This window comes from Catenulispora yoronensis (assembly GCF_039531695.1).
Classification (GTDB): Bacteria; Actinomycetota; Actinomycetes; order Streptomycetales; family Catenulisporaceae; genus Catenulispora; species Catenulispora yoronensis.
Window position 1 is genome coordinate 1 of record NZ_BAAAQN010000023.1, and the last position, 57,671, is coordinate 57,671.

Annotated in this window: 31 protein-coding genes (1 of these 31 running past the window's edge); 18 read left to right on the plus strand and 13 right to left on the minus strand. The window is 69.3% G+C overall.

Annotation, left to right across the window (positions count from 1 at the left end; translation table 11 throughout):
* Positions 1-381: 381 nt before the first annotated feature.
* Positions 382-2,721 (minus strand): tetratricopeptide repeat protein, encoded by a 2,340-nt coding sequence (locus ABD481_RS20105; protein ID WP_344667239.1) that lies wholly within the window; start codon positions 2,719-2,721, stop codon positions 382-384.
* Positions 2,722-2,995: 274 nt separating this feature from the next.
* On the opposite strand from ABD481_RS20105, the gene ABD481_RS20110 reads away from it, so the two are divergent.
* Both ABD481_RS20110 and ABD481_RS20115 read left to right on the plus strand, forming a co-directional pair.
* Positions 2,996-3,538, plus strand: coding sequence for a BMP family ABC transporter substrate-binding protein (locus ABD481_RS20110; protein ID WP_344667240.1), 543 nt, complete (start codon positions 2,996-2,998; stop codon positions 3,536-3,538).
* Positions 3,539-3,690: 152 nt separating this feature from the next.
* Complete coding sequence (locus ABD481_RS20115; RefSeq protein ID WP_344667241.1) at positions 3,691-14,853, plus strand: LamG-like jellyroll fold domain-containing protein; 11,163 nt, start codon at positions 3,691-3,693, stop codon at positions 14,851-14,853.
* A 59-nt stretch (positions 14,854-14,912) separates the two neighbouring features.
* Here the strand turns inward: ABD481_RS20115 and ABD481_RS20120 are convergent, their stop codons facing one another.
* The 3 genes from ABD481_RS20120 to ABD481_RS20130 all read right to left on the minus strand — a co-directional run bounded on the left by ABD481_RS20120 (position 14,913) and on the right by ABD481_RS20130 (position 17,302).
* Positions 14,913-15,701: a (R)-mandelonitrile lyase gene (locus ABD481_RS20120; protein WP_344667242.1), complete on the minus strand. Its 789-nt coding sequence runs from the start codon at positions 15,699-15,701 to the stop codon at positions 14,913-14,915.
* Between the two features lie 98 nt (positions 15,702-15,799).
* Complete coding sequence (locus ABD481_RS20125) at positions 15,800-16,384, minus strand: TetR/AcrR family transcriptional regulator (protein ID WP_344667243.1); 585 nt, start codon at positions 16,382-16,384, stop codon at positions 15,800-15,802.
* Between the two features lie 75 nt (positions 16,385-16,459).
* The gene (locus ABD481_RS20130) at positions 16,460-17,302 is read right to left on the minus strand and encodes an SMP-30/gluconolactonase/LRE family protein (protein WP_344667244.1); all 843 of its coding nucleotides are present in this window, start codon (positions 17,300-17,302) and stop codon (positions 16,460-16,462) included.
* Positions 17,303-17,510: 208 nt separating this feature from the next.
* Between ABD481_RS20130 and ABD481_RS20135 the strand changes: the two genes are divergently transcribed.
* Positions 17,511-18,359: an SAM-dependent methyltransferase gene (locus ABD481_RS20135; protein WP_344667245.1), complete on the plus strand. Its 849-nt coding sequence runs from the start codon at positions 17,511-17,513 to the stop codon at positions 18,357-18,359.
* On the opposite strand, the gene ABD481_RS20140 is transcribed toward ABD481_RS20135, so the two are convergent.
* The 6 genes from ABD481_RS20140 to ABD481_RS20165 all read right to left on the minus strand — a co-directional run bounded on the left by ABD481_RS20140 (position 18,346) and on the right by ABD481_RS20165 (position 24,828).
* The gene (locus ABD481_RS20140; protein ID WP_344667246.1) at positions 18,346-19,398 is read right to left on the minus strand and encodes an alpha/beta fold hydrolase; all 1,053 of its coding nucleotides are present in this window, start codon (positions 19,396-19,398) and stop codon (positions 18,346-18,348) included. The genes ABD481_RS20135 and ABD481_RS20140 overlap by 14 nt on opposite strands.
* 208 nt (positions 19,399-19,606) lie before the next feature.
* Positions 19,607-19,942 (minus strand): RNA polymerase-binding protein RbpA, encoded by a 336-nt coding sequence (locus tag ABD481_RS20145; RefSeq protein ID WP_344667247.1) that lies wholly within the window; start codon positions 19,940-19,942, stop codon positions 19,607-19,609.
* A gap of 201 nt (positions 19,943-20,143) precedes the next feature.
* Complete coding sequence (locus tag ABD481_RS20150) at positions 20,144-20,347, minus strand: cold-shock protein (RefSeq protein WP_344667248.1); 204 nt, start codon at positions 20,345-20,347, stop codon at positions 20,144-20,146.
* Positions 20,348-20,595: 248 nt separating this feature from the next.
* Positions 20,596-22,482, minus strand: a complete 1,887-nt coding sequence (locus ABD481_RS20155; RefSeq protein WP_344667249.1) for an arabinofuranosidase catalytic domain-containing protein — start codon at positions 22,480-22,482, stop codon at positions 20,596-20,598.
* A gap of 423 nt (positions 22,483-22,905) precedes the next feature.
* Positions 22,906-23,802 (minus strand): hypothetical protein, encoded by an 897-nt coding sequence (locus ABD481_RS20160; protein WP_344667250.1) that lies wholly within the window; start codon positions 23,800-23,802, stop codon positions 22,906-22,908.
* 534 nt (positions 23,803-24,336) lie between these two features.
* On the minus strand, positions 24,337-24,828 hold the full coding sequence (locus tag ABD481_RS20165; RefSeq protein ID WP_344667321.1) for a nucleotidyltransferase domain-containing protein: 492 nt from the start codon (positions 24,826-24,828) through the stop codon (positions 24,337-24,339).
* A 199-nt stretch (positions 24,829-25,027) separates the two neighbouring features.
* Here ABD481_RS20165 and ABD481_RS20170 point away from each other — a divergent pair, with 199 nt between their 5' ends.
* From ABD481_RS20170 to ABD481_RS20205, 8 genes are all read left to right on the plus strand, one after another.
* The gene (locus tag ABD481_RS20170; RefSeq protein WP_344667251.1) at positions 25,028-26,998 is read left to right on the plus strand and encodes a sigma-70 family RNA polymerase sigma factor; all 1,971 of its coding nucleotides are present in this window, start codon (positions 25,028-25,030) and stop codon (positions 26,996-26,998) included.
* A gap of 391 nt (positions 26,999-27,389) precedes the next feature.
* A complete protein-coding gene (locus ABD481_RS20175; RefSeq protein WP_344667252.1) occupies positions 27,390-28,076 on the plus strand; it encodes a thaumatin family protein in 687 nt (228 codons plus the stop codon).
* 89 nt (positions 28,077-28,165) lie between these two features.
* The gene (locus ABD481_RS20180; RefSeq protein WP_344667253.1) at positions 28,166-29,191 is read left to right on the plus strand and encodes a thaumatin family protein; all 1,026 of its coding nucleotides are present in this window, start codon (positions 28,166-28,168) and stop codon (positions 29,189-29,191) included.
* Positions 29,192-29,452: 261 nt separating this feature from the next.
* On the plus strand, positions 29,453-30,313 hold the full coding sequence (locus tag ABD481_RS20185; RefSeq protein ID WP_425559231.1) for a YihY/virulence factor BrkB family protein: 861 nt from the start codon (positions 29,453-29,455) through the stop codon (positions 30,311-30,313).
* Between the two features lie 749 nt (positions 30,314-31,062).
* The gene (locus ABD481_RS20190; protein ID WP_425559236.1) at positions 31,063-37,329 is read left to right on the plus strand and encodes a beta strand repeat-containing protein; all 6,267 of its coding nucleotides are present in this window, start codon (positions 31,063-31,065) and stop codon (positions 37,327-37,329) included.
* 20 nt (positions 37,330-37,349) lie between these two features.
* On the plus strand, positions 37,350-37,952 hold the full coding sequence (locus ABD481_RS20195) for a tetratricopeptide repeat protein (RefSeq protein WP_344667255.1): 603 nt from the start codon (positions 37,350-37,352) through the stop codon (positions 37,950-37,952).
* A gap of 71 nt (positions 37,953-38,023) precedes the next feature.
* Positions 38,024-39,385 (plus strand): glycosyltransferase, encoded by a 1,362-nt coding sequence (locus ABD481_RS20200; RefSeq protein WP_344667256.1) that lies wholly within the window; start codon positions 38,024-38,026, stop codon positions 39,383-39,385.
* A gap of 11 nt (positions 39,386-39,396) precedes the next feature.
* The gene (locus ABD481_RS20205; RefSeq protein WP_344667257.1) at positions 39,397-40,605 is read left to right on the plus strand and encodes a glycosyltransferase; all 1,209 of its coding nucleotides are present in this window, start codon (positions 39,397-39,399) and stop codon (positions 40,603-40,605) included.
* On the opposite strand, the gene ABD481_RS20210 is transcribed toward ABD481_RS20205, so the two are convergent.
* Positions 40,606-40,914, minus strand: coding sequence for a DUF7677 family protein (locus tag ABD481_RS20210; RefSeq protein ID WP_344667258.1), 309 nt, complete (start codon positions 40,912-40,914; stop codon positions 40,606-40,608).
* Positions 40,915-41,177: 263 nt separating this feature from the next.
* Between ABD481_RS20210 and ABD481_RS20215 the strand changes: the two genes are divergently transcribed.
* Complete coding sequence (locus tag ABD481_RS20215) at positions 41,178-44,654, plus strand: outer membrane protein assembly factor BamB family protein (protein WP_344667259.1); 3,477 nt, start codon at positions 41,178-41,180, stop codon at positions 44,652-44,654.
* A gap of 37 nt (positions 44,655-44,691) precedes the next feature.
* On the plus strand, positions 44,692-45,117 hold the full coding sequence (locus tag ABD481_RS20220; RefSeq protein ID WP_344667260.1) for a hypothetical protein: 426 nt from the start codon (positions 44,692-44,694) through the stop codon (positions 45,115-45,117).
* A 27-nt stretch (positions 45,118-45,144) separates the two neighbouring features.
* Here the strand turns inward: ABD481_RS20220 and ABD481_RS20225 are convergent, their stop codons facing one another.
* The gene (locus tag ABD481_RS20225) at positions 45,145-48,180 is read right to left on the minus strand and encodes an AfsR/SARP family transcriptional regulator (protein ID WP_344667261.1); all 3,036 of its coding nucleotides are present in this window, start codon (positions 48,178-48,180) and stop codon (positions 45,145-45,147) included.
* 367 nt (positions 48,181-48,547) lie between these two features.
* Here ABD481_RS20225 and ABD481_RS20230 point away from each other — a divergent pair, with 367 nt between their 5' ends.
* The 5 genes from ABD481_RS20230 (at position 48,548) to ABD481_RS20250 (ending at position 56,106) form a co-directional block, all read left to right on the plus strand.
* Complete coding sequence (locus ABD481_RS20230; protein ID WP_344667262.1) at positions 48,548-49,576, plus strand: Tat pathway signal protein; 1,029 nt, start codon at positions 48,548-48,550, stop codon at positions 49,574-49,576.
* A gap of 14 nt (positions 49,577-49,590) precedes the next feature.
* Positions 49,591-51,888: a jacalin-like lectin gene (locus ABD481_RS20235; RefSeq protein ID WP_344667263.1), complete on the plus strand. Its 2,298-nt coding sequence runs from the start codon at positions 49,591-49,593 to the stop codon at positions 51,886-51,888.
* 226 nt (positions 51,889-52,114) lie between these two features.
* Positions 52,115-53,779, plus strand: coding sequence for a carbohydrate binding domain-containing protein (locus ABD481_RS20240; protein WP_344667264.1), 1,665 nt, complete (start codon positions 52,115-52,117; stop codon positions 53,777-53,779).
* A 142-nt stretch (positions 53,780-53,921) separates the two neighbouring features.
* Complete coding sequence (locus tag ABD481_RS20245; protein ID WP_344667265.1) at positions 53,922-54,644, plus strand: SigE family RNA polymerase sigma factor; 723 nt, start codon at positions 53,922-53,924, stop codon at positions 54,642-54,644.
* On the plus strand, positions 54,631-56,106 hold the full coding sequence (locus tag ABD481_RS20250) for a hypothetical protein (RefSeq protein WP_344667266.1): 1,476 nt from the start codon (positions 54,631-54,633) through the stop codon (positions 56,104-56,106). Before ABD481_RS20245 ends, ABD481_RS20250 begins: the two co-directional genes overlap by 14 nt.
* 24 nt (positions 56,107-56,130) lie before the next feature.
* Here the strand turns inward: ABD481_RS20250 and ABD481_RS20255 are convergent, their stop codons facing one another.
* Positions 56,131-57,671: the 3' portion of an oleate hydratase gene (locus ABD481_RS20255; RefSeq protein ID WP_344667267.1), read on the minus strand. Its footprint extends 280 nt past the window's final position; 1,541 of the gene's 1,821 nt are visible here — the last part of the coding sequence; its start codon lies off the right edge, out of view; its stop codon occupies positions 56,131-56,133.

Consider the following 57,671-nt stretch of genomic DNA (forward strand, 5'->3'; position numbering starts at 1 on the left):
TGTCAAGTCCACGCGCTTGCTTTTGAGGTGTTGGCGGCGGTTGCGTACAGCGTGGACTGGACACCCGGTCGGCGGCACTGTAGGCAAAGCCCTGCCGACGTGACCGAGGGGAACGAACCGAAAACCCAGGCAGGGGACTGACAATCACGGCGGCGGGGGCTGATGCGTCGGGAGTGTGGCTGGCGGTTTGGGCGAGGGTGGCCCGGGGTGGTTGAGGGGTGCGGTCGGCGGTTGGTTGGGCGGTTGGTTCGGAGACCCGGCGAGACTGGGCGCCAGGTGTTCTCGCCGCATGCGAATGGGTGTTGCGGATGTGGGTGGCGCGGGATTGTCGAGTTGTTGGTTCGGCTGGCGCCAGCGAGACCGGGTGCTGGGTTCGTTGTCCTACAGCACTCCCGCCGTGTAGCCGGAGGTCATCAGGTTCGTCAGCATTTCGCGGACCTCGGCGGCGTTGGGGTGGCCGACGTCTTCCAGGAGGGTGAGGGCTTCGAGGTAGTGGGCGTAGGCCTTGTCGGGGTGGCCGGTGGCGCGGTGGTACTCGCCGAGGATTGCGAGGTTGGTGGCGCGGCCTGGTTCGTATTCGAGTTCGGTGAAGAGGTGGTCTGCTGTGGTGAGGGCGGTGAGGGCGTTGGCTTGGTTGCCTTGTTTGAGGTAGGCGTGGCCCAGGTTGCTGAGGGTGGATGCCTGGGCTGCGGGGGAGCCCAGGGGTTCGATCAGGGTGAGGCAGCGTTCGAGGTAGGTTACGGCTTCGTTGATCAGGCCCAGTTCGTTGCAGATCATGCCGAGGCGGTTGAGGCAGTTGGCGGCGCCGTAGGGGTAGTTGGTGGCTTCGAAGATGTCGACGGCGCGGAGGAGCCAGGTGCGGGCTTGGTCGGTGTCGTTGGCGAGTTCGTAGGCCATGGCCAGGCGTTGCATGGCGCGGGCTTGGTTGATCGGGTCGCCGGCTTGTTCGTAGGAGGCCAGGCTGTCGCGGGCGTGGGTCATCGCGTCGGTGTGGTGGCCTGCGTGGCTGTAGGCGGTGGACAGGGCGGTGTGGAGGTGGGCTTCGTCGAGGGTGGATTTGCGGCGGCGGGCGCTGAGCAGGCCGTCGGTGGCGGTGGTGAGCCATTCGGGGATCTTGAAGCGGAGTTCGAGGTAGATCTGGAAGATCTGGGGGAGGGTGGCTGCCAGGTCGTCGAGTTCGAGGCGGTGGGCCTGGCGGGTGATGGCGACCAGGGTCGGGCTCTCGGTGTCGTACCACTTCAGGGCTTCGTCGGGGTTGGTGAAGGTGGTGGCGAGGGCGGGGCGGTCGATGCCGTCGAGGGTGTAGTTGCGCCGGCCGTCGAACAGGAGGTCGGAGGCGGCTGCGGCGGTGTGGGCGTACCAGGACGCGAGGCGGGCGATGGCGGCGCGTTGGTCGGCCGGGGTGAGGTCGAGCTTGGCCCGCTCGGAGACGAAGGAGTGCAGGAGGTCGTGGAAGCGGTAGCGGTGGGGGGCGGGGGACTGCACCAGGCTGATGTCGGTGAGGCGCTCCAGTTCGCGTTCGGCGGCGGTCAGCTCCAGGTCGAGGAGGGCGGCGGCGGCCGGGAGGCTGATCTCGGGGCCCTCCCAGAGGCCCAGGAGGCGGAGGGCGCGGACCTCGCCGAGTTCGACGTCGTCGATGATCAGGGTATTGTAGCTGGATTCGAAGCAGGTGCGTACCGCGAGGTCGTCGACGGACAGCTCGTCCAGGCTGCTCGCGGTGGAGCGTAGGCGGTGGCTCAGCGTCTGCACGGCCCAGTGGGGGCGGACCGCGAGGCGGGATCCGGCGATGCGGAGGGCCAGTGGCAGGCCCGCGCAGATGGCGACGATTGCTTCGCCGTCCTCGGGTTCGGCGTCGAAGCGCTCGTTGCCGGCGATGCCGGTGAGCAGGGAACGTGAGTCGGCGGGGGAGAGGGCGCCGAGGAAGATGCGCTGTACGCCTTCCAGGCCGGCGAGCTGGTTGCGGCTGGTGATGATGACGCCGCATCCGGGGTCGCCCGGTAGCAGGGACCTGACTTGGGCGGCGTCGAGGGCGTTGTCCAGGACGACGAGCATGCGGCGGCCGGCGAGGGTGGAGCGCAGCAGTGCCGCGCGGTCGTCGGTGTCGAGGGGGATCGCCGTTTCGGCGACGCCTGCGGAGCGGAGCAGTCGCAGTAGCGCTGCGTCGACGGGCAGGGGTTCTGGGCTGCCGCCGCGCAGGTCGAGGAAGAGGGTTCCTCCGGGGTGGAACGGGCTGACGCGGTGTGCGGCGCGGACGGCGAGGGAGGTCTTGCCCAAGCCGCCCATGCCGACGACTCCCCAGACCGGCAGCACCGTTCGGTTGGGCTCCAGCAGTCCGGCGACCAGCGTTTCGAGTTCCCGTTCGCGGCCCACGTAGTCCGGGAGGTCGCGGGGGAGTTGCGCCGGTCCGGTGCTGCGTTGTGCGGGGATCTCGGGCAGCGTCTCTTCCTGCGTGGCTTCCTCGATCGGTTCCGTCCGCTCGAACAGGTCGAGCAGGTGGTCGAGGTCCGCGTGGGTGAGCTCGGCGATGCTGAGCAGGGCGGCGCGGGTGATCGGCCGCTTTCCGTTGAGCCATCGCTCCCAGGACGAGGAGCTGTAGTGCGTCTTCGTCCCGAGCTCGGCCAGGGTCAGACGGCTGTCGTCCTTGAGGGTGCGCAGTTTCTCGATGAGACGGCGGGTCTCAAGGTCCAGATTCTCCGGCAACGGCGACCAGTTCGTCCGCACAAGCTCCCCCTCGTTGTGGATCAGTGGTCCGCGACCGCTGATCGTGTGCCCCGCCACCTCGCGGCCTTCGTCCCACCCGTCTCCACCTGGGCGGCCGCGCATCCCAAAAGGCAGCTGAACGGTAGTGGGACGCGTGGGAATCTCTCAAGTCACTTTCGGGGCGTGGACCGGGGATCTCCGCGTCGCCGAGGATCGCGTCTGTCGCGCCGGCACTGCCCGCGCTGACCACGGGACTCATTGATCGAACACGGGGGGTGGATGCCTGGTGTCCAACATGCTGTCTGTCCGCGATCGCCGATTCGGCGTCGCGGTTCTGTCGGTCGTCGTCTTGGCGGCGTTGGCCGTCTTGGTGGCGACCCTGACGTCGGGCCGGGGAGGTTCGCGCCCGGCGGCGGAATCGCCGCGTGCTCGTCAGTTCGCAGCGTTCACACAGTGTCTGCTGACCGATCCGGCCGGCCTCGACTCGCCTGCTGCGGCACCGCTGTGGGCAGCGATGCAGGAGGCGTCGTCGAAGACGGCGGCGAAGTCGCAGTACTTGGCGTTGCCGGCTGGCGTGCAGCCCGATGAGGCCAAGACGTATGTCAACTCTCTGGTTGTCCGTGGCTGCGACGTGATCCTCGCTGCCGACGGCACGCCGGGCACGGTGGCGGGCGAAGCGGCCGCTGATCACCCGACTCGGCACTTCCTTCTGGCCGGTGGCGCGGCGCCGAGCGGCAACACGGCGGTGGTCCGGGCCGGCGCCGGTTCGGCGGTCGTGGCCAAGGCGCTCACCGACGCCTTCAACGGCCGTTTTCCCGCCGGGACGGTGCTCCGGTGAAGCCGTTCCGACCTCGCAGTTCCACGCAGGTTCCTGATTCTCCACCAGCGCGCACGAATAGGCGGCTCATGAGTATTCTCAGTCCCGGTTCTCGAACCGGTAGGCGATACCGACGAGGAAGGCGGGCAACCGCCGTCGGGGTGTTGATGGGGATGGTGGCGCTGACCGCGCTGCCGGTGGCCAACGCGGCCGAAGTCGGTGCGTCCGGCTTCCCTCTTTCCGGCTTCGGCATCTGGTCCGGATCCGCGGCGGCGTCGGATGGCGTTGATGTCAGGACACAGCAGCCGCAGGGTTCTGCTGCGGGCCTGTCGCACACCGCCACCGCGGCCTCGACGCGGGCCGGTACCGGCACCGGCAAGCCGCGCGGCAAGGGCAAGGGAGAGCTCGATCCGGCTCCGGCGGCGCAGGCTCCGAAGACCGCCACGGGCCCTTCGGCGAAGGGTGTGTCAGGGTTCGACGCCAAGACGTCGAAGGAGGACGCCGGCAAGCGGACCGCGACGTCCAAGACGTTCACGAACGCCGATGGTTCCAGCACGGTCGACTACTTCGCCGCGCCGGTGAACTACACCGCCGCCGACGGGTCGGTGCAGCCGATCGATCCCACGCTCGTCGCGGCGCCGGCCACGGCTCCGGCCGCGAAGTCGGGGTCCTCAGCGAGTTCTTCGGCGGGGTCATTGGCGGGGTCCTCGGCGGTCGCCGGGACGTCAGCCGCCGGCCGGCTGGTGCGCAAGGCCGGTGACGCCTCGGTCTCCCTGGCCGCCTCCGGCACCGACCCGGCCCTGATGACCGTCGGCTCCGGCTCGGCCTCGCTGTCCTTCGCCCTGTCCGGCGCGGCGGCCGTGCCGGCGGCGACGAAGGGCACGCAGGCGACGTACCCCTCGATCCTGCCCGGCGTGGACCTGACGTTGCAGGCCACCACCACCGGTGTGGAGCAGACGCTGGTCCTGGCCTCGGCCTCGGCCGCGACCGACTACGTCTTCCCGTACACCGTGGCCGGGGGTCTGACCGGCAAGGCCACCGATCGGGGCGTGGAGTTCACGGACGCCTCGGGCAAGGCGCGGATCATCGTGCCGAACGGGATCATGACGGACTCGGTCGTGGTGCCCGGCTACGGCTCGGGCGCGCAGTCCAACGCCGTCACCTACGCGCTGACCACCACCACGGACGGCAAGCCCGCGCTGCGGATGAGCCTGGACCCGCGCTGGCTGCACGATCCGGCCCGTAAGTTCCCGGTGACGGTCGACCCGAGCGCCGGTATCACGGCGAACTCCTCGTTCTCGGTGGACACCACCACCAGCCCGATGGCCACCTACGACGGCGACCTGAAGATCGGGTCCTACGACGGCTCGCACTACGGCTCGTCGTTGGTGCAGTTCACCGGTGTGACCTCGTTCCAGAACACGCACATCACCGCGGCGACGGTGAACCTGTGGCACACGTACTCGTCGTACTGCGGCGGGTCCGAGCCGATCTACCTGCACCAGGTGACCGGCGACTGGAAGGTCGCCAACATCAACTCCTACCCCGGCGTGCAGTACGACAGCACCCTGATCGGCACGACGAACGTCACCGGCGGGCAGTGCGGCGGCGGCACCGGGGAGTGGGACTACATCCCGGTGAACGCGGACGGCCTGGCGGACATGCAGAAGTGGGCGCAGGGCACCGCCACGAACTACGGGTTCCTGGTGACCGGCGAGACCTCGGACGCCCGGGGCTGGAAGCGCTTCAACTCCACCAGCGAGGGCGGCTACGTCATCCCCTCGCTGACCGTCACCTACAGCCAGGACACGCCGCCGGCCGTCGACTCGCAGTATCCTGATGGCAACGGCTCCGTCAACATCCTGACTCCGGAGCTGCGGGCCACCGGCCACGACCCGGACGCCTTCCCGAACGCCTCGGTGCAGTACCTGTTCCAGGTCTGGGACGGCAGCGGCACCCAGGTCGCCACCTCCGGCCTGATCGGCACCGGCGACTGGACCGTCCCGGCGAGCGCCAATCTGGCCTGGGGCAAGACCTACAGCTGGACGGTGCAGACCTACGACGGCTTCGACTACTCGCCGAACCCGACCACCTACACCTTCACCACGCAGGTGCCGCAGCCGCCGATCACCTCCAAGCTGTCGCAGGACCAGTCCGCCAACGGCGGTGCCGACGCCGCCACCGGCAACTACACCGCGACCGTGACCGACGCCGACGTCGCGGGCGTGGGCCCGACGCTGGAGATCACCCGGGACTACAACTCCCGGAACCCGCTGTCCGACGGCGCGTTCGGGGCCGCCTGGTCCAGCCTGCTGGACGCCAAGGCCACCGAGCAGTACGTCGTCTCCGGCATGTACCAGGTGCTGAACAGCGTCGACATCACGAACCCGGACGGTTCGCAGGTCGGGTACGGCCGCAACCCGGCGGACGGGTCCTTCAGCCCGCCGCCCGGCCGCTACACCCGCGTCGCGTCGCTGGGGGCCGGCTACTCGCTGACCGACAAGAACGACACCGTCTACGCCTTCAGCCAGCCGCTGGACACCGGTTCCTACGGGCTGACGTCCGTGACCGACGCCGCCGGCCGCGCCGTCACCCTGACCTGGGGCAGCACACCGGCCGGGACGAAGGTCACGAAGCTGACCAACACCGCCACCGGCCGGACCCTGACCCTGGGCTGGCAGGCGCCGGCGGCTGGGGCCACGGCCGGACACGTGACCTCGGTGACCACCGACCCGGCCACCGCCGGGGCTCCGGCCACGGCGGCGGTGTGGACCTACGGATACGCCGGGGACCAGCTGACGTCGGTCTGTTCGCCGGTCGACGTCGCACCGGCCTGCACCAAGTACTCCTACAGCGCCGGATCGCAGTTCCCTGCGGCGGTGCAGAACACCGCGCCGGTCTCCTACTGGCGCCTCAATGAGCGCTCCGGCACCACGGCGGTCGGCAGCGTGCTGGCCAACCAGGGCCGGGACAACCTGACCGGCACCGGTACCGCGCTCGGCCAGAGTCCGGCGCTGGCCGGCTCGACCGCGACCTCCACCGGCTTCGCCGGTGGTACCGGCTCGTATCTGGCCTCGAACCGGCAGAACCTGGCGGCCGCCGGTTCCCAGGCCACCATCGGCGCCTGGTTCCGGACCACGGTCGGCGGCGGCGTGATCTTCTACTACGGCGACCAGCCCATGTCGAACGCAGGCCAGACCGGCAAGAACACGCCGGCCCTGTACGTGGGCACCGACAACCGCCTGCACGGCTGCTTCGCCACCGGCAACTGCGCCGCCAACCAGATCAGCTCGCCCGGCACCGTCACCGACGGCAACTGGCACTACGCCGTGCTGGCCGGTGCGGGCACTTCGCAGACGCTGTACCTGGACGGCGCCGTGCAGGGCACCGCCCGCAACGCGAACACCATCCAGAGCTGGGACCAGCCGTACGTCACGATCGGCGCGGGGGTCGGCGGCAGCGGCTGGCCGTACCTGGCCGCCGGCGTCGACGGGTTCACCGGCTCGCTGTCGGACGTCGCGGCGTGGAACACCACCCTGTCCGACGCCCAGGTCGCCGCGCTGTACACGGCCGGGACGCACTCCGGCAGCCTGCTGCGGACGATCACCAAGCCCTCGGGCAACGTCGAGGCCAGCGTCGCCTACAGCGCCGCCGACAGCGGCGTCACCTCGGTCACCGACCAGGAGGGCGGCACCTGGACCGTCGAGCCGGTGAACGCGGTCGGGTCCTCGCAGCCGATGCGCTCGGCCACCCTGGTCGCCGGGCCCAGCGGCTACTGGCCGTTGAACGATCCGGCCGGATGGGCCGTGGCGGCCGACGCGGTCGCCGCCGACAACCAGAGCGCCGGGTACAGCAACGTCACGCTCGGCGTGCCGGGGCCGTTCGCGGACAACAGCGCCGCGGCGTTCAACGGCACGTCCTCGTGGCTGCGGCTGCCGACCGCGGCGACCCCGGTGGGCACCGCGGCCACGGTGTCGCTGTGGTTCAGCGGCGGACTCACCGTGTCGCAGGGTCCTCCGACCCAGCCGCAGATGCTGTTCGAGAGCCAGTCGCAGCCGCTCGGCGCCGCGAACCCGAACAGCACCACCAGCGGCGTCTACGCCTACATGGACACCAACGGCCTGGTCCACGCCGGGTTCGCGGCCGGTTCCGGGACCGGGCAGCTGTCCTCGAAGGGCCCGCTCTGGGACGGGAACTGGCACCATCTGGTGCTGACCGCGTCCGGCACGTCGCAGGCCATGTACGTGGACGGCAGCCAGATCGACTCCACCACCACGGCGCAGCCGCTCACCTCGGGTCAGCAGCCTTATGTATACGTCGGGGCGGGTACGCACGCCGCGGGCGTGGCCAATCTGCCGACCGTGCCGGACCGCTACTTCAAGGGCGCCATCAGCGATGTCGCCTACTACCCGCGCCAGATCAGCGGGGCCCAGATCTCGGCGATAGCCTCGACGATCCAGTACAGCGTCCCGTTGGCGGTCGGCGTTCCCACGCTGGTCCCGTCCACGGTGGCCAAACTGCTGGTGCCGAACGCCCAGATCACGAAGTTCGCGTTCGACGGCACGTCGTACGCGGCCAGCGCGGCCAAGAGCTGGTCGACGCAGTCGGCCCGCATGACCTTCGGGGCCGACGGGAACCTGGTCATCACCCGCACCGACAGCGGCCGGACCATTTGGTCGTCCGGAACCGCCGGGAACCCGAACGCGGTGTTGGTGTTCCAGGCCGACGGGAACCTGGCCATCTACAGCGACTCGACGAAGGCCACGCTGCTGTGGAGCTCCGCCACCAATGTGCCCCCGGCGTCCGGGAACACCGCGTCCCTGGCCCCCGACGGCACCTTCACCGTCGCCGCGGCCGACGGCACGCCGCTGTTCACCGCGTCCTCGGTGGTGACCAACGCCCTCGGCGTCATCACCACGATCCAGGACACCGGCCAGGGCGGCCGGGAACTGGCGACCGTCGACGCCACCGGCGCGGCCACGCAGTACGGCTATGACACCTCAGGGTTCTTGTACACGGTCACCGACCCGGACGGCGACACCGTCACCACGGGCCACGACGTGCGCGGCAACACCGTGTCCCGCACGACGTGCCAGGTGCAGACCACCAACACCTGCTCGACCTCGTACTACACCTACTGGCCGGACGACGTCACGGTGAACCCGCCGGCCGATCCGCGCAACGACCTGCTCACCTCCTACCGGGACCCGCGTTCGGCGTCGACCACCGACCCGACGTATCTGACCTCTTACACCTACGACACGCTGGGGAACCAGACCTCTGTCACGACGCCGCCGGTGGCCGGGTTCCCGGCCGGCCGCACGTCCCGGACCGCCTACACCACCGCGGCGACCGCCGCGTCGGACTCCGGCACCACCCCGATCGGACTGCCGGCCAAGGTCACCACGGCCGGCGGCAGGACGACCGTCACCTCGTACACGCACACCGGTGACGTCGCCTCCACCACGGACGCCGCCGGTCAGCTGGTCACCTCCTACACCTACGACAACCTGGGCCGGATCCTGGGCAAGAAGGTCGTGTCCGACAGCTACCCGAACGGGGTGGTGACCAGCTACGTCCTGGACGCGCTGGGGCGCGTCGGCACGCGCACCGACCCGGCGACCACCGACCGGGTCACCGGCGCGGTGCATACGCCGCGGACCACCACCGTCTTCGACGCCGACGGCAACATCACGTCCACCACGGCGGCCGACACGACCGGCGGCGACCCGCCCCGGACGACGAAGGCGACCTACAACAACCACGACCAGCTCGCCTCGTACACCGACGCGGTGGCCGTGGCCGACCAGTCCAACGCGTCCACGACGTACGCCTACGACGCCTTCGGCAACCGCGTGAGCGTCGTCGACCCGCGGGGCGTCCGCACCGACACCGCCTACGACGCCGACCACCGGGAACTCAGCACCACGCTGATGGGGTACTACGGCGACCCGGCCGCGCAGAGCCCGCTCACCAACTTGGTGACGTCCTCCAAGGCGTACGACCCGGCCGGCCGGCTGGCCACCGAGACCGACGCGCTGCGCGCCACGACTCAGTACACGTATACCGACGACGGCCTGACGGCCACCGTCACCAAGGTGGACGCCAACAACCAGAACCCGTTCGTGGTGCAGGCCAACACCTACGACCCGGCCGGGAACCTGGTCTCCCGGGCCACGAACAACAAGGTGACCGTCACCAACTACACCGTGGACGCCGCCTCCCGGGTCAGCACCACCACGGTGGACCCGAAGGGGGCGAGCAACCCCTCGGGCGCGAACCGCACGACGTCCGTCACCTACACCCCGGACGACGTGGTCGCCTCCAGCACGCTGCGCGACCTGTCCGGATGGAGCCGCTCGACGGTCTACGGCTTCGACGCCGCGGGCCGCCAGAACAGCCAGACCGTGAGTCAGAGTTCGCCGACGGCCGCGGCCGGGCTGACCGGATCCTGGAGCCTGGCGGACGGGAACGTCACCACCGCCGCCGACGCCTCGGGCACCGTCAACACCTCCGGCACCGTCAACACGGGCACCGTCTCGGGCGGCGTGGCGTGGTCGGCCGACCACGGCGGCTCGGCGGTGTTCGACGGCGCCACCGGGATGGTCGGCACCGCGACGCCGGAGGTCGACACCTCGCAGTCGTTCAGCTTCTCGGCATGGGTGAAGCCGGCCAGCACCAGCAGCAACCAGGTGGTGATGGCGCTTTCGGGCGGCACCAACCCGGCGGCATTGCTCGGGTACAACACGACGGTCGGAGGTTGGATCTTCGACATGACGAGCAACGACACCAACGCGGCGTCGTGGACCTACGCCTCGGCTCCGGCGGCGACGGCGCCGGTGGGGCAGTGGAGCCACCTGGTCGGGACGTATGACGTCAGCACGCACGCCGAGCGCATCTACGTCAACGGGAACCTGATCGGCTCGATGACGATGACGACGCCGTGGAAGGCACCCAAGGGCCTGAACATCGGTACGGCGTGGCTGGGCAATCAGCACTTCGCCGGATCGCTGTCGGACGTGCGCGTCTACAACCGGGCCCTGCCCGCCGCGGACGTCCAGGCGCTCTACGCGAACGCCCCGAACCACCAAGTGCAGATCGGCCTGGCCGGGCAGTGGAAGCTCAACGACGGCGACGTCACCACGGCCGCGGACACCTCCAGCAGCAATGCCGGCGGCACCATGTCCGGCGGCGCGTCGTGGACGGCCGAGCACGGCGGGGCGGCCAAGTTCGACGGTACCAACGGCCTGATCACCACGCCGGCGCCGGAGGTCGACACGTCCCAGTCGTTCAGCTTCGCGGCGTGGGTCAAGCCGGGCAGCACCAGCAGCAACCAGGTGGTGATGGCGCTTTCCGGCAACACCAACCCGGCGGCGATGCTCGGATACAACACCACGGTCGGAGGTTGGATCTTCGACATGACGAGCAACGACACCAACGCGGCGTCGTGGACCTATGCCTTGGCTCCGGCGGCGACGGCACCGGTGGGGCAGTGGAGCCACATGGTCGGGACCTACAACGTCGCGACCCATGCCGAGAGCATCTACATCAACGGGAAACTGATCGTCAGCGTCCCCATGACCACGCCGTGGAAGGCGCCCAAGGGCCTGAACATCGGCGCGGCGTGGCTGACCAACCAGCACTTCGCCGGATCGCTGTCCGGGGTCCAGGTCTACAACCGGGCGCTGTCGGCCACCGAGGTGTCCACGCTGTACGGAGGCGGCTCGGTCCTGGGGACGAACACCACCGTCACCACTTCCCGGGTGCTGGACGCGCGCGGCCTGACGGTCTCCTCGACCGACGCGAACGGTGGCATCACCCGCTACACGAATGACGAAGCCGGTCGGACGACGGTGAAGACCGCGCCCGCGGCGCCCATCGAGACCGGCGGGGTGAGCCAGGGTTCTGTGCCGCTGTTCACCTACACTGGCTACGACACCTTCGGCGATCCGGTCGAGGTCCAGGACCCCGACGGGACCAGCCACACCACCACGGTGGCCTTCGACGCCGACGGCCGTCCGACGAGCACCACGCGGCCGACGTACACCGCGCCCGGGGCCGGAAGCCCGACCAACGGGGTGACGGCGAAGACGTACGACCGCGACGGCAACATCGCGACGGTCACAGATCCGCTGGGCCACCAGACCAGCTACGTCTACGACCAGCGGAACCTTCCGGCGAGCGTCACCGCGCCCGGCGGCGGCGTGAGCCACATGGTCTACGACAGTGTCGGGCATCCGGTGTCCGTCACCGACGGGACCGGCGCGATGAGCCAGGTCGCGTACGACTACCTGGGGCGCAAGGTCTCGACCACCGCGGTGGAGCGCCACCCGGCGCCGGCCACCGGGACGGTCGGCTACACGACCGGGTACGCCTACGGCACCGGAGGCTGGCAGACCCAGGTCACCAGCCCGGCCGGGGTTACGACGGCGAGCGGCTACGACAACCTCGGCGAGGTCGTCTCGACCACCGACGGGGCTGGGAACCAGACCTCATACACCTACGACTATCTGGGGGACAAGCAGACGACGACGGCGCCGGACGGCTCGTCGGTCCGCACCGACTACGACGCGCTGGCCCGGCCGGTGGACCAGGTGATGTTCGACAACGCAACGCCGCCGAACCAGCTCAAGAGCAGCAGCAAGGCGTACGACGGGGTCGGCAACGTCATCTCGGCCACCGACGCGCGGGGCACCATAACCACCTTCGGCTACGACGCGGACAACCGGCTCACCAGCCAGAGCCAGCCGATCAGCGGGTCCTCGCCGATCACCGCCTCGTTCGGCTACGACGCGGCGGGCAACCGGACGCGCTACACCGACGGCAAGGGCGGCAACTGGATCACCACGTACAACACCTGGAACCTGCCGGAATCGCAGACGGAGCCGGCGACCGCGCAGTACTCGACGGCGGCCACCAGCACCTTCACCACCGGCTATGACGGGGTCGGCCGGCCGGTCGCCCAGACCCAGCCCGGCGGGGTCAGCGTCAGCCTGGTGTACGACGCGGACGGCAACCTGACCAACCAGTCGGGGACCGGCGCCGAAGCCGCCACCGCTAGCCGGACCTTCGGGTACGACAAGGCCGGACGGGTGCTGAGCGCGTCCACCTCGGCGGCGGGCGGGCAGGCGGCGACCGCCGACACGTTCGGGTACGACGACCGAGGGCTGTTGCTGAGTGCTACCGGATCGGCGGGGAGCTCCTCGTTCACCTACACCGCCGACGGGACGATGGCCTCGCGGACCGATGCGGCGGGGACGAGTTCGTACATGTACGACAACGCGGGTCGGTTGTCGACCATGGGCGACGCCGCCTCCGGCGACACCCTGACGTACAGCTACAACACGCTCGACCAGGTGTCGCAGATCGGGTACAACGCTGCCGGCGGGGCTGTCGCCAACGTGCGCGCGTTCACCTACGACACCCAGCACCGGCTGAAGGTCGACGCCCTGAAGCCGAGCCCGACCGGCGCGGCCTTCGCCAAGATCACATACGGCTACGACAACGACGACAACCTGACGTCCAAGACCACCGTCGGCTTCGGCACCTCGGCGGCCAACGTCTACACCTACGACACCGCCAACCGCCTCGCCAGCTGGAACAACGGCAGCGCCACGGTCACCTACGGCTACGACGCCAACGGCAACCGGACGCAGGCCGGCGGGACCACCTACACCTACGACGCCCGCAACCAGCTGACCAGCGACGGCACCACCACCTACGCCTACACGGCGCGGGGGACGCAGACCACTGCGTCCGCCGGGGCGGCGGACACCTTCGACGCCTACGGCCAGGGCATCACGGCCGGCGGCCAGAGCTACACCTACGACGCCCTCGGCCGGGCGGTCACCGACGCCACCGGCGGCGGCACCACCCGCACGCTGTCCTACAGCGGCACCGGCAACCTGCTGGCGGCCGACGGCGCCACCACCTACAGCCGCGACCCGATGGGCACCCCCACCGGCGTCGGGACCCCGGGCCAGAGCACCGGCTCCGGAACCCTGAGCTGGACCGACCTGCACGGCGACGTGGTCGCGGACTTCACCGCCGCCGGCGGCACACTGACCGGCTCGGCCGCCTACGACCCGCTCGGCCGCGCCCTGGGAACCAGCACCCTGACGGGCTCCCTCGGCTACCAGTCCGCCTTCACCGAGAAGTCCACCGGCCAGGTCGACATGGCGGCCCGCTGGTACGACCCGGCCAACGGCCAGTTCACCAGCCGCGACACCGTCGCCAACAACCCGACCCCGAACTCCACCGACGCCAACCCGTTCGCCTACGCCAACGACAACCCCCTGACGAACACCGACCCGTCCGGCCACGGCGTCGTCACAGCCTGCGCCGACGACGACTGCACCATCCGCCAACCAGCCACCACCCCCCACCCGCAAAATCCGGGAACCGGCTCCTCGTCCGCGACCGGCCACATGACGTCGGTAATCGTCAGCGCGGTGAAATCCGCCGCGAAGGGCACGATCACCGGCGCGAAGCAGAAGGCCGCGGCGCGAGTGGGCCAGATCGCGGCGAAGGTCGCGAGCAACATCAAGGTGGCGGTGCAGACAGCACAGATCGCCGCGTTCAGCCCAGCCGCGGCTCTCCAGGGCGCGACCATCGCGAGCGCCATCGTGGCCGCCGCCGCGGGGGCGACGTCGGTGCTTCCGGAGAACCAGCATTCCGGGGGCGGTGGCAAGTACTTGCAGGCGTTCTTCGGGGACGCGCCAGCAATCCTCGGACCGGTCTCGCGGTGCGGGCAGATGTTCAGGTGGAACGGTCACGGTTGCGTCTATGACGAAGCTGCCGCGATGCGCTTCTTGGCGCTGTTGACCCTTACGCCTGATGACTACGCCTTGAAGCGGTACCGGTGCGATCTGAGCAATGACAAGGAGTCTTACACGACGACAGTCTCCTGTGCAGACGCCTGGCGCCTGCTGAATCAGTACAACGTTGAGCACAAGAAGTGTTTCGAGGACGCGGACTGTGCCTATACCAACGGCCTCTGGGCCCCGCCTGCTCCAACCAATGACTGCATCTTCGGCGCTGACTCGGACGGATCCTGCAGAGGGAAGGGTATCGCTCACTTCGTTTTCGTACAGGGCGTTTCGTGGACAGCGGGTGCCGTGGCGGGAGGGACATGCGAAGTAACGTTTGGGATAACCACCGCTGGCTTCGGCTCAATGGCGTGCTCTACGTTTGCGGGTGTTGTAGCTGCCGGTACAGCGACAGCGCTTGACGGTGGCAAGCCAGAAGCAATTGCGGCTGCCGGGGTTACCGGCGGCAATAGAAACTGGAGCACTCTCGTAGCGAGGGGGCTCCGAGCGGTACTGGCTGCTTTCTAGGCTGTGTTTGATTGAGGACCCCGCCGGACCATCCGGTGGGGTCCTACCATTGTCTGTCGTCAGTCCTCAACAAAGACCAACTGAGCCTCCACCCCGGCCTCCAACGGGAAGTAGCCCAAGAACGTCACCCCGAACTCCTGCGCGTCGAAGCGCGCGATGCGTACGTTCTCCGGCTCGTAGAACACATCGCCCGGGTTCAGGACGGTCTCTGGTTCGCCTTCGATCTGGTAGATCGCGGAGCCGGTTTCGATGCTGCCGAAGACCGGGCCGTTGTGGACGTGGAGGCCGGCGGGGAAGTTGGGGGCGATGGTGATGCGGCGGATTTCGACGCGGGCGGTGGCGAGGGGTTGGGGGAGGTGCTGGTCCATGACGATGTCGCGGGTGAAGGGCGGCGGGGCGGCGGCCGGTTCGGTGTCGGTTGAGCCGTCGGTCGAGGCGCTGCCTGACGCGAGCGCGGGCGTGTACTCGGCGTCGGTCACTGCTTCGCCGAGTTCTGTTGTGCGGCCGTCGGCGGGGTGGGGTTCGACGGCGAGGTGGGTCATGGCGGAGGTCGGGGCGGCGCCGTGCCAGTGCCACTCGTCGGGGGCGATGTGGACGGTGTCGCCGACGGTGATGGTCTCGACGGGCCCGCCCCGGCGCTGGACCAGGCCGGTGCCGTGGGTGACGATCAGCGTCTGGCCCAGGGGGTGGCGGTGCCAGTGGGTGCGGGCTGCCGGAGCGAAGTGGACGCTGTCGATCTGGGTGCGGGCCGGGGCCTTGGCGGCGGTGAGTTCCGCGATCCGGGCGGTGCCGGTGAACCACTCGGCGGGGGCGGGGACTTCGGCGTGCGGGGTGCGGGATACAAGCACTGTCGATGTTCCTTTGTCCGATTTTGATATATGGATGAGTGATCTTGATGGGAGGTTGTCGCTGGCGGCCAACAGCAACGTCAGCGACGTCACCAGCGTCAGCGAGCGATCCCCTGCGACCGCAGCAACGCGAGAATGCCCTCAATAGCCTGATCAAAGGGCGCAGTATCAGCGGCGGCGCGCGCCAGCACATAGCCCCCCTGCAACACCGCCACGATCGCCGTCGCCGTGGCCCCCGGCTCGACCCCCGGGCTCAGCTCCCCGGCGGCGATCCCGCCGCTCACGACGTCCGCCAGCCGCCCTCGCAGCCACGCGAACATCCCCTCGACCGGCTCCCGCAGCGTGGGCGACGCCATCACATCAGGATCCTGCGTCAGCCGGCCGATCGGGCAGCCCTTGAGCACCTCGCGCTCGCGGCGCAGATACGTCGCGATGCGCTCCACGGCAGTACCGGGACCGTCCAGCAGCGCGTCGATCTGCCTCCGCATCTCCTCGGCGGTCCGCTCGATCGCGGCGAGCGCCAGCTGCTCCTTACCGGTGAAGTGGTGGTACATGCTGCCCTGGCCGGCGTCGGCCGCCTGCTGGATGAGCTTCGGGCTGGTCGCGACGTAGCCGCGCTCCCACAGCAGCGTGCGCGTGCTCTCGATGAGCCGTTCCCTGGTGTCCACGACGCCAGTATACATACTAGTAGGTACAGAAGATCGACGGACGAGCGCGACGGAATTCGACAGGCTAAGCCCGAATCAACACCCGCAACCTCACGGCCACCCCGCGCCCGGCACCTCCACCTCCACCGCATAAACCTCTCCCGACCCCGCGACCACCATCTCCGAAGCCGTCATCCCCTGCCACCGTGCCCCCACCACGAACAACTCCGTCCCCCGCGCACCCCCCAAAGCACAAGCGAACCCACCCCGATCAAGCTCCACCGTCCGCAGCACCGCACCTTCCTCCGCGACCCGCACACACCGCTGGTTCGGAACATCCGCGTACCACACCGCCCCCTCCGCATCCACACAGATCCCGTCCGGCACCCCGTCCCCGAGCTCCGCCCACACCCGCCGCCCCGACAGCGTCCCGTCCTCCGCGATGTCGAACGCCACCAGCACCCTGCGATACGAATCGGCGACGATCAGCGTCCCGTTGTCCGCCGTCACCGCCATCCCGTTCGGGAACGCGATGTCGTCGGCCACCTCGCTGACCCGCCCGTCGGCCGCCACCAGGTGGACCGCGCCCGGCCGGAACTCCTCGCCGGCCATCGGGTTGAAGCCCGCGCGGTTCACGTACGCGTTCCCCCGGCCGTCCACGACGATGTCGTTCCAGCCCGGTCGTCCCAGGTCGGCGTGCGTCACCAAGCTGCCGTCGTCCTCGCGCCGCAGCAGGAGGCCGTCTGGCGAGGAGACGATCACCATCCGCCCGTCCGGCAGCCACGCGGTGCACAGTGGCAGCGACTTCACCCGGGCCACGGTCTCGCCTTCGCCGGCGAGGTCGACGGCGAGGACCTCTCCGGAGGACCAGTCGGAGAAATACAGCCGATCGCCGTGCCACCTGGGCGATTCGAGCAGCCCGCGACCCGTCATCAGGGTTCGAAGCTCACCCATTATCAGACTCCTTTCACCGTGGCGTGCCGCTCACGTGCGCCGCCTCGCGCCGACCCTAGCCCCCGGGTCCGACACCGGATCGGTAAGACCCGCCGGTCCGGTTCCGTTTTGTCCAGTAGGCAAAGCCCCTGAGAGGAAAAAGGAGACAAAACCCGGGCGCGCACGGAGAGAAGCGAGACAATTGCTCTGCGAGCATGGAGGTCGAGGCATGGCAGAGAACGACAGCGCACGACGGGGCGGCACCGTGCCCGCGGGTGTGGACATCGAACGGTCGAGCGTGGCACGTCTGTACGACTGGCTGCTCGGCGGGAGCCACAATTTCGCCTCGGACCGGGAGCTCGGCCGCCGCCTGGTCCGCGCCGAGCCCAACGCGCGGCAGATCGTCCGTGAGAACCGTGATTTCCTCGGCCGCTCGGTGCGGTACCTGCTCGACCAGGGCATTCGTCAGTTCCTTGATCTGGGCTCGGGAATCCCCACCCAGGAGAACGTCCACCAGATCGTCCAGAAGGTGGCTCCCGGCGCGCGGGTCGTCTACGTCGACAACGACCCGTCGGCCGTCGCGCACAGCCGTCACATACTGGCCGGCAACCCCGACGCCGCGGCGGTCCACGCGGACATGCGCCATTCCGGCGAGGTCATGGGGCATCCGACGACCCGGGGACTTCTCGACTTCTCCCGCCCGATCGGGCTGCTGATGGTCACGGTGCTGCATTTCGTCCCGGACGCCGACGAGCCGCACGCGATGGTCGCCCGCTACCGGGACGCCGTCGTGCCCGGCAGCTACCTCGCGATCTCGCACGCCACCCACGAGGCCGCTCCCCGCGCGGCCGCCGACGTCGAGCAGTTGTACCGCTCCACCGCCCGTGCGAGCGCCCACACCCGCTCGCACGAGGAGATCAGCGGCTTCTTCGCCGGGTTCGAACTCGTCGAACCCGGCCTCGTCTACATCCCGCTGTGGCACCCGGAGGGAGACCCGCACCCGAATCCGGAGCAGATGTGGTTCTACGCCGGAGTCGGGCGCCTGGACCAGCGGAGCCGGCCGGTCAGCCGGACGTGATCCACTGGTCGATCACGGCGAACGACTGCGCCGCGCTCGGATGCAGCGCGACGTCATGTCCGGTCCCGGCGACCGTCGCGACGCTCAGCCGTGCGGCGCCCGAGTAGAACTGCGCCTCCTCGCCCAGCAGCCACGACAGGTTCGTGCAGTCCACCGTCAGTCCACAGAAGATGCCGTCCTGCTGCCCGTCGAGGACCAGCACCGGCGCGGTGATCAGCCGCGAGGGGTTCGTCAGCGCGGGCAGCTCGGTCTCGACGATGCCGGCCGCCAGTTCGGTGCCTGAGATGGCATCCTTGTGCGCCTCGTCGTAGGCGATGACCGCGGGATCGGCCGTCGCCGTGTTGTAGAACGAGGACCCGCGCGTCCCCGGCAGGGTCGTGAGATATCCGGGGTCTGCGAACAGCAGTCCGAACTGCGGGTCGATGTCGGCGGGGTAGAAGGAGGCTGCGACAGTCGCCAGCCCCAGACCCTGTGAATGCAGCAGCCCGGTCACGGCCAGTTTGTCCACATCCTGATAGGTGGCGGCCTCCTCGATGGCGACCACCGATCCGAACGAATGTCCGACGACGTCGACGGTCGAGAATCCGGATCCGCGCATCAGGCCTATGACTTTGTGCAGGGCGCAGGCATCCGCCGCGGTGGTGACCAGGGCGCTCAGTGGATGGCTGCTCGCCCCGACGCCCAGCCGGTCGTACGCGAAGGTGGCCCGCCCGGCGGCCAGCGTCCGGGCGACGTAGGAGTAGCTGCCGCCGCCGACCGGCCAGTCCCAGTACGACTGGTTGTACCCGGCGCCGTGGACCAGGACGTCCACCGTGCTGGCGGAAGGCTGTGACGTGGGGCGGCACAGCGTTCCGGAGATCGTCTGGTCGGCCGGCCCGCCGGGGGCGAGGGCCACCGGGATCCGGAGTGTCTGGCAGGTGCCGACCGCGGCGGTCGCGGCGGTCGACGCCACGGCCGAGGGCAGGGCCACTAAGGCCGCCGCGAATGCGGCGATCGCCGCGATCGCCGCTAATAACCGAGCGGATATTCGCCTCTTCATGCTCGCAGCGTAGCCACTCGGATGCGCTCCGGAGGCGCTCCTGGGGAAGTCGCGTTCTGACCTGGCCGTATGCCGGCTGCGAGCCGCTACAGGGCAGGCCTGTTCAGGCAACGAGTCCCGAGGGTCGTCAAGCCCGAACCGAAGAAAGCGGTGCCCCGAACCGAAGGAAGCAGTGCCCCGAACCGAAGGAGGCAGTGCCGCGAACCGCTCAGCGGTTCCCGCGCAACCGCGACAATGCCTCGGCGAGCAGAATCTCGGCATCGGCGTCGGTCCGACGCTCCCGCACATAGGCGAGGTGCGTCTTGAACGGCGCGGTCGGTGCCGCGACGGGCGGATTCTCCCGATCCGTCCCGGCGGGCGCGCCACACCAGTGGCAGTCCCACACCTCGGGCAGATCCGCCGACGCGGCGAAGTGAGCCTGCGTCTCGTGGCCGTTGGCGCACCAGAACGTGGCGGAGACGCGCTCGATCATCGTCCCGCGTTCGGACTCGCCCATCGGGCCCGCGCCGATCCTGCTTCCGCGGATGCCGTTGCTGCGTGCCATGAATGGTCTCCTCCGGTCGCGGCGGGGTGCCGACCGGAACGGTCAGAACCTAGTGCCATCTCGACATTACGCCGATGGGGGTGAGCTGATCTAGGAATCAGCCCATAGGGGTTCGTTCTTCTGGCGCCAGACGCGATTCCGCCCGGCGGCGAGCGCCGGGCAGAGCCGCGTCAGTCGGCCGTCAGGGCCTTGCGGGGCGCCTTACAGGGCGCGGACGTTCTCCGCCTGGGGGCCCTTGGGGCCCTGCGTGACGTTGTACTCCACGGCCTGGTTCTCGTCCAGGTTGCGGTAGCCGTCACCGATGATCGCCGAGAAGTGGACGAAGACGTCCGGACCACCATCGTCCTGCGCGATGAAGCCGTAACCCTTTTCGCCGTTGAACCACTTGACTTTGCCGGTTGCCATGAATCTCCTTGAGCCCTGCGGCCGTGCCCGCCTTGTGGGGTACGTGCCAGCACCCCGGACCTTGTCCGCCCGGGTTTCCGCCCGCCCGACGGGCGAATCGTGCGGCACAGCGTATCCGCTCGGTGGGGGGAAGCACGAGGGTGATTCGGTGGAGATGTGGCGGATCCATGGTGGCGGGCGCCGGTTGGGCGGCCCGCCACCGGGCCCGGCGGTCGTCAGGCGGGGCTCAGCCGGGCTTCATCTCGTTGTCAACTCAAGGCGAACTTCTGCGAGCTCGTCCCGTTGCAGTCCCAAATCTGCAACCGCGTGCCGTTCGCCGTGTTCCCGCTGGGATCGTCCAGACACCGTCCCGATTGCAGGTTGTACACCGACCCGTCCGAGCGCTGCTGCCACACCTGCCCGCCGGCGCCGTCGCAGTCCCACAGCTGCACCGGGGTGCCGGCGGCGGTGCCGTTGCCGTTGATGTCCAGGCAGCGGCCCAGGGTCCGCAGGGAGCCGTTGGAGTTCTGGAACCAGTGCTGGTCCACCGCGTAGCTCTGGCAGTCCCACAGCTGGACCGCCGTGGCGTTGGCCCCGGAGTCGTCGCCGGCGACGTCCACGCACTTGCCGGCCGGGCCCACCGCCGGGCCGCCGCCGTTGACGGCGAACTTCTGGGCGCCGGTGCCGTTGCAGTCCCAGATCTGGAGCCGGGTGCCGTTGGCGGTGTTGCCGCTCGGGTCGTCCAGGCATCGTCCGGACTGCGGGTTGAACAGCGAGCCGTCGGCGCGCTGCACCCACTTCTGGCCGCCGACGCCGTTGCAGTCCCACAGCTCGACCTGCGTCCCGGCGGCGGTGCCGTTGCCGTTGATGTCCAGGCACCGGCCTATGGTGCGCAGAGAGTCGTCGGTGAAGTGGGTCCAGTGCTGGTCCTCGGCCCAGCCCTGGCAGTCCCACAGCTGGACGGCGGCGAGGTTGCCGCCGGTATCGTCGGCGGCGACGTCCACGCACTTGCCGCCGGGGCCGCCGATGGTGCCGGCGGGGCCGTTCGGGACGTTCGTCTCGCCGCTGTAGCCGACCGCGACGATGTTCGCCTGGACCGCGTTGTCGGCGGCGTCGGTCGGGTAGCCGGCGGTCATGACACCTTCGAAGAAGGTGCCCATGTTCCAGTTGCTGTTGTCGCCGCCGGTGCCGAGGATGATGCCGCCCTCCTGGTGCATCGGCGTGTAGCCGCCGCGGTTGGGCAAGGCCCCGGACCACCATGTCGACAGGCCCCCGGATTGGGAGTTGCCGCCCTTCAGCGAGTAAGTGGTCTGACCGTTGTTCTTCAGCATCGCCGTGACGTAGGTGCTGCTGTTGCCCTGGTTCGCGGTGTTGGAGCCGTTGGCCCCCTGGAACATCCCGTTCTCCATGTCGGCCTCGACCCATGGCCCGGAGCTGGTGCACGGGCTGAAGTAGCACGTGGTGGCGATGCTGACGGCGTCCATGTGGCCGTTGCCGGTGTCGGCCGCGGTGGCCTCGGCGTTGCCGTAGTCGAAGCAGCAGGAGGAGCCGACGTGGGTGCCGCTGGCGACCATGTAGGCGCCCTCCGGCTGGCCGTTCACCGCGACCCCGGAGGCGGCGCCGGAGCTCCGGTACCCGACGCCCGGCGAGATCCAGATGCCGTACGCCTTGTGGCCGCCGGCCGTCACCGCGAGCTCGCTCGCGTCGGCCGGGCGGTCCGCGCCCATGCCCGCGGTGCCCGCCGGGCCCGGCAGCAGGTCGTTGTGCCGCGAGGTCTGGTCGTAGATGCGCGTGATCGTGCACGTGGTGCCGTTGCAGAACGCGTCGTGGTCGCCGGCGTTGGCGTACCCGCCGGCGGACAACAGGCCGACGTCGTGCGTCGCGCCGTCCGAGGCTCGTCTCAGTTGGTAGAGCGGCCCGTTGTAGCCGCCGAACAGGGCCCGTACGGTGCTGTGCGCGGCGACGCACGGCGTCCCGGCCGCGCCGTAGATGTCACAGGGCTGCGATGCGGCGGCCTGCGAGGCGGCTGGAAACGCGATGAGTGTGCCGAAGGCGACGACGAGTACCGCGCAGAACGTCAGCAGGGTTCTGCGCACCTTCTGGGGGATGCCGCCGAGTGCCGCGAGTCTGCGCGGCGTGGAACCGAGCTTGTGCATGTCGATGTGCTCCTGTGGCTGGTAGGGGATCGGAGCTGTTGCGGGAGGTGACGACGCACTGGATACAACGTTGTAAAACAAGGGCGGAGAGGCGCACCGAACAGAGTCGCCGCCCGGGTGGACCGTCAGCCCCTACCGCAGGGTGGAGCGGACGGTCGCCCTCGGGTCGCCGGGTGGGCCGACGCTGTCGGAGGGCGGCGAAATAACGTTGAAACGGGTCTCATGACAGCACAGCGCCATCGACTTGTAAACCCGGCGGCGATCGCCGCCGGGGAGGGCGTCCGGAAACTGTCGCAGAACCCTGTGTGGAGGTGCGGCCGAACCAGGCCATTGATCAACGTCACGGGTCCGGCCTCGCAGTGAAGGGCTGGCAGTTCCAGTCACTTCCGACACTCCTGCAACGTTGTTCCAACGATAGAGGTACTAGCCTTTCACCCTCTTGATATACGCGTGACACTGCGACCGCGTCATGGCCGTTGCCGGTATGCCCTCCTGGTGGAACCAGGCGAACTCCACCAGCTGTGTGCCGCGCTTCGGCGGGCACTTCATGAAACCGGTCAGAATCGACTTGTTCGCGGCGAAGAACTCCACCTCGCACCAGTACATGCTCAAGATCACGGACTCGATGGCGGCCGCCCCGCCGGGCGCGTTGGCGTCCATGGCCGAGTCCTTGATGAGCGCGTCGGCCCGCTGCGACAGCGTGGCCTTGACCGGGCCGTACTTCACCATCAGCGCCCCGCCCTGCGTCCGCGAGAGCCGGCCGTCCGGAGCCAGCCGGTACGGCGAGTAGACGACCTCGGGGCGTTCGAAATCGCCGAGATACGCCGCGGAGACGTCCTGGTTGGACGGGAACAGGTACCACAGGTCGCCCGGCATCATCGGGATCGCCTGCTCGGCGCTGGTGGCCTTCCAGGTGGTGAGCGTCGGCAGGACCAGCGGCCCGGTGTTCGGCACGAAGGCCTTGCGGTCCGCGGCGGCGAACGGATGGCTGTGGCCGATCGACGCCAGGCCGGTCAGCACCGGGTGCGTCCAGTTCACCTCGCCGGGGCCGCCGGCGATGAGGTAGCAGTCGGTGCGGTTGCCGCGGTCCCGGCCGATGGCCCACTCGTGCAGCTGGGTGTTGTACTGGCCCGTGGTCGCGACACCGACCTCGGTCAGCGCGCTCTGGTCGCCCATGGCCAGCCGGCTCAGGATGTCCAGGCTGTGTTCGAGGTTCTTGAACTTGGCCAGCACACGCGGGTTCTTGTCGTCGGCCAATGCCGGGTCGGTGAGCACCACCTTCGGCACCGGGCCTGCGAACTGGTGTGTCTGTTCCGCCATGCTGCGTCCTCCTGATCGGGACCAGAGCCGTGCACGGCGGCGGGGGGCCGCGTGCGTCACCTATGCGTCACCTACACGAGGAGCGGAGGGGCGGTCAGATACATCGCGCGGCCCGGATCGGCGTATGGGCTAACCCGTATTGCGGGAGGGTGCGAGCGGCTGCCGCACACCTCGTCGTGAGAAGCGCCGGGAAATCCATTGCGTTCGCCCGACCTGTCTGCCTATCGTGATCACACACATGAAAGGAGGTGATCCTGAGTTGAGTAGTACCAGGACGCGTGAGGTGGCTGTCAGCTAGCCGCCCCGCCCGCGTACGAGGCCGAAGGCCTCGCCCGGCAGGTCCGGGGCGGCGGGCTAATCTCCGACAGTCACCCGGCTCGCAGGCCCACCGGTCGTCCCCGGTGCCTGGGCAGACGGTCTACACGTGGGGCCCCACGGTGGACGGTTCTGATCAGGAATTGGCCTGCGAGCCGCTGTTGTTCTCCGGGTTGTTGTTCGCCGGGCCGCTGTTCTCTGGGCCGCTGTTCTCCGGGCTCAGAAATGGGTCTCGATCCCGAACGCCTTGCGGAGCTGGGCCATGTCGTGGCGGTCGCGCTCGGCGGGGTCGTAGCCCTGATGGAAGAACGCCTGCTGCTCGGCCGAGATGCAGGGCACGGCGGTCCCGCCGATGACCCCGGTCACGAAGCACGACGCGGGATAGACGAACGGCTTGTCCGCCTCGAACGAGGACTGGAGGGCGGATCCGTCGTCGGCGAAGACCAGCGGATGCAGGTCGAGGTCCCGTCCCTGCGGACCGGACATGACGAATCGCACCGGACGCCAGTCGAGGGTCTCGACGTAGCCCGCCTCCGCCAGCGCGGCGATGACGGCCGGCTCCTGCTCCAACCGATGCAGGAGGTCCAGATCGCGGTGCTCGCGCGTCTGCTCCCCGACCAGCGCGTCGATACCCCAACCGCCTTCGAGCCAGAAGTCGACGCCGGCGCGCCGGAGCAGGGCCAGGATCTCCAGCACACCTTCAGCTGTCATCATCCTGTCCACGCTAGCCCATGTTCGGGCCGTCACCGGTGTCGAACGAGCCCGCCGAACGACGCCGCCGAACGAGCCCGCCGAACGACGCCGCCGGAAAACTCGCACCGGATTTCGGTTATCCGCGGCCGCCCTGCACCGTCTCCTATTCGGGGCCATGTCACCATCGACTCCGGCGACGATAGAAGGCGGCACGACTATGACGGCACAGCACGGCGGCGGGTTCGCCGCGGCCACTGTGCGGGCGGCGCAGCAGGGCGATCGAGAAGCACTGCACGAACTGCTCGCGGAAGCCCTCCCGCTCGTCTACAACATCGTCGGGTGCGCGCTCCAGCAGCACTCGGACGTGGACGACGTGGTGCAGGAGACGATGGTGCGCGCCGTCCGCGGGCTCGGCGATCTGCGCGATCCCGGGGCCTTCCGGTCCTGGCTGGTCGCCGTGGCGATCCGGCAGGTCCGCGATCTGCAGCGGGCCCGGCAGGCGGCCCTGGGCCGCACCGCGTCGCTGGACGACGCCGAGACGGTGCCGGACCCGGCCGCCGACTTCGCCGAGCTGACGATCCTGCGGCTGGGATTGTCCGGGCAGCGCAAGGAGATCGCCGAGGCCGGCGCCTGGCTGGACTCCGGGAACCGCGAGCTGCTGGCGCTGTGGTGGATGGAGGAGGCCGGGTATCTGGGGCGCGGCGAGCTCGCCGAGTCGCTGGGCGTGCCGGCGAACCAGGTGGCGGTGCGCATCCAGCGGATGAAGCAGCAGCTGACGGCGTCGCGGGTGGTGGTCCGGGCGTTGAAGGAGTCCGGGCGCTGCGGCGAGTTCTCGGCGCTCACCCGGCAGTGGGACGGCACGCGGAGTCCGTTGTGGCGCAAGCGTCTCACCGGCCACACGAAGCAGTGCGCGATCTGCGACCAGCAGTCCCGCGACCTCATTCCGGCGGAGAAGCTGCTCGTCGGTCTGCCGTTGGTGGCCGCGCCGGTGGCGCTGGCCGCGGCGGCGTTGCATGAGGCGTCCTTGATGGCCGGCACGCCAGGGTCGGTCAGCTTGGTGAATGCCGGTGCGGGGCGGGCGAAGGGCGTTCGGGGAGCGAAGGGCGCTAATGGCGCCAAGGGCGCCAAGGGCGCGAAGGGTCAGGGGCTTCTGACGGCGAAGTCGTCCATCCTTGCGGTGACGGCGGCTTCGGCGGTCGCGGTGGCCGCGACCGTGATCGTGGCGCGCGGCAACGGTTCGGGGTCGGGGCAGCCGGTGGCGGCTCCGGTGTCGTCGAGTTCTGCGACGCTTGGGTCGTCGTCCGCTTCGTCGCCCTCGCCTGCTCCGCTGTCGCCGACGCCTTCGACGGCTTCGACGTCTTCCGCGGTGAAGGCGACGCCGTCGCGGTCGCCGTCCCCGTCGTCCCCGTCATCCAAGAGCGCGGCGGCGACGGTGCCGTCGGTCGCGCCGCCGCACGCCAACGGTAAGAAGGGCGTGGCGGCGTGGAGCGCGCCGGGCCTCGACGACGATCTGACTGCGTCCGGGGCCGCCTGGTACTACGACTGGTCGCCGTCGCGGCTGGACCACCTCAGCGGGACGCGCCCGGAGTTCGTCCCGATGATCTGGGGCCCGAAGAACGCCGACGACCAGACGCTGGGCAAGGTGAAGTCGCAGGGCACTGCGTTGCTCGGCTTCAACGAGCCGGACATGGCCGCGCAGTCGAACATGACGGTGGCGCAGGCGCTGGACCTGTGGCCGAAGCTCCAGGCCACCGGGCTCCGCCTGGGCAGCCCGGCCGTGGCGATGAACGCGGCGACGCCGGGCGGCTGGCTCGACCAGTTCATGTCCGGCGCGGCGGCGCGCGGCTACCGGGTCGACTTCATCACGGTCCACTGGTACGGGTCCGATTTCCGTCCGGGGCCGGCCGTCGACCAGTTGCGCGGCTATCTCCAGGCGATCCATGACCGGTACCACCTGCCGATCTGGGTGACCGAGTACGCGTTGATCAAGTTCTCGGGCGGGTCCCAGTATCCCGCGCCGGACCAGCAGGCCGCGTTCGTGAGCGGCTCGGCGGCGATGCTTGAGGGCTTGCCGTACGTCGAGCGGTTCGCGTGGTTCGGGCTGGCGGCGGACGGGGCGCAGGTCGGCACGGCTCTGTATCAGGGGAAGGTTCCGACTCTGATGGGAACGGCTTTTGCGAAGTCCTGAGATCTCCTCCGGCGGGCGGACGGCCCGGCGGTTGGCGGCGTTGATCGCTTGTGTCGTAACGGTTTTCGGCGCTGCCGCTTGTTCCGGTTCGACGACCGGCGGTGCGTCGGCGGCTTCGGCCGGGGGGCGGGGTGGGCAGTCGCAGTCTGCTGCCGCGGCTGCGCCTTCGCCGACGTCGCTTGCGGCGACTTCGTCGGCGGGCACGCCTGCGGCGTCGTCGCAGGGGTCGTCGTCCGGGTCGTCGTCACCTGGGTCGTCGTCTCCGAAGACGGCGAGCAAGTCCAGCACCGGCGCGGCTTCGTCCAAGTCGCCGACGGCGGGCTCCAGCCGGTCATCAAGCGCCGGCGCGAGTCCTGGTCCGGGCGGGTTGCCGGGGCAGCGCACCCTGACCATGGTCAACAAGCTGAATCAGACCATCTGGCCGGCGGTGGCCGCCGATCCGAAGCATCCGGTGGCCGCGACCGGCTGGGTTCTCGCGCCCGGTGCCAGTGTCACGATCTCGATTCCGGACCACTGGGATGTCCGGGTCTGGGCTCGGATCGGGTGTTCGTTCAATGGCGCCGGGACGGGTCACTGTCTTTCTGGCGATTGCCAGGGGAAGTTCCAATGCGGCTCCACCTGGGGTGAATTCCCGTCCACGCTTGCCGAGTTCAATCTCAACGCGTGGCAGAACATGGACTTTTATGACGTCAGTCTGGTTGAGGGCAACAACCTGCCCATGTACATCAACCAGTCCGGGGGTAAGACGCCTGATCCGATGAGCGCGGACGGCTGCACGAAGGCTGGCTGCACTCGCGATGCCAACGCGTCGTGTCCGGCTGCGTTGCGTGTCGTGCGTGGGGGAGCGGTCACGGCATGTAAGAGCTCGTGTTTGGCACTCGGCGGGGATCAGATGTGCTGCCTGGGGCAGTGGTCGAGCCGGGCAGCTTGTGATCCGACCAAGTGGCCGGTCGACTCCGCGGCGGTGTTCAAGAAGGCTGAGCCCTTCGCCTATTCGTATGTGAATGACGACGCTACGAGCGTTCTGACGTGCTCGGGCGAGTGCAGCTACCGAATAACGTGGGGCGTGAGCCCGTGAGTGAACGGAGTCGGCGCGTGAAGCACGGTGCGCGCGGAGGGCGGGGCGGCAGACGGACTTGGCGGACGGCTGTTATATCAGGGTTCGCATTGCTGGCGACGGTCGCGGTCGTCGCGTGGTTCGCCGGCTTCGGTACGGGTGATTCCAAGGCGGGGCAAGTGACTGGCGCTGCCGGGACCGTCGGGACTGCGACGTCCGCTGCGCAGGCGGCGACGTCGGCGGGCACGTCCGGTGCGGGGAACGTCGTCGGCACGGCACCGTCGCCGAGCTCCGGTTCACTCAGTTCACCCAGTTCGCCTGCTTCGTCGCGGAGCGGCACGGCCGGTGGTACGTCGTCGGGCTCCCGTGCGTCCGGCTCCTCGGGCTCGTCGAGTTCGAAGCCCGCTCCGGCCACGGGTTCGTCGTCGATCGCCGCAGCTCCGGGATCGCACCTGATCACGATTGTCAACGCCGATCACCAGACGATCTGGGCCGCGACGAATCCGAACGCCGAGCATCCGATTCCGGTGACGGGGTGGCAGCTGGCGCCGGGGCAGAGCGTGACGTTCGCCGTGCCGAAGGGCTGGGGTGGCCGGGTCTGGGGGCGTACCGGGTGCTTGTTCAACGCCGCTGGCTCAGGGCACTGCCAGACCGGTGATTGCGGCGGCGTCTTCCAGTGTCGCGGCACCGGAGGGACGCCTGCGACGTTGGCCGAATTGACCTTCGATTCCTTTGACGGGTTGGACTTTTACGACGTCAGCCTGGTCGATGGTTCGAACCTGCCGATGTATATCAACACCACACATCGGGTCGGACCGGATCCCGTTACATCAAACGGCTGTTATCAGGGTGCGTGCACGAAGCCGATCGTCTGCCCGGCGGCGATGCAGGTGAAGGTCGGCGGGCAGCAAGTGGCCTGCACGACGGCGTGCGCCGCGTTCGGGACCGACGACTACTGCTGCCGGGGCAAGTGGTCGGGGCGCGAGAACTGCATACCGGCCAAGTGGCCCGTCGACTACGCAAAGCAGGTTTTTAAGGACGCGGAGCCTTATGCCTACTCATATGCGTTCGACGACTCCGCGACGATGGCCTGCAAGGGAGGGTGTGACTACCGCATCGTCTTCGGTGTCACATAATGGGTCCGCAAAGCCTGTCGGTGTCACGACCGCTGAAACGGATACATGCTGGGGATGGGACCGAAACGCGAAGGCCGTGCCGCTAGTCGGGCCGGCGGGGATCAAGGCGCTGCCTCCGCTTCCACTGCTTCCGCCTCCTCGGAGGCCGCGAAGCGGGGCGGCGAGGCGGCTGCGTCCGCCCAGGGGGCTCTGCCCGCGCAGCGGACGCACATATCGCATCTGTCGGCGGGGAACTGGTGGGCCATCCTTAAGCGGACCGCCATGGAGTTCCGCAATGACGAACTGCTGGACCGGGCCGCGGCGCTGACCTACTTCGCCGTCCTGGCCCTGTTCCCGGCGCTGCTGATGGTGGTGTCAATACTCGGATTCATGGGCGAGTCCGCGACCACCAAGGTGCTGGACAACATCCAGACGCTGGCGCCCGGCGCCGTGCGCGACGTGCTGCGTACCGCGATCACGCAGGTGCGCGCCAGCGGCGGCACCGGGGGCACGCTCGCCGCGGTCGGCATGGCCGGCGCGGTGTGGTCGGCGTCGGGCTACGTCGGGGCCTTCATCCGGGCCTCGAACGTGGTGTTCGACATCCGTGTGAAGCGGCCGCTGTGGAAGACCACGCCGCTGCGGATAGGCCTGACGCTGCTGATGATGGTGCTGTCGCTGGCCTGCGCGATGATCGTGGCCTTCACCGGTCCGCTGGCGCAGTGGGCCGCCAAACTGCTCGGGCTGGGCAACACCGCCGTCCTGGTGTGGTCGATCGTCAAGTGGCCGGTCCTGGTGCTCCTGGTCGGCATCGTCATCGTGCTGCTGTTCTGGGCGGCGCCGAACGTCCGCGACCGCAGCGTCCGCGACCGCTGGGTGTCCCCGGGAAGCCTGCTGGCTGTGCTGCTCTGGCTGATCCTGTCGGTCGGCTTCGCGGTGTACCTGGCGAACTTCAACTCCTACAACAAGACTTATGGCACGGTCGCCGGCGTGATCGTGTTCCTGGTCTGGCTCTGGCTGTCCAACCTGGCGATCCTCCTCGGCCTGGAGTTCGACGCCGAGGTGGCGCGCGAGCGCGGCGTCAGCGTCGTCGAAGGCGGCCTGACCGGCCAGGAGCCGGACGCCCCCCGCCGCCGCGCCCAGTAGGAATTCACCACCGCTTTAATCGCAAAACGCTATTGGCGCATAGATTGGATTCATAGACCAGGCGATTCCCCCAATCCGATCAACCGCACATATTCACGCCGCACAATCAGCGAGGCCTGCCCCCGCGTGTCGCTGCGCACAAATACCAACCCACGCCCCCATGATGGAGGCAATGTGACTAATTGGTGTTTGTCGCCGACGAACCTGATGTGAGCGTGAAAATGACCGACCGCACGAACGGCCGTCGCGAAACCACCCGCGACAGCACGTGGCGCCGCCGCGCCGGCGCCGTGGTCGCAGCCGCTCCCGTCGTCAGCATCCTGGCCTCCAACTTCCCCGCGATCGCCACCCAACACCAAGCCGTCCCCACCCCAGGCGGCACCGGCTACTACTCAGGCCCCCTGGGCCCCCAGGGCTACCAATCCCCCCTAGGCTTCCCCGGCCCCGCCGGCCCCCCAGGACCCCCCGGCCCCCCAGGCCCCCAAGGCCCCTTCGGCCCCCCCGGCACCTCCGGCTCCCTGAACCCCGGCCACATGCCCGGCCCAGGCTGGCCCCCAAAACTCCACGACGAGCACAAGCTCCACGCGAAGCCAGGCCCGCAGGGCAAGCCCGGACCGCAGGGCGTGGCCGGCCGAACGGGCGCGGTCGGGCCGGAGGGCCCTGCTGGCCTTGCCGGTCCGGCTGGCTCCGCTGGTCCCGCTGGTCCCGCTGGTCCCGCTGGTCCTGCCGGCCCGATCGGCCCCCAAGGCATGTCCGGTGGCGTTGGCCCAACAGGCGCCCAGGGCTCAAGCGGCGCCCAGGGCGCTTCAGGCGAGGCAGGCCCCAAGGGCGACACCGGCGCGACCGGTTCCACAGGCGCGACCGGCGCGACGGGCGCACAGGGCGCGACCGGCGCCACGGGTACGACGGGCGCCCAGGGCACCACCGGGTCTACCGGCGCCACCGGCCCCCAGGGCTTCCAGGGCACGACCGGCACCACAGGCCCAACCGGCCCCCAGGGCACCCCCGGCACCACCGGCCCCCAGGGCCTCCAAGGCACAACCGGAACCACCGGCCCAACAGGCACCACCGGCCCACAAGGAACGCAGGGCACCACCGGCTCGCCAGGCCCCCAGGGACCAACTGGCGCGACCGGCCCGCAAGGTACCCAAGGCGATACCGGCGCAACTGGCGCAGTGGGTGCCCGAGGCTTCCAAGGCGACACCGGCGCGACCGGCGCGACCGGCGCGACCGGCGCGACCGGCGCGACCGGCGCGACCGGCGCGACCGGCGCGACCGGCGCCCAAGGCTCCCAGGGCGACACCGGTGCCACCGGCGCGCAGGGCTTCCAAGGCGACACCGGCGCCACCGGGGCTACGGGTGCCACCGGTGTGCAGGGTTCACAGGGCGATACGGGCGCCACCGGTGCGACGGGCGCCACTGGCGCAACGGGTGTGACTGGCGCAACGGGTGCGCAGGGCTCCCAAGGCGAAAGTGGCGCGCAGGGCGTCCAAGGCGATACCGGCGCGCAAGGTTCCCAGGGCGACACCGGCGCCATTGGTGCGACGGGCGCCCAAGGTTTCCAAGGCGACACCGGCGCGACCGGCGCGCGTGGCTTCCAAGGCGACACCGGCGCGGCTGGCGCCCAGGGCGACACTGGTGCTACTGGTGCTACTGGTGCGACCGGTGCAACTGGCGCGACCGGTGCAACTGGCGCGACCGGTGTGACGGGCGCGCAGGGGTCTCAGGGCGCAACCGGCGCCACCGGCCCAACCGGCGCGCAGGGTTTCCAAGGCGACACCGGTGCGACTGGCACGACCGGTGCTACCGGTGCTACCGGTGCTACCGGAGCCCAGGGCGATACCGGTGCGACGGGTACGCAGGGTGCCCCAGGCGATACCGGCGCGACCGGCCCGACGGGCGCCCAGGGTTTCCAAGGCGATACCGGCGCGATTGGTGCGCGTGGCTTCCAAGGCGACACCGGCGCAACCGGCGCCCAGGGCGACACCGGCGCTACTGGAACCCAGGGCGCTACTGGCGCGACGGGTACGCAGGGAGTCCCCGGCGATACCGGCGCGACGGGTGCCCAGGGTTCCCAGGGTGACACCGGTGCTGTCGGCGCGACGGGAGCGACTGGCGCGCAGGGCTTCCAAGGCGACACGGGTCCGACGGGTGCGACTGGTGCGCAGGGCTCCCAAGGAGACACCGGCGCAACTGGCGCCGTGGGTGCGACTGGTGCGCAAGGCTCCCAGGGCGATACGGGTGCGCAGGGCTCGACCGGTGCAACCGGGGCTACGGGCGCGACTGGTGCGCAGGGGCCTCAGGGCGACACTGGTGCCACTGGAGTTCAGGGTTTCCAGGGCGATACCGGCGCTATTGGTGCGACCGGTTCCCAAGGTGCTACCGGCGCCACCGGTGTGACGGGTGCGCAGGGCTTCCAGGGCGACACGGGCGCGACTGGTGCTACCGGGGCGACCGGCGCCACCGGCAACACTGGCGCGACTGGCGCGCAGGGCGATACTGGCGCTACCGGTACGACGGGTGCGACTGGCGCCGTGGGTGCGACTGGTGCGCAAGGCTCGCAGGGCTCGACCGGTGCAACCGGGGCTACGGGCGCGACGGGCTTCCAAGGTGACACCGGCGCGGCCGGCGCCACTGGTGCGCAGGGGCCGCAGGGCGATACCGGTGCTACTGGAGTTCAGGGTTCCCAGGGCGCTACCGGCGCCACCGGTGTGACGGGTGCGCAGGGCTTCCAGGGCGACACGGGCGCGACTGGTGCCACCGGTGCCATCGGCAACACTGGCGCGACTGGCGCGCAGGGCGATACTGGTGCCACTGGCGCCGTGGGTGCGACTGGTGCGCAAGGCTCGCAGGGCGATACGGGTGCGCAGGGCTCGACCGGTGCAACTGGGGCTACAGGCGCGACTGGCGCTACGGGTGTGCAGGGCTCCCAAGGCGACACCGGTGTGCAGGGCTCCCAAGGTTCGACTGGTGCTATTGGTGCGACCGGTGCGCAGGGCTTCCAAGGCGACACGGGTCCGACGGGTGCGACTGGTGCGCAGGGTTCCCAAGGCGACACCGGTGCGACTGGAGCGACTGGTGCGCAGGGGCCTCAGGGTGACACCGGTTCTACTGGTGCGACAGGAGTGCAGGGCGCTACTGGTGCTACTGGTGTGACGGGTGCGCAGGGCTTTCAAGGCGACACCGGTGCTACTGGCGCTAGTGGTGCGCAGGGTTCCCAGGGCGCCGTCGGCGCGACCGGCGCTATTGGTGCGCAGGGCGACACCGGTGCGACCGGCGCGCAAGGTACGACAGGTGCTACGGGCTCGCAGGGTGATACCGGTGTTGCTGGTGCGACTGGAGCGCAGGGTGATACCGGCGCTGTCGGCGCGACTGGTGCGCAGGGTTTCCAAGGTGACACCGGAGCTACCGGAGCTACCGGCGCGACGGGTACGCAGGGCTCTCAGGGCGACACTGGCGCGACTGGGGCCCAAGGCTCCCAGGGTGACATCGGCGCAACTGGGGCTACCGGCGCGACGGGTTCTCAGGGCGCGACCGGCGCGACCGGCGCGCAGGGCGACGTCGGTGCTGCTGGCGCACAGGGTTCCCAGGGTGCGACTGGTGCCAGCGGTGCGACAGGTGCGCAAGGTTTCCAAGGCGACACCGGTGCTACCGGTCCGACTGGTGCGCAGGGCTCTCAAGGCGACACAGGTGTGACCGGTGCTGCCGGCGCCACTGGTGCGACCGGTGCGACTGGTGCACAGGGTTTCCAAGGAGATACCGGTGCGACTGGTGCGCAGGGTGATACCGGTGCCACCGGCGCTACTGGTGCGCAGGGCTCGATTGGTGCTACGGGCGCTACGGGCGCTACGGGTTCGCAGGGTGACACCGGTGCTACCGGTGCGGCTGGGGCGCAAGGCTTCCAAGGTGACACTGGCGCTACCGGTGCGACCGGTGTGCAGGGCTCTCAGGGCGATACCGGTGCTGTAGGTGCTACTGGTGCGACTGGTTCCCAGGGTGATACCGGTGCGACTGGTGCTATCGGGGCTACCGGTGCGACAGGTGCCCAGGGATCGCAGGGCTCGGCCGGCGCACAGGGTTCCCAGGGAGAGGCCGGCGCGACTGGGGCGACCGGTGCCAGCGGCGCGACAGGTGCGCAAGGGTTCCAAGGCGACACGGGTGCTACTGGCCTGACCGGTGCGACTGGTGCGACGGGGGCGCAAGGTTCCCAGGGTGATACAGGTGTGCAGGGCTCCCAAGGTTCGACCGGTGCTGTTGGGGCGACTGGTGTGCAGGGCTCTCAGGGCGACACCGGTGCGACTGGTGCGACTGGTGCGACTGGTGTGCAGGGTTCCCAGGGCGATACCGGTGCTACGGGTGCGACTGGTGCTCAGGGCTTCCAGGGTGACACGGGTGCGACCGGTGCGACTGGTGCGCAGGGTTCTCAGGGTGACACCGGCGCGAGTGGTGCGACCGGTGCGCAGGGTGTGACCGGCGCTACTGGTGTGCAAGGCCCGCAGGGTGACACCGGTGCTACTGGTGTGGCGGGCGCTCAGGGTTTCCAAGGTGACACCGGCGCGACTGGTGCTACCGGTGTGCAGGGTTCGACTGGTGCAACTGGTGTGCAGGGTCCCCAGGGTGACACCGGTGTGCAGGGTTCCCAGGGCGACACCGGTGCTACGGGTGCGACTGGTGCTCAGGGCTTCCAGGGTGACACGGGTGCGACCGGTGCGACCGGTGCGACTGGTGTGCAGGGTTCTCAGGGTGACACCGGCGCGGCTGGTGCGACCGGCGCTACTGGTGTGCAAGGCTCGCAGGGTGCTACCGGTGCTACCGGTGCTACCGGTGTGGCGGGTGCTCAGGGCTCCCAGGGCGACACTGGTGCGACTGGTGCGACTGGTGCGACTGGTGCCACGGGGGCACAAGGTTCTCAAGGTGACATCGGTGTGCAGGGCGCCCAAGGCTCGACCGGTGCTGTTGGGGCGACTGGTGCGCAGGGTTCCCAGGGCGACACCGGTGCTACGGGTGCGGCTGGTGCTCAGGGGTTCCAGGGTGACACGGGTGCGACCGGTGCGACCGGTGCGCAGGGTGTGACCGGTGCTACTGGTGTGCAAGGCTCGCAGGGTTCTACTGGTGCTACCGGTGTGGCGGGTGCTCAGGGCTTCCAGGGCGACACGGGTGCGACTGGTGCGACTGGTGCCACGGGAGCACAAGGTTCTCAAGGCGACACCGGTGCGCAGGGCGCCCAAGGCTCGACCGGTGCTGTTGGGGCGACTGGCGCGCAGGGTTCCCAAGGCGACACCGGTGCTACGGGTGCGACTGGTGTCCAGGGTTTCCAGGGTGACACGGGTGCGACCGGTGCGACCGGTGCGACTGGTGTGCAGGGTTCTCAGGGTGACACCGGCGTGGCTGGTGCGACCGGGGCGCAGGGTGTGACCGGTGCTACTGGTGTGCAAGGCTCGCAGGGTGCTACCGGTGCTACCGGTGCTACCGGTGTGGCGGGTGCTCAGGGCTTCCAGGGCGACACTGGTGCGACTGGTGCCACGGGGGCGCAAGGTTCTCAAGGCGACACCGGTGTGCAGGGGTCCCAAGGTTCGACCGGTGCTGTTGGGGTGACTGGTGCGCAGGGCTCGCAGGGTGACACCGGGGCGGCTGGGGCCCAGGGTTTTCAAGGCGCGACGGGTGCGACTGGCGCGACGGGTGTGCAGGGTGACATCGGTGCAACTGGGGCTACCGGTGCGACGGGAGCTCAGGGCTCTCAGGGATCGACTGGTGCTGCTGGTGCGACTGGTGCGCAAGGGTTTCAAGGCGATACCGGCGCGACGGGTGCGACGGGTGCGACGGGTGCGCAGGGTTCAACCGGTGCTGTGGGTGCGACTGGTTCGCAGGGTTCCCAGGGTGCGACTGGAGCCAGTGGTGCTACGGGCGCGACTGGGGCGCAGGGTTCGGCTGGTGCTACGGGCGCGACTGGTGCTCAAGGTGCGACTGGTGCGACTGGTGCGGTGGGTGCGACCGGCTCTCAGGGGTCGACGGGTGCTACGGGGGCTACTGGTTCGCAGGGGTCGCAGGGCTCGACTGGTGCGGCCGGTGCGACTGGATCGCAGGGGTCGCAGGGCTCGACCGGTGCGGCCGGTGCGACTGGATCGCAGGGGTCGCAGGGCTCGACCGGTGCGACTGGCTCTCAGGGTTCACAAGGATCGACTGGTGCGGTCGGTGCGACTGGATCGCAGGGCTCCCAGGGGTCGACAGGCGCAACGGGTTCTACCGGTGCTACCGGTGCGCAGGGATCGGTTGGTGCGACCGGTGCTACTGGCGCTGCTGGTGTCCAGGGCAGTCAAGGCGCTACCGGTGCGGCTGGGGCTACTGGGCCGCAGGGGTTTCAGGGGAATACAGGGGCTACTGGGGCTACTGGAGCGACAGGGCCGCAGGGGTTTCAGGGGAATACAGGGCCTACCGGTCCTACGGGGGCTACTGGTGCTACGGGAGCCGCGGGCGCTACCGGGGCGTCGGGTGCTGCTGGAGCTACCGGGGCTACGGGCGCTACCGGTGCGACTGGGACTGCGGGTGCTAACGGTGCGACGGGCGCGACGGGTGCTACCGGGGCTACCGGTGCGGCGGGTGCTACCGGCACGGCGGGTGCGACTGGAGCTACTGGGCCGACGGGTGTTGCTGGGTCGCAGGGGTTTCAGGGGGCTACTGGTGCTACCGGGGCTTCTGGGGCGGCTGGGGTGAACGGTGCTACGGGTGCTACCGGTGCTACTGGTGCTACGGGTGTGGCTGGGCCTACCGGGCCTACGGGGCCTGCTGGGTCTGGGGGTGGTGGGTTCCAGTATCTCCAGATTCCCAACAGTGGTACGGGCACCGTTGTTGCGAACTGTCCTGCCGGGTGGAATGTCGTTGGGGGTGGCGCATCGCAGGCGGGGGCCGGCACCGGTTTTTCGATCAATACGGCGAACAGCACTATCGGGTGGCAGGCGCGTTCCAGTACTCCTACTAACTCGATTTCGGTCATCGCCATCTGTATTGCCCCATCATAGGAAATGTAAGGGAAAAGGTAATGAGGGAACTGACTTTCCGGGCTGTGGCTGCGACGTCGGCGGTGGCGGTGGTGCTGCTTGCGGGGGGCTGCGGGGCGTTGGGGATGGGGTCGCATCCGGCGGCGCCGGCTGCGGCGGGGGCGCGGTCGGGGGTGAGTGGGGCCGGGTCGCATATCTATTCTCTGATTCAGACTGGGATCACCCAGGCGGAGAAGTCGGATACGGCCGGGGCGGTGAAGACGTTCAATTCGGTGTTGGCGCTGGAGCCGGACAATAAGTACGCGTGGTTCAATCTCGGGGTGATCTTGCAGGGGCAGGCGGATACGGCGGGGGCGTTGGACGACTACAACCGGGCGTTGCAGACGGATCCGACGTTCTTGTCAGCGCTCTACAACAAGGCGTTGCTCATCGAGAATTCGGATCCCGAGCAGGCTGAGAAGCTGTATCGGCAGGCGATCTCGCTGAATCCGCATGCCTCGACCGCGTATCTGCATCTGGGCTTGCTGCTTCAGAAGAAGAACTCGCCGGATGCGGCGGGTGCCTTCGCCAAGGCGGTCTCGTTGGACTCCAACCTTGCGCAGTATGTTCCCGCGGGTGCCGCAGCGGCCAAGCCGGCCGGCTGACGTCGATGGCTGAGTCGCGCAAGACATCCACGGCGTCTACCACGTCCACCACGTCCAAGGTGTCAAAGACCGTGTCGAAGACCTCCAAGACGGTCGAGAAGCAGAAGACGAGTACGGCCAAGGCGCCTACGCCGTCCGCTCCCGCGCTTCGTCCCACTCCACGGGTGTCGGTTTTCACCCCGAGCCATCAGCCCCGGTATCTCGATGACTGCCTGGCGACGCTTCAAGCCCAGACCTATCCGGACTGGGAGTGGGTGGTCCTGCTCAACCGCGGTGCCCGTTGGCGGCCGGAGCGGCCTGATGAGCGGGTGCGCGTGGAGATCGCAGACGATATTACGGGCGTTGGTGCAGCCAAGCGTCGCGCGTGTGCCTTGACCCGCGGGGACATTCTCGTTGAGCTCGACCACGATGACCTGCTGGCGAAGGACTGCCTTGCCCGGGTCGTTGAGGCGTTCGACTCGGACTCCGACGCAGTGTTCGTATACAGCGACTGTACGCAGATTGGGGCGGATGGCAGTGCAGATCTGTCGCGCTTCAATCCCGTGCATGGGTGGGTGTATGACGACGTGGACGTGGACGGCCGCACAGTTCTGGGCCTGCACTCACTGCCGGCGACACCGCACAACCTCGCGTACATCTGGTACGCACCGAACCATGTGCGTGCCTTCCGCTGGGAGGCCTACGACAAGGTCGGCGGGTACGACGCGGAGCGGGACATCCTCGACGACCAGGACCTGATGTGCCGGCTGTATCAGGTCGGCGCGTTCCACCACATCAAACAGTGCCTTTACTTGCAGCGGATGCACCCCGCCAACACCCAGCGCGAACCTGAGATCAATGCACGGATTCAGACAGAAACCATCGCTCTGTACGACCGTCATCTCCAGGCCAATGCCCTCGCGTGGGCGCACCGGGAAGGGTTGGCTGCCCTCGATCTCGGGGCCGCGCACAGCAAGCCGGCGGGCTTTCTGGGCGTGGACCAGTACCCCGGGCCGAGCGTGGACCTCGTCGCGACGCTTCCGGGCCGCCTCGATCTGCCGGACAACTCCGTCGGCGTGATCCGCGCGGTCGACTTCCTCGAACACGTGCCGCAGAAAGTGGAACTGATCAACGAGATCTACCGCCTGCTGGCACCAGGCGGAATGCTGCTCTCGTTCACACCCAGCTCCGACGGTCGCGGCGCGTATCAGGACCCTACGCACGTCGCGTTCTACAACGAAAACTCGTTCTGGTACTACACCGACGAGAACTACCGTCGCTACGTCCCCGAGATCAAAGCCAGGTTCCAGACCTCACGGCTCCTCACCTGCTTCCCGTCGCCATGGCACGAGGAGCACCGGATCCCTTACGTCGCAGCGAATCTGATCGCCATCAAGGAAGGCGCCCCTCGGTGTGGCGGTCCGTTGATGGTGGAGCCGGCGGAAGCATGCTGAGCGGAGGAGCAGTGACAATCAGCACGGAAACCGAAGCCGAAGCGGCGCTCGGTACAGGCGGTGCGATCGCTACCGGCACCGTCGCGACCATCCGGAAACCGACGATCTGCCTGTGCATGATCGTCCGGAACGAGGCGGCGGTCATCGAACGCTGCCTTGACTCCGTCCGGGACCTCATCGACTGCTGGATCATCTCCGACACCGGGTCGACCGACGGCACACAGGATCTGATCCGCAAGGCGCTCGCTGACATCCCCGGCGAACTGCGCGAGGAGCCGTGGGTCGACTTCGGCCACAACCGGACCCGCAATATTCGCCGGGCGCGCGGCCTGGCCGACTTCTTGTTGCTGATCGACGCGGATATGGTCCTGCGCCAAGAGGGCGAGCTGCCGCCGCTCGACGCAGACGCCTACCTCGTCCGCCACGCCGGCGACGTGTCGTACCGCAACCTGCGTCTCGTGCGCGGCGACCTGCCGTGGCGGTATCAGGGCTCGACTCACGAGTTCCTTACGGCCGAGACCCAGGTCAATCGCATGGATCTGGACGAACTGGTCGTCGAGCACCACGCCGACGGCGGCAGCCGGAGCGACAAGTTCGAGCGGGACGCCCGGCTGCTCACAGCCGAGGTCGAGCGCGATCCAGCCAACTCGCGGGCTGTGTTCTACCTGGCACAGACGATGCGTGACCTGGGACGCGCGGCCGAGGCGATCGCGTTGTACGAGCGTCGTGCCGAGATGGGCGGCTGGGAAGAAGAGGTCTACTTCGCCCGCCTGCAAGCCGGCATGCTGCGTGCCGAATCAGGGGACTGGTCCGGTGCGATGACGGGCCTGGTGCGGGCTTGGGAAGGTCGACCGCAACGGCTGGAGGCCTGCTACGAACTTGCGTGCCGTCTTCGAGTGAAGGGCGACTATCACAGTGCACTGGCATTCGCGGCCGCCGGTTTGAATCGGCCGGTTCCGCCGGATGTGCTGTTCGTGATGCCCTGGATCTATCGCTGGGGTCTGTTGTTCGAGTACTCCATCGCTTCGTACTGGACCGGCGACTATGACGTGTCGCTCCGTGCCTGCGATCAGCTGCTCCAGATTCCGGAGCTGCCCGAGACGCATCGTCGGCAGACCGTGGCGAATCGCGAGTTCGCTGTGGCCAAGGTGGAGAACGTGGAGAACCTGGAGAACGCAGAGAAGGTCGAGGAAGGGGAGAAGACGGCGCAGGCTGCTTGATCAGGGTCCTGCTAGCTCCACCTCCCAAGGTTCGAACGGGGGATCGACGACGTAGGACGGGTCGCAATAGCGCCGGATCCACTGGGCGGCCCGGTCCTGTGCCAGGTCGGCGTTGGTGACCAGGCCCGCCTCGTCGACGTCCAGGATGTTGGTGAAGATCGTGACCACCATCTCCAGCGCCGAGCCGTCCTGCATCAGCGCCTGCCGGTAGTCGATCCCGTCCAGCAGGTCCATGTCGACCGTGCCGTTGGCCAGGAAGAAGGCGAAGAAGCGGAGGCTGGCGCGGACGTCGTCGGGGAGGCGGCTCACGAAGGGACATCCTAGGTTCATGGTCGTAGAGGTGTTCGACCGCCCCGAAGGATGTCCCTTAGGGGCCGCTGCCTGGCAGGTGGCGGCCACAATCCAGGTATAGCCTGGCGCTCCGGAACGGAACGCTGGGTAGCCGAGTGCGTGTGATCAGTGATCACAGTGCTCTGCCGCGCTCGTTGGGGGTACTGGTGAGCGGTTCGGCAAGTGTGCAGGTGACCGGGGATGTTCGCGGTCAGGTCGTGCTCGGTGATCACAATGTGATCGTGACCGCGGAGCGGTCGTTCGTGAACGTGGTGCAGGCGGCGGGGCGGCAGCAGCCGGTGCGGCGCGCGGATGTCAGAGTTCTGCCGAGGCGGATCGCCGATCCGATCGGGCGCGCGGCGGAGCTGGACGCGGTCGCGGCGGCGGTGGCCGATGGTGAGCCGGTGTGCGTGCGGGGCGTGGTCGGGTCCGGGCGCTCCACGGTGCTGCGGCACGCGGCGCGACGGCTGGCCGCGGACGGTCGGCCGGTGGTGTTCGTCCGGGTTGGCGATCGGACTCCGGGGGACGTGCTCCAGGACGTCTTCGAGGCCTGCTATGACGCGCCCGGGTATCGGCCGAAGCCCGGTGAGCTGCGGCGGTTGATGACCGGGGTGCCGGTCGTGGTGCTGGTGGACGACTTCCGGGGCGGCGCGCGGTCGTGGGAGGAGTTCCTCGACAGCGTGCCCGACGCGGTGGGTGTGGCGACGTCGGCGGATCTTGACGACCCGGCGTCCACGCGGATGATCCGCCTGGCGGGGCTGGAGCGCGACGACGCGGTGGCGATGCTCGGGCGGTTGGTGGGCGCGCCGTTGGGGCCGTCGGATGTGGCGGCGGTGGAGCCGTTGTGGCGGGCGTCGGGTGGGCTGCCCGGGGAGCTGGTGGCCATTGCTCGTGCGGCGCGGCGGGATGGGGATGGGGATGGGGGCGGCGCTCGGATTGTGTGGCCTGATGCTGCGCGGTTGCCGGAGCTGGTGCCGGGGATGCTGGCCGGGTTGACGGGGCCGCAGCGGCGGGTGGTGACGGCGTTGGTGTGGGCTGGGGACGCGGGGATCGAGGGTGGGCTGTTCGCGCGGATCGCTGCGGCGTTGGGGGCGGATGAGGCGGCTTGTGAGGGGGTGGTCGGGCTCGGGATTGTGGAGCGGGATGGGGATCGGGGCGAGGGGGCAGGCGGACGGCGGGGCGAAGGGGTTGGTGGGCAGCAAGGCGAGGCGGTTGGTGGGCGGCAGGGCGAAGGGCCGGGTGGGGAGTGGTACCGGTTGGCGATCGATCCGGCGGTGGTTCCGGTGGGAGCGCTGGGCGGGGTGGAGGTGCTTCGGATCGCGGCGGTGTTGACGTATTGGGCGGGGAATCCGGCGTTGGCGCCGTTGAGTGTGGCCGGCCATGCGACGCTGATCGGTGCGTTGACGGAGGCCGCGGTGGCGGCGGGGCAGCCGGAGACGGCGGTGCAGTTGGCGCGGGCGGCGGCGCCGGCGATGGCGTGTTCGCTGCGTGCGGATGCCTGGGGCCGGATCCTGGATTTGGGGTTGGCGGCGGCGACGGCTGCTACGGACGAGGCGGCGGAGGCCTATTTCCAGAACGAGCGCGGGGTGCGGCTGCTGGCGGTCGGGAGCGCGGCGGCGGCGGTTGCGGCGCTGGGTGTGGCGTCGGCGGTGTGGGTGAAGTTGGGGATGATGGCGCATGCGGCTACAGCGCAGCATGCGTTGACCGCGGTCGCCGGGCATGCGGGGGTTTCGGCGGCGGCTTCGGGGAGTGCGGCGGGGACGGTGGTCGGGGCTGGGCACGGGGTGGCTGTTTTGGGGCAGACGGCGGGGCATGCTGCGGGACAGGTCGGGGCGCAGGCGGCGCAGGCGGGGATGCAGGTTGGGCAGGCGGCGGGGCATGTCGGGATGCAGGCTGGGCAGGCGGCGCAGGTGGGGCAGGGGGCGGCGCAGGCTGGGCAGGTGGCGGGCCATGGTGGGCATGCTGCGACTCAGGCCGGTAGCCATGTCGGGCATGCTGCTGCGCAGGCTTCCACGCATGGTGGGGCGGCGGCAGGGCATGCGGCTGGCACGTCGGCGGCGGGCCACGCGGCCGGGACAACGGCCGGGCATGCGGCCGGGACAACGGCTGGCCACGTGGCTGGCACCTCGGCTGGGCATGCCGCAGGGACTACAGCGGCGCACACGGCCGGAACTACGGCGGCCGGGCATGCGGCCGGAACTACAGCAGGTCACGCAGCAGCAACCGCCGCCGCCCACACCGCCGGCGTCGCGGCCACCGGCCACGGCGCGGTGATCGGCACAGCGGCGGCTGGTGGGAAGGCGACGCTTGTCGGGGTGTTGACCGGTGCGGCGGTCACCACTGCCGCTGTCGCGACGGCGGTCGTGGTCGGGACCTCGGGCAGTTCGAAGCCGGCTACGCCACCGCCGCGTCCGACTCCGGTCGCCGGTGTGGTCATGGCGGTTCAGGCGCGGGGTGCGCTCATTGGTGTGGATGCGAGCACTGGGACTGTTCGCTGGCGGAATGAGATAAGAGGCAGTTTCACAGACGTCGAAGATGACAAGAACGTATACGTTCAGAGCTCTGACAACAGCTTCGAGGCGATCGATCGCGCGACCGGTGTGAAGCACTGGACGGCTCCGACGCTGGGGCTTGGCAGTGTGGTGTGGTCGCCTCCGGTCGACGGCGTGCTGTACGGATCAGGCGGTGGCTACGTGTATGCGCTGTCCAGCGACACGGGAAAGCCGATATGGAGCGAGGACATCGCGCAGGCATCGTACGATCCTGCCAACCAGTACAAATTTGTCGCCTCGCCAGGCAGTACCTCTGTAGCAGTGCCCTTGGTGAGGAACGGTGTCGTCTATATCGAAACCGAATTCGGATCTGTCACCTACTCTGGTCAGGCAGGGGATGAGGTCTTCAGCGCCACCGTGGTCGCGTTCGACGCCCTCAAAGGCACTCCCCGATGGAAGTTCCAGACTGATCATCTGGACCCTGGGTCCGGGCTGGTGATGGTGAACGGCGAGATCTGTGCCTTTGGCGACAACGCGTCTGGCCGCGCCGCCTTCGGGCTCGACGCGGCGACCGGAGCGAAGTCCTGGGCCTACACCATGCCGAAGATCACCACGGCTTATGGAACGGTCCCGCTCCAGAAGCAGTCCGCGGTTCTGGCGACGGACGGTGCCAAGGTCTTCGTCGACTATGGCGGCAAGGACGTGCTGGCGCTGGACCCTCGTACGGGGACCAAGGCGTGGGATCACGCCGCACCGAGTGGCGAGGTGACCGGTTCAGGATTGGCCACCATGGTGTTTCAGGCCGGGCACCTGTACGTGACCACCTTTGAGTCCTCGAACACTGACGTTGTCGCGCTGAACCCCAGCACCGGAGCGAGTCAGTGGTCCACCGGACTGGACGGTGTGGGACTTCTGGTTCCCGTCGACGCCGACGTCGCGGACGGGGGCGGAACAGTCGTCGAGGACGATCCGTCGACCCGGCCTCAGCCCTCTGCCAACGATTCGGTGGAGGTTCTGGGTGCCAAGCAGTCCAATTCCGGAACGTCGTACTTCGCCCTGGACCCAAGCCGCGGCGGCATCCGCTGGTCGGCGCCGAAGGAAATGAACTTCATCCGCACCTGGACGACGCAGGCCGGAACGACCATCTACGCGATCAACCAAGCCGGCCTGCTCGCCGCCTACGACGCGACCACCAACGCCGTCCGCTGGACCACCAACATCGGCTGAGCGGCCATCCCCAAAGCCCGCGAAAGGTCCCCTCCTGATGCCCGAGATCGACGTCCTGACCCAAGTCCTGCCGCCCATCGGCGCCGCGGCCGCCGCCTACGGCGCCGCCGTTCTCACCAAGGCCGAGGACGCCGCCGCGACGGAGACCGTGCGGCTCGGCCAGCGGCTGCTCGCGCGGATCCGGCATCGCGGGGCGTCGGCCGACGGTGTGCAGCGCGCCGTGCTCACCCTCGCCACCGCTGACGCCGACGAGCTTGCTGACGCGCGCGCGGCGTTGCGGCTGGAGCTCCGGCGTCTGCTTGCCTCCGATCAGGAGCTGCGCGACGATCTCGCGGCCTCCCTGCCACCGGCCACGTCGTCGTCGTCAGCGTCGTCGGTGGGGGACCGGAACATCGTCGTCGGCGGCGACAACACCGGTATCGCGACTGTCGGCGACGGGAATATCAACATTCAGTCGAGGTGAGACGCCGACCAGCTCGCGCGATTCCGCTCAGCGGCAGATGTCACGTCCCAGCAGGTCGCCGCGCCGCTTCTCGGACCGCCGCATCGCCGGTATTCCCGCACCGCGCCGAGGCTGTGGCGTCCACTGCGGTGCCGTCGACTGCGGTGCCGACCTCTGCGGTGCCGTCCTCTGCACATCATGAGCGTCGTGGACCTCATGCCCGCCACGCTCCACGCGCCCCTCGTCCAAGCACTCCATCGCGATCCGCGCCTCCCGCCCCGTGAACAGCGGCAGCAGCGCCCGGGCCACGGCCCGGCACGAGTCAGCTTCCTGCCAATCTCCCAGCTCCACGGCCGCTTGGGCGAGCAACCCAAGGCACTGGGCTTCGCAGAACCGGTACTCCGCCGACCGCGCGACCTCGATGCCTTCGCGCAGCATCGCCTGCGCCTCGCGGAACCGTCCGAGCCGCAGCAGCGCCATCCCCTGCGCCGTGAGCCGTTCCGCCTCGACCCCCCGGTCCCCGAACTCCAGATTGAGCTCGCGGACCCGCTCCAAATACCCGAGCGCCGTCAGCGGATCCCCCACTTCCAGCTCCAGCTCGCCGAGGTTCCCCAACAGCACCACCTCGCGCCGGCGCAGCTCCGGCGCCCCCACGAAAGTCAGTGCTCGTAAGTAGTGCTCGCGCGCCTCCTCGTACCGCTGCTCCCGATGCAGCGCCGTGGCGAGCGTGACCAGACACGCCATCTGCCCCGGCCGGTCGCCGCTCCGCTCGCGAATCGCCAGTCCGGCCGTCAGGCACTCCCGCGCCGCCTCCCACTGCTCAAGGCACATGAACGCCGCGCCACGCGACGTCAAAACCGTCGACTCGGCAGCGGGATCGTCGCAGGCCCGCGCGCTGTGCATCCCGGTCTCGGTGGTCGCGATCCAGTCCGCCAGGTGACGCTTCAGGTTGAAGTAGGCCCATGCGAACCCTGACACCCGCCACGCCAGCTCGTGGAATCCGTACTCGGCCGCCAGCTCCGCACCGCTGACGAGGTTGGGCCGCTCCGCCTCGCACCAGGCCAGGGCCTGTTCGAACGAGGCGAGGCCGGACGGCACCCAGTCCTGCGACTCCGGCAGGGGATCCGGCCGCGAGGACTTGGGGAACAGGGCCGCGTCGGCCTCGATCAGAGTCCGCACATACCACTCCGCCACGCGTCCGACGGCGGTGTACCGGGACTCCTCGGTCTCGTCAGTCGCCGCTAGCTCCGCGGCGAACAGCCGGAGCAGGTCGTGCAGCCGGTACCGCTCGGGCGCGGGACTGTCCAGCAGCCCGGAGTCCACCAAGTGCTCCAGGGCCCGCTCGGCCCGGGCCTCCGGCCAGCCGAACAGCGCCGCCGCGGCCGCCAGGCCGGTCTCCGGCCCCGGCGCCAGGCCCAGCAGGCGGAAGGCGCGCGCCGGGTCCGGCTGGCCCTGCGCGGCGGCCGCCAGCAGGCCGTCGTAGCTCAGCCGGAAGCTGGCCCGCACCGCGAGGTCGTCGGCCTGCAGCTCGTCCAGGCGCCCGCGGTGCCGGGCGAGTCGGCCCGCCAACGACGCCACCGACCACGACGGCCGCGCGGCCAGCCGCGCCGCGGCGATCCGCAGCGCCAGCGGCAGTCCCGCGCAGGAGGCCAGGACCTCTTCGGTGGCCTCCGGCTCGGCCGCCACCCGGTCCGGTCCGGCGATCCCGGCGAACAGTGCGAGCGCCTCCACGTCGGCCAGCGCGCCGAGCCCGAGGTGGACCGCGCCGGCCAGACCGACCAGCGTGCGGCGGCTGGTGACCAGCGCGGTGCAGCCCGCCGATCCCGGCAGCAGCGGACGGACCTGCGCCGCGTCCCGGGCGTTGTCCAGGACCACCAGCACGCGCCGCCCCGACAGGGCACTGCGATAGGCCGCGATCCGGGCGTCGTCGTCCCCGGGAATGTCGCTGTCGGCCATGCCGAGCCCGCGCAGGAACCCGGCGAGCGCCTCGGCGGGGTCCAGCGGGTTGGCGTCCACGCCGCGCAGGTCGACGTAGAGCCGGCCGTCCGGGTACCGCTCCGACACCTGGTGCGCCACGTGCAGCGCCAGCGCCGTCTTCCCGGAGCCGCCGACGCCGGTGACCGTCGCCAGCTGCGGCGCGATCGTCGGCTCGGCCAGCAGCAGGCGCCGCAGCCCGGCGGTCTCCCGGAAGCGGCCGCGGAAGTCCGCGACGTCGCCGGGCAGCTGGCTGGGGATCGTCGGCACGGCCTTCGGCGCCGGAGCCGGCTGAGCGGCCGCCGCGAGCAGACCGCCGCAGCCCTCCGGCGACAGGAGCGCCGGATCCATGGTCAGGACCCGCTGCCGCAGCTCTTGCAGCGCCGGCGTCGGATCGATCCCGAGCTCGTCGGCCAGCGCCTCGCGCATCCGGTCGAACGCGTTCAGCGCGTCGGCCTGACGGCTGCTGCGGTACAGCGCGATCATCAGGGCACTGTGGAAGCTCTCCCGCAGCGGGTGCTCCACGGCCAGCCGCGACAGCTCCGGGAGCGCCTCGCGATGGCGGCCCAGGTGCAGCTGCGCGTCGAAGTAGAGCTCCAGGGCCTGGGTGCGGCCCTCGACGAAGTGCTGGACGAGCGCCCGCTCGCGCTCGGCGACGGCCGGCAGGTCGGCGAACAGGTCGCCGCGCCAGCAGGCCAGCGCCTCCGCCGCCTCGTGGCCGACCGCCGCCCAGTCCTGCGCCTGCGAGGCGGTGTGGGCGGCCCGCAGCCGGTCCGAGAACACATCGGCGTCCAGCTCGCCCTCGCGGATTTCCAACAGGTAGCCCGACGCCACCGTGTGCAGCCGGGCCCGGTGCGCGCCCAGCGCGTTCCGCAGCCGCTGCACCTGGTTCATGACGGCGGCGCGCGACGATGCGGGCGGGTCCTCGCCCCACAGCACCGTCTCGATGTGGTCGACGCCGACCGTGCGCCCGGGAGTGACCAGCAGCGCGGCCAGCAGCATCCGGGTCATCGGCGCGCGCGGCACCAGTGATTCGCCCGACGAGTCGTTGATCGCCAGACGGCCCAGGATGCCGAACCGTAGTCCGCTGTCGGCTTCGGGAAGACGCATAACGAGACAGTATCCGGTTGTTGCGACATGGTTTTGGGCGTTCCACGCCAAGTACCGGCCTGACCGGGAAATTCACTGCGATCGCGCCAAAACCTCCCACCTGATCGCTCATCCCGGTGAAGACTCGGCACAAGTCCAGTATGACTATATATGCCGGGTACCTCCCTTGTAGGGCAGGCGACTACCTGCCCTTATAACGGGAGGGCTATCCATGACCAATATCTTCACAGTCTGTTTCTGCGGCACATCCTGTGCCCGTGACGAGGGCGAAGCGTCCCGCGTCGGCAGTGATAGGCGCATCTATGCTCCCGAAACCGGTTATATACCAGTCCGAATCCATAAGGAGATCTCCGGTGGTCTCCGTGACATGCACCCCAGTGTGACCATCCGCGGCGTCGCCATGAACGACTGGGCCGACCGGCCCGACACCAGCGAGCCCCTCGCCCTGGACGGCCCGCTCAACGCCCCTGCCAAGCTGATATCAGAATCGCGCCCGTATTCCGGCGGCGATCAGCGTTCGACGGCGTCCGTCTTCACCGGTTGGGACGCCGCAGCCCTTGCCCTCCATGCCGCGAATCTCGCCGCCGCCAGCGGTGCGAGGCGCTTCAACTTCATCGGCCACAGCCGAGGCGCCGTGGAATGCGTTATGGCCGCTTGGTTCCTTTACGCCTACGGCATGCCGGACATCGACGTCCGCATCCTCGCGATCGACCCGGTCCCCGGACCGGGCAACTGGTACGGCATCCTGACCCAACTGCCCCCGAACGTCGCGGAATACGTCGGCATCACCGCGTGGGACCACCTCGACATCGGTTTCGACGGTCTGGTGCCGCGGCCCAACGGCCGGATGACCGGCAACCACCAGCGCCCGGTGCTCGGCGACGGCTGGCAGCACCTGGCCGACAACTATCAGCTCAAGGACCCGCTGAAGCCGGACGCCGCCGCCGCGCAGCCCACCGGCTACCGCCTGTTCGCGTCCCGCGGCCGCCACGGGACCGTCGCCGGAATCGCGACCAGCGACGGCAAATACGACTACAGCAAAGTCAGCGACAGCGCGGCCCGGGTGCCGCACCTGATCTACCGCCTGGCGCGCGCCTACCTCACCAGCTGGGGGTCGGAGTTCACCACGCGGTCGGCGGTCACGCCGAGCGTGCTGCAACTGCGCCAGGAGATCAACCTGGACCACGCGCAGTTCGACGCGATGGGCGGCGGCGCCCTGCGCGACAGCGTCCGCCCGGGGCGTCCGTACGTGCGCGAGATCTCCTCGATCTCCGGCCGTCTCCCCTGGAACACCTACTACCTGGAGGACGTGGTCGGCGATCCGCCGTACCGGCAGCCGTATCCCGTCACCGCCGCCCGCGCCGGCAAGGGCTGGGCGCATTGGACCTTTCTGTAGACAAGGGGGAAGCCATGACCGAGATAGACAGCGTGCAAGAAGAGATCCAGGACTTCTACAACCAGCGGACCGGGCGCAACTACTTGCGCCTCATGGACACGCCCCGAGTCTGGGGCCTGCCGTTCGGCAAGGGCATCATGCCCCAGTCCTGGAACCGGCAGAACGACTTCGAGGTCGTCCTCGAAGAGATCGTGCAGAAGGCCCGGTTCCGGTGCGACATCTCGTCGCTGAACGCTCCGGATCCGGACTGGGGCGGCATCATCCTCGGCGCCATGGACACCGCGCTGAGCCGGCGGATACACCGCACCGCGCCCACGCAGTTCCGCTTCATGTTCGGGCAGACCCCGGCCGTCCCGATCGGCGAGCCGACGAACTACCGGCTGTTCAAGCAGGCCCTGGTCCGCCTGGTCCGCGATCGCCGCGACGCCTGGGAAGTGATGCCCGACATCTGGCTGGGCCGGTTCTATCGGCTGCGAGAAGGCATCCTTTCCACGTTGCAGTGGAAGGTCTTCGGCGGCGACGGCATCTTCGCCAGCGACAACACCAAGATGACGTGGAACCACACGAAGATCGTGGCCGTCGACGGCGTCGAGGCGCTGACCGGCGGCCACAACCTGAACATGGACCTGTTCCGCAGCTACCCGCCGGTCCACGACGTGTCGGCCGTGGTCCACGGTCCGGCGGCGGCCGGCGCCCACGGCTTCCTGGACCAGCTGTGGGGGGTCGGCGGCGATCTGCTCACCCAGGAGCAGCTGGACCCGGTCTCGGTCATGTGGCACGGCCGCAATCCCTCCGCCGCCCGTCCCGTCGACCCGTTCGCCGATCGGGGCGTCGCGGCGTGGGTGCGAGCCCGTCAGGATGAGATCGTCGACTGGCACGACGACGATCCGACGCCGCCGGTGCCCCCGATGCCGCCGGGTCCGCCCTCGGGCGACCGCCGCACCCAGGACCTGCTCCAGCTGCCCCTGCTCCTTCAGGACTGCTTCCCGGTGCGGGTCGAGCACCGCCCGTACGCCGGACTCCGCGAGTACAAGCCGACCACCGGGATGCTGGCGGTCGGCAAGTACTGGCGCAACAGCACCGACTATCAGGACGCCTCCGAGCTCATGAAGCGCGATCTGATCCTGAACGCCCGGCGCAGCATCAAGATGTCGCAGATGGACCTGATCAGCGCGTGGAAGAAGAATTGGTCGGACCATGTGGTCTGCCAGTGGCTGATCCAGGCGTTGCAGGCGAACAAGGACCTGGTGGTGCAGGTCGTCGTCTCGCCCCTGGACGCCGGCGCCGGCGCCGAGGGCGACCAGTACTCGTTCGGCTCCGGTGCCGTCCGCACCTTCGACCTGATGAAGTACTACATGACGCACGACGTGGCCACCGACGCGCCGCTGCCGGACCCGGGCGGGGACCACGCCGAGGCCCTGAGCCGCCTGTTCGTCGCGCCGATGTACTACACCGACGCGGTCGCCCGGCGCGACACCGTCGAGGGCGAGACCTACAAGTGGCCCCAGCTGTCGCCGGAGGGCTACACGGCCACGCTCAAGCAGCCGATGCTGAGCAAGAAGCCGCCGAAGCGCGGCGTGATCGGCAGTGCGGCGCTGTCCATCCTCAAAGGCAGCGGTTACATCTACGACAAAGTGCCCTCCGCGCCCGGCAACCATGCCAAGGTGCTGATCATCGACGACGAGGCTTACGTCGTCGGATCGGACAACCTGTATCCGGGCTCCCTGGCGGAGTTCAACTACCTCGTCGAAGGCCCGGCGGCCGTGGAGGAACTGCTCCGCACCTACTGGGAGCCGCTGTGGTACTACTCGGGCCCGCACGCGGTCACCTGGGGTGCCGTGCCGGTCCGCCTGGACCAGGTCGGCGGCGGCAACGGATCAGCGTTCGACGACACCGCGGACCGGGAGCGGGTCTCCCGGATCGACGTCTACGCCGACGCGGTCCTGGAGGGCATCCACGTCGTGCACGAGAACGGCACGGTGGATCCGCTGCGCGGCGGCACCGGCACGCCGCCCGGCAGCGCCCGGAAGGTGACCGTCGTCTTCGACGAGGTGGATCCGCTGATCGGCGTCTCCGGCGAATGGGGGTCCTGGCACGGCGGCCCGCGGATCACGCGGCTCCAGTTCCATCGGCGCAGCGGCCGGGACACGCAGGTGTTCGGAACGGCCGACGGGGTGACGCAACCGCGGCCGTTCGCGATCCATGCCCCGCATCCGGACCAGCAGCGGGTGATCGGGTTCTTCGGCTCGACCGGGTCCGGGGACTTCGGCGGTTCGCGGTATCTGGAGTCGATCGGGATCGTTGTCCGCTAGTCGCGACGGGTTCGGCCCGGTCCGGGCGGCTCGCGGCGGGCCGAACCGTGCGGACCGGGAACCCTTGCCGGTCAAGGGGAACGACCCTTGGCAAACCCTATGCGGAAAACAGGCGGCTGTGACGTCTTGACAGCACAACAGGTCTAGTCCAATCTGCGTGCTAGCCGCAGCTCCGGAGCAGCAGGCATCCGCCAACTCGCCATTTCGTGCTGCCTGGAGGACGTTTATGCCCTTGAATCTCAGCCCCCGTCGACGGCAGCTCGTTGCCGCCGGCGGCGCCATCGTGCTCGCGGCCACGGCCGCGGGCCTGGCGACCGCCGCCACGGCCGCCACAGCCCCCACGACTGTGACGGCCGGCGCGGACCTCGCCGCCAACCTGCTGACCAACCCCGGCTTCGAGACCGGGGACCTGTCCGGCTGGACTTGCGACGCCGGCTCAGGTGCCGTCGCCAGCTCGCCGGTGCACAGCGGGAGCCACTCGCTGGTCGGCACCCCGGCCGGCCAGTCCAGCGCGCAGTGCACGCAGACCGTCTCGGTCCAGCCGAACACGGCCTACACGTTCTCCGCGTACGTGCAGGGGTCCTATGTCTACGTCGGCGTGACCGGCGGCACCTCCACGTGGACGCCGTCGGCGACCTCGTGGCAGCAGCTGTCGGTGTCGTTCACCACCACCGCGAGCCAGACCTCGGTCCAGGTGTTCGTGCACGGCTGGTACGGCCAGCCCGCGTACCACGCCGACGACCTGGCGCTGACCGGCCCGGCCGGCCCGACGTCGCCGAGCAGCTCCACGCCGTCCACGTCGCCGTCGACCTCGCCGTCCACGAGCCCGTCGACCTCGCCCTCCACGTCGCCGTCGACGCACCCGTCGACCTCGCCGTCCACGTCCCCGTCCACCTCGCCGTCGACGAGCCCGTCGTCGACGCCGCCCGGCGGCAGCACCTGCGCGACCAAGCCGCGTCCGTCCGGCAAGGTGATCCAGGGCTACTGGGAGAACTGGGACGGCGCGCTCAACGGCGTGCACCCGGGCCTGGGGTGGATCCCGATCAACGACTCGCGGATCCAGCAGCACGGCTACAACGTGATCAACGCCGCGTTCCCGGTCATCCTGTCCGACGGCACCGTGCAGTGGCAGGACGGGATGGACACCAACGTCAAGGTCGGCACCCCGGCCGACTACTGCGCGGCCAAGGCCGCCGGTGCCACCATCCTGATGTCGATCGGCGGCGCGGCCGCGGGCATCGACCTCAGCTCCAGCACGGTCGCGGACAAGTTCGTGGCGACCGTCGTGCCGATCCTGAAGGCGTACAACTTCGACGGCATCGACATCGACATCGAGACCGGCCTGGCCGGCAGTGGCAGCATCGGTACGCTGTCGGCGTCGCAGGCGAACCTGGAGCGGATCATCGACGGCGTGCTCGCCCAGATGCCGGCCGGCTTCGGTCTGACCATGGCTCCGGAGACCGCCTACGTCACCGGCGGCAGCGTCACCTACGGCTCGATCTGGGGCGCCTACCTGCCGATCATCAAGAAGTACATGGACAACGGCCGCCTGTGGTGGCTGAACATGCAGTACTACAACGGCAGCATGTACGGCTGCTCCGGTGACTCCTACCAGGCGGCCACCGTCCAGGGCTTCCAGGTCCAGACGAACTGCCTGAACACCGGTCTGGTGATCCAGGGCACGACGATCCGCGTGCCCTACGAGTACCAGGTGCCGGGCCTGCCCGCGCAGCCGGGCGCCGGCGGCGGCTACATGACGCCCTCGCTGGTGTCGCAGGCCTGGAGCAGTGTCGGAGGCCAGACGAAGGGTCTGATGACCTGGTCCATCAACTGGGACGGGTCGTTGGGCTGGACGTTCGGGAACAACGTCAAGGGGCTGGAAGGCCGCTGACGCGGGAGTTCGGTGCGGGGCCCCATGCCTGGCGGCATGGGGCCCCGCGGCGTTGGCGTTGGCGTTGGCGCTGAGCTGGGGCTGGGATCGAACCGTCGGCCACGGAGTCAATACAAGTGCTGGTGGCCGACGGAGGGGATGGATGAGAAGCAAGCTGAAACGACAGCGCGGGGAACAAGAGTTCATTGAGCTCGCCTCAGCGCGGGGCGCGCATTTGCTGCGCACGGCCTATCTGCTGACCGGGGACTGGCATCTGGCCGAGGACCTCGTTCAGGAGACGCTCGGGAAGATGTTCGTCGCCTGGCGCGGGGCGGGGGCGATCGACAATCCGGCGGGATATGTGCAGACGGTATTGGTCCGCACGTATCTGTCGTATCGGAGAAAGCGCAGCTCCGGGGAACTGCCGCAGGCGGAGATTCCCGAGGCCGCCGCGCGGGAATCGGATGTCGCGCTTCGGATGAGCCTGATGGACGGTCTGGCGCGGCTGGACAGCCGGGACCGTGCGGTGATCGTGCTGCGCTACTGGGAGGACCGGAGCGTCGACGAGACGGCGGACGCGCTGGGGCTCAGCGCGGCGGCGGTGCGGAACCAGTCGTCGCGGGCTTTGGCGCGGCTGCGCGCGGTGCTCGGGCCGCGGTTCCTGGAACTGGCCGACGACGACGGGGACAGCGACGCCGACGGTGGTGCGGCCGGGGGCAGCGGTGAGGGCGCCGGTGCCGCCCCGGCGAAGAACGCGGCACCGCATGCTGCTTCGCCCACGGCACCGCGAGCAGCCTCGTCCACGGCCGCCACGGCCGCCAGGCCTTCCGGCGTCACCGGCTCCCTCAACCCGGTTCGAAACGGAGCGACCTATGTCCAGCCCTGAGAGCCTCGCGCAGGCACTGCGCGCAGCGGCACACGAGTCCGACCCCGATGTCCCCTCCGCAGTGCACGGCGGCCTCGCCCGAGGCCGGCGGATGCGCCGCAACCGCCGGCTCGTCCAGGTGGCGGGCTCCACGGCCGGGATCGTCGCGGTCGGCGCGGTCAGCGTTCTCCTGTCGCAGGCCGGTCCGAAGGGGAACGCCCCGACCATCACCCCGACCCCGAGCCCGCTTCCGAAGGCCACCGCGACCGCGCCCTCGGCCCCGGAGACGCCGAAGACGCCGAAGACGCCGAAGCCGAGCCGGACGCCGGCGGCCCGTACCCCGGAGTTCGCCTCGGACAAGGTCGTGGACGCCCGGATGCGGCTGCCCGCGCTGTTGCAGGCGGCGCTGCCGAACGGGAAGGCCGTCGCGGTCGCGCCCAAGACCTGGGACGGGTTCGGCGCCCAGTTCGCCGTGACCGACGCGACCGGGCAGTCGCAGGTCGAGGTCCAGGCGCTGCCGTCGTTCGCGGTCGACCCGGCTCACGTCAAAGACCAGTTCTGCGCGGTCACCGCCTCGAAGGCGTCCAAGCCCTGCGACGTCCGGAAGGTGCCGGGCGGCACGGTCTACATCAGCACCGAGGACCGTACCGCCGCCGACGATTTCCAGGGCAACCAGCCCGCGGGCATGTTCCAGGCGGGCCACGAGGACGACGTGGTCTGGCGGGGCCTGCGGATGACCTTCGTCTCCGACGACGCCACCGAGCCCCCCCTCCAGCTCGCCGAGAAGACCCAGGTCGCGCCGATGCCCTACGCGTCCTCGGCGCCGGCCGGGTTGGCGGCGACCGAGTGGCCGCCGACCAAGAACGAGATCAAGGGCGCGGCCGGAAAGGGGCTGACGATCTCTGTCGACGACTTCCTCGCCCTGACCTCCAAGGCCGAGGTCGCGCAGATCGAGGAGGTCCTCGCCTCCGACGTCGCCCCGTCGCAGGCCGCCGTCGATGCGCGGACCGCGGTCGACGCGCAGCTGGCGGCTCTGGTCAAGCCGATGCTGCCGGCCGGTGTGACGCTCAGGGTCGACTACGCCCAGACCGCGAACGGGTGGCTCGTGCTGACCGGGCCGTCCGGGACGAACAGCCTGGAGTGGTACACCGCCGCTCGGGACTCGGTCCTGGCGGGGACGAACAACCTGACGTGCTCCCAGCACGATCCGAACTGCACGGTGAAGAAGGTGGCGGGCGGGACCGCCAAGTGGACCAGCGACTTCAGCGATCCGCAGAACAGCGTCGCCACCTTCGACTACGTGCCCGACGACCCGAAGGGCAGCGGGGCCGAGATCAAGCTGTTCGGTGGCACCCGGGACGTGCTGTCGACCGACACCCCGGCGGCGTCGACCCCGCAGCTGACGTTCGATCAGATGGTGGCCATGGTCACCGATCCGCGGTTCGCCCGGATCGCCCAGACCTCGATGGACCTGGGCAAGTGACAGGGAACTGATCGTGGAAGCCCCTCATTTGTCCTCGGCGATCAGCCCGGCGTCGCGCAACAGTTCCCCGACCTCCGTGGCGTCCAGCCGCGCCAGGACGCGGTCGCGCAGCCGGGCCGGGCCCGGCAGGTGCAGGGGGTCGTCGTCGCGCAGGCGCGTGGTGGCCTCCAGCAGGGTCCGGATGTCGTAGGTCGAGTTGAAGACCTCCGGGACGCCGCGCTCGATGTCCAGCAGGCGGTAGGCCGCCTCCATGCCGGTGCGGACCGAGTACTCGGTGGTGAAGATGCAGTCGCGGGACGTCTCGGCGAACTGGCCGATGAAGGCGAAGTTCACGGCGCCCTCGGGGACGACGTCGGGGCGGTCGCCGGCCTTGCGGGGCATGAAGAAGGACGTCACGTAGGGCATCATCACCGGGACGCAGCGGGCGGCCTCGGCGGCCAGCTCGGGGATGTCCGCGACCGGCACGCCGAGGTGGAACAGCCACTCCTGGACGATCTCCTCGCCGGTGCAGTCCTGCATGGGCTTGGCGACGTGGTCGCCCGGGGCCTCGGGGAACAGGCCGTAGAGCCACACCACGATCTGGTCCTTCGGCTGCTGCTTGAAGTGCGGCTGGCGGTTCACCGTCCAGCTGAGCAGCCAGGCGGAGTCGCGGACCGTGACGATGCCGCCGGTGACCACCTTGCCGCTGAACGCGTCGCGCTTGCAGATCTGTTCGATGTAGCGGGGGATGCGGGCGTCCAGGGTGGTGACGGTGGCCGACTCCCACTTGGTCTGGGGGATGTGGCCGCCGAAGACGTCGGGGTGGCCGAACGCGGGGTCCTTGGCGGCGACGCGGCGCCACAGGTCCCAGGCCGGGGCCGGGCCCTCGTCGAGGTGGGCCGGGGTGTGGTGGTCGCCGTCGACGGAGTTCTCGGTCAGGGAGCCGATGGTGGCCAGGACCAGGTCGTCGGGGCCGAGGTCGACGCCGCCGGGCTCTGTGTCGCCGGACTCTGTACCGCCGGACTCTGTACCGCCGGCCTCGGGGGAGCCGCCGGTCCGCCAGCGGATCGCGGTCGCCTGCTTCCGGTCGCCCTCGAACGCGAATTCGATGTCGGTGACCTCGGTGTCGAACCGGAAGGTGACGCCCTGGTCCAGCAGCCAGCGGTAGAGCGGCAGCACCAGCGACTCGTACTGGTTGTACTTGGTGAACTTCAGCGCCGAGAAGTCCGGCAGCCCGCCGATGTGGTGGATGAACCGGTGCAGATACAGCTTCATCTCCAGCGCCGAGTGCCATTCCTCGAAGGCGAACATCGTCCGCCAGTACAGCCAGAAGTTGCTGGCCAGGAAGTCGGCGCCGAACACTTCGTCGATCCGCTTGCCCTCCATCTGCTCCCGGGTGGCCAGGAACACTTTGACGACGTCCTTCTGGGCCCGGTCGGTGAGCGTGAACAGGCCGTCGGTGTGAGCGTCCTGTCCCTGTTTCTCGGTGGCGCGTTGCAGCGAATAGTTCGGGTCGTCCTTGTTGAGCCAGTAGAACTCGTCGAGCACGCTGGCGCCCTCGATCTCGATCGAGGGGATCGAGCGGA

Excerpts from the sequence above, each read along its gene's own strand:
- ABD481_RS20135 (WP_344667245.1), top strand. The coding sequence starts at position 17,511 with ATGGCAGAGAACGACAGCGCACGACGGGGCGGCACCGTGCCCGCGGGT.
- ABD481_RS20150 (WP_344667248.1), bottom strand. The coding sequence starts at position 20,347 with ATGGCAACCGGCAAAGTCAAGTGGTTCAACGGCGAAAAGGGTTACGGC.
- ABD481_RS20170 (WP_344667251.1), top strand. The coding sequence starts at position 25,028 with ATGACGGCACAGCACGGCGGCGGGTTCGCCGCGGCCACTGTGCGGGCG.
- ABD481_RS20195 (WP_344667255.1), top strand. The coding sequence starts at position 37,350 with ATGAGGGAACTGACTTTCCGGGCTGTGGCTGCGACGTCGGCGGTGGCG.
- ABD481_RS20155 (WP_344667249.1), bottom strand. The coding sequence starts at position 22,482 with ATGCACAAGCTCGGTTCCACGCCGCGCAGACTCGCGGCACTCGGCGGC.
- ABD481_RS20130 (WP_344667244.1), bottom strand. The coding sequence starts at position 17,302 with ATGGGTGAGCTTCGAACCCTGATGACGGGTCGCGGGCTGCTCGAATCG.
- ABD481_RS20235 (WP_344667263.1), top strand. The coding sequence starts at position 49,591 with ATGACCGAGATAGACAGCGTGCAAGAAGAGATCCAGGACTTCTACAAC.
- ABD481_RS20190 (WP_425559236.1), top strand. The coding sequence starts at position 31,063 with ATGTCCGGTGGCGTTGGCCCAACAGGCGCCCAGGGCTCAAGCGGCGCC.
- ABD481_RS20185 (WP_425559231.1), top strand. The coding sequence starts at position 29,453 with ATGGAGTTCCGCAATGACGAACTGCTGGACCGGGCCGCGGCGCTGACC.
- ABD481_RS20115 (WP_344667241.1), top strand. The coding sequence starts at position 3,691 with ATGGTGGCGCTGACCGCGCTGCCGGTGGCCAACGCGGCCGAAGTCGGT.
- ABD481_RS20245 (WP_344667265.1), top strand. The coding sequence starts at position 53,922 with ATGAGAAGCAAGCTGAAACGACAGCGCGGGGAACAAGAGTTCATTGAG.
- ABD481_RS20125 (WP_344667243.1), bottom strand. The coding sequence starts at position 16,384 with ATGTATACTGGCGTCGTGGACACCAGGGAACGGCTCATCGAGAGCACG.
- ABD481_RS20110 (WP_344667240.1), top strand. The coding sequence starts at position 2,996 with ATGCTGTCTGTCCGCGATCGCCGATTCGGCGTCGCGGTTCTGTCGGTC.
- ABD481_RS20220 (WP_344667260.1), top strand. The coding sequence starts at position 44,692 with ATGCCCGAGATCGACGTCCTGACCCAAGTCCTGCCGCCCATCGGCGCC.
- ABD481_RS20225 (WP_344667261.1), bottom strand. The coding sequence starts at position 48,180 with ATGCGTCTTCCCGAAGCCGACAGCGGACTACGGTTCGGCATCCTGGGC.
- ABD481_RS20240 (WP_344667264.1), top strand. The coding sequence starts at position 52,115 with ATGCCCTTGAATCTCAGCCCCCGTCGACGGCAGCTCGTTGCCGCCGGC.
- ABD481_RS20140 (WP_344667246.1), bottom strand. The coding sequence starts at position 19,398 with ATGAAGAGGCGAATATCCGCTCGGTTATTAGCGGCGATCGCGGCGATC.
- ABD481_RS20165 (WP_344667321.1), bottom strand. The coding sequence starts at position 24,828 with ATGACAGCTGAAGGTGTGCTGGAGATCCTGGCCCTGCTCCGGCGCGCC.
- ABD481_RS20175 (WP_344667252.1), top strand. The coding sequence starts at position 27,390 with ATGGTCAACAAGCTGAATCAGACCATCTGGCCGGCGGTGGCCGCCGAT.
- ABD481_RS20160 (WP_344667250.1), bottom strand. The coding sequence starts at position 23,802 with ATGGCGGAACAGACACACCAGTTCGCAGGCCCGGTGCCGAAGGTGGTG.
- ABD481_RS20250 (WP_344667266.1), top strand. The coding sequence starts at position 54,631 with ATGTCCAGCCCTGAGAGCCTCGCGCAGGCACTGCGCGCAGCGGCACAC.
- ABD481_RS20145 (WP_344667247.1), bottom strand. The coding sequence starts at position 19,942 with ATGGCACGCAGCAACGGCATCCGCGGAAGCAGGATCGGCGCGGGCCCG.
- ABD481_RS20230 (WP_344667262.1), top strand. The coding sequence starts at position 48,548 with ATGCACCCCAGTGTGACCATCCGCGGCGTCGCCATGAACGACTGGGCC.